At 61.0% G+C, this 55,112-nt stretch carries 56 protein-coding genes, 1 tRNA gene and 1 pseudogene (2 of these 58 cut by a window edge); 24 read left to right on the top strand and 34 right to left on the bottom strand.

Annotated elements, in window-relative coordinates; all coding sequences use genetic code 11:
• Window positions 1–914, bottom strand: the 5' portion of a protein-coding gene (locus ACN0SO_RS21145) for an NADPH:quinone oxidoreductase family protein (protein WP_417680798.1). Its footprint begins 61 nt before the window's first position; 914 of the gene's 975 nt are visible here — the first part of the coding sequence; it begins with the start codon at window positions 912–914; the stop codon falls past the left edge of the window.
• Between the two features lie 158 nt (window positions 915–1,072).
• Between ACN0SO_RS21145 and ACN0SO_RS21140 the strand changes: the two genes are divergently transcribed.
• The 5 genes from ACN0SO_RS21140 to ACN0SO_RS21120 all read left to right on the top strand — a co-directional run bounded on the left by ACN0SO_RS21140 (window position 1,073) and on the right by ACN0SO_RS21120 (window position 5,110).
• Entirely contained in the window at window positions 1,073–1,618 is a 546-nt protein-coding gene (locus tag ACN0SO_RS21140; RefSeq protein ID WP_417680797.1) for an RNA methyltransferase, read from the top strand.
• Window positions 1,619–1,852: 234 nt separating this feature from the next.
• The gene (locus ACN0SO_RS21135) at window positions 1,853–2,359 is read left to right on the top strand and encodes an invasion associated locus B family protein (RefSeq protein ID WP_417680938.1); all 507 of its coding nucleotides are present in this window, start codon (window positions 1,853–1,855) and stop codon (window positions 2,357–2,359) included.
• A 303-nt stretch (window positions 2,360–2,662) separates the two neighbouring features.
• The gene (rlmN, locus tag ACN0SO_RS21130; RefSeq protein ID WP_417680795.1) at window positions 2,663–3,895 is read left to right on the top strand and encodes a 23S rRNA (adenine(2503)-C(2))-methyltransferase RlmN; all 1,233 of its coding nucleotides are present in this window, start codon (window positions 2,663–2,665) and stop codon (window positions 3,893–3,895) included.
• A 4-nt stretch (window positions 3,896–3,899) separates the two neighbouring features.
• The gene (locus tag ACN0SO_RS21125; RefSeq protein WP_417680793.1) at window positions 3,900–4,403 is read left to right on the top strand and encodes a hypothetical protein; all 504 of its coding nucleotides are present in this window, start codon (window positions 3,900–3,902) and stop codon (window positions 4,401–4,403) included.
• 230 nt (window positions 4,404–4,633) lie between these two features.
• Window positions 4,634–5,110: a hypothetical protein gene (locus ACN0SO_RS21120; protein WP_417680936.1), complete on the top strand. Its 477-nt coding sequence runs from the start codon at window positions 4,634–4,636 to the stop codon at window positions 5,108–5,110.
• Window positions 5,111–5,339: 229 nt separating this feature from the next.
• On the opposite strand, the gene ACN0SO_RS21115 is transcribed toward ACN0SO_RS21120, so the two are convergent.
• Together ACN0SO_RS21115 and ACN0SO_RS21110 are read right to left on the bottom strand one after the other, a co-directional pair.
• Window positions 5,340–7,532 carry a molybdopterin cofactor-binding domain-containing protein gene (locus tag ACN0SO_RS21115; protein ID WP_417680791.1) on the bottom strand — a complete coding sequence of 731 codons (2,193 nt, stop codon included), beginning with the start codon at window positions 7,530–7,532 and terminating at the stop codon, window positions 5,340–5,342.
• 3 nt (window positions 7,533–7,535) lie between these two features.
• Window positions 7,536–7,997, bottom strand: a complete 462-nt coding sequence (locus ACN0SO_RS21110; RefSeq protein WP_417680789.1) for a (2Fe-2S)-binding protein — start codon at window positions 7,995–7,997, stop codon at window positions 7,536–7,538.
• A gap of 131 nt (window positions 7,998–8,128) precedes the next feature.
• Between ACN0SO_RS21110 and ACN0SO_RS21105 the strand changes: the two genes are divergently transcribed.
• Both ACN0SO_RS21105 and ACN0SO_RS21100 read left to right on the top strand, forming a co-directional pair.
• Window positions 8,129–8,776, top strand: a complete 648-nt coding sequence (locus tag ACN0SO_RS21105) for a TetR/AcrR family transcriptional regulator (RefSeq protein ID WP_417680787.1) — start codon at window positions 8,129–8,131, stop codon at window positions 8,774–8,776.
• A gap of 167 nt (window positions 8,777–8,943) precedes the next feature.
• Window positions 8,944–10,164, top strand: coding sequence for an argininosuccinate synthase (locus ACN0SO_RS21100; RefSeq protein ID WP_417680785.1), 1,221 nt, complete (start codon window positions 8,944–8,946; stop codon window positions 10,162–10,164).
• Between the two features lie 258 nt (window positions 10,165–10,422).
• On the opposite strand, the gene ACN0SO_RS21095 is transcribed toward ACN0SO_RS21100, so the two are convergent.
• The 5 genes from ACN0SO_RS21095 to ACN0SO_RS21075 all read right to left on the bottom strand — a co-directional run bounded on the left by ACN0SO_RS21095 (window position 10,423) and on the right by ACN0SO_RS21075 (window position 15,217).
• Entirely contained in the window at window positions 10,423–10,989 is a 567-nt protein-coding gene (locus ACN0SO_RS21095) for an acyloxyacyl hydrolase (protein WP_417680783.1), read from the bottom strand.
• Window positions 10,990–11,959: 970 nt separating this feature from the next.
• The gene (gene folK / locus ACN0SO_RS21090) at window positions 11,960–12,460 is read right to left on the bottom strand and encodes a 2-amino-4-hydroxy-6-hydroxymethyldihydropteridine diphosphokinase (protein ID WP_417680782.1); all 501 of its coding nucleotides are present in this window, start codon (window positions 12,458–12,460) and stop codon (window positions 11,960–11,962) included.
• A 7-nt stretch (window positions 12,461–12,467) separates the two neighbouring features.
• The gene (gene folP / locus ACN0SO_RS21085; RefSeq protein ID WP_417680780.1) at window positions 12,468–13,295 is read right to left on the bottom strand and encodes a dihydropteroate synthase; all 828 of its coding nucleotides are present in this window, start codon (window positions 13,293–13,295) and stop codon (window positions 12,468–12,470) included.
• Window positions 13,296–13,546: 251 nt separating this feature from the next.
• Window positions 13,547–14,764 (bottom strand): multidrug effflux MFS transporter, encoded by a 1,218-nt coding sequence (locus ACN0SO_RS21080; RefSeq protein ID WP_417680778.1) that lies wholly within the window; start codon window positions 14,762–14,764, stop codon window positions 13,547–13,549.
• Window positions 14,765–15,217, bottom strand: coding sequence for a MarR family winged helix-turn-helix transcriptional regulator (locus ACN0SO_RS21075; protein WP_417680776.1), 453 nt, complete (start codon window positions 15,215–15,217; stop codon window positions 14,765–14,767). It abuts the gene before it with no gap.
• Between the two features lie 207 nt (window positions 15,218–15,424).
• On the opposite strand from ACN0SO_RS21075, the gene typA reads away from it, so the two are divergent.
• On the top strand, window positions 15,425–17,248 hold the full coding sequence (typA, locus tag ACN0SO_RS21070) for a translational GTPase TypA (protein WP_417680774.1): 1,824 nt from the start codon (window positions 15,425–15,427) through the stop codon (window positions 17,246–17,248).
• A 484-nt stretch (window positions 17,249–17,732) separates the two neighbouring features.
• On the opposite strand, the gene ACN0SO_RS21065 is transcribed toward typA, so the two are convergent.
• A complete protein-coding gene (locus tag ACN0SO_RS21065; protein ID WP_417680773.1) occupies window positions 17,733–18,032 on the bottom strand; it encodes a hypothetical protein in 300 nt (99 codons plus the stop codon).
• Window positions 18,033–18,434: 402 nt separating this feature from the next.
• Here ACN0SO_RS21065 and ACN0SO_RS21060 point away from each other — a divergent pair, with 402 nt between their 5' ends.
• The gene (locus ACN0SO_RS21060) at window positions 18,435–18,818 is read left to right on the top strand and encodes a hypothetical protein (RefSeq protein ID WP_417680772.1); all 384 of its coding nucleotides are present in this window, start codon (window positions 18,435–18,437) and stop codon (window positions 18,816–18,818) included.
• Window positions 18,819–18,941: 123 nt separating this feature from the next.
• Window positions 18,942–19,601: a carbonic anhydrase gene (locus tag ACN0SO_RS21055; protein WP_417680770.1), complete on the top strand. Its 660-nt coding sequence runs from the start codon at window positions 18,942–18,944 to the stop codon at window positions 19,599–19,601.
• Window positions 19,602–19,630: 29 nt separating this feature from the next.
• Here ACN0SO_RS21055 and pqqE read toward each other — a convergent pair whose 3' ends face one another.
• The 6 genes from pqqE to ACN0SO_RS21025 form a co-directional block, all read right to left on the bottom strand.
• Window positions 19,631–20,719, bottom strand: coding sequence for a pyrroloquinoline quinone biosynthesis protein PqqE (gene pqqE / locus ACN0SO_RS21050; RefSeq protein ID WP_417680769.1), 1,089 nt, complete (start codon window positions 20,717–20,719; stop codon window positions 19,631–19,633).
• Window positions 20,716–21,024 carry a pyrroloquinoline quinone biosynthesis peptide chaperone PqqD gene (gene pqqD / locus ACN0SO_RS21045; protein WP_417680767.1) on the bottom strand — a complete coding sequence of 103 codons (309 nt, stop codon included), beginning with the start codon at window positions 21,022–21,024 and terminating at the stop codon, window positions 20,716–20,718. The genes pqqE and pqqD overlap by 4 nt, the downstream gene beginning before the upstream one ends.
• 1 nt (window position 21,025) lies before the next feature.
• Window positions 21,026–21,868, bottom strand: a complete 843-nt coding sequence (gene pqqC / locus ACN0SO_RS21040) for a pyrroloquinoline-quinone synthase PqqC (protein ID WP_417680765.1) — start codon at window positions 21,866–21,868, stop codon at window positions 21,026–21,028.
• A complete protein-coding gene (pqqB, locus tag ACN0SO_RS21035; RefSeq protein WP_417680762.1) occupies window positions 21,865–22,803 on the bottom strand; it encodes a pyrroloquinoline quinone biosynthesis protein PqqB in 939 nt (312 codons plus the stop codon). Before pqqB ends, pqqC begins: the two co-directional genes overlap by 4 nt.
• Before the next feature lie 316 nt (window positions 22,804–23,119).
• Window positions 23,120–24,154 carry an aspartate-semialdehyde dehydrogenase gene (locus ACN0SO_RS21030; protein WP_417680760.1) on the bottom strand — a complete coding sequence of 345 codons (1,035 nt, stop codon included), beginning with the start codon at window positions 24,152–24,154 and terminating at the stop codon, window positions 23,120–23,122.
• 107 nt (window positions 24,155–24,261) lie between these two features.
• Window positions 24,262–24,384 carry a hypothetical protein gene (locus tag ACN0SO_RS21025; RefSeq protein WP_417680758.1) on the bottom strand — a complete coding sequence of 41 codons (123 nt, stop codon included), beginning with the start codon at window positions 24,382–24,384 and terminating at the stop codon, window positions 24,262–24,264.
• 205 nt (window positions 24,385–24,589) lie between these two features.
• On the opposite strand from ACN0SO_RS21025, the gene ACN0SO_RS21020 reads away from it, so the two are divergent.
• A complete protein-coding gene (locus ACN0SO_RS21020; protein WP_417680756.1) occupies window positions 24,590–24,922 on the top strand; it encodes an ArsR/SmtB family transcription factor in 333 nt (110 codons plus the stop codon).
• Between the two features lie 29 nt (window positions 24,923–24,951).
• Window positions 24,952–25,449 (top strand): arsenate reductase ArsC, encoded by a 498-nt coding sequence (locus tag ACN0SO_RS21015; RefSeq protein WP_417680754.1) that lies wholly within the window; start codon window positions 24,952–24,954, stop codon window positions 25,447–25,449.
• A gap of 15 nt (window positions 25,450–25,464) precedes the next feature.
• On the opposite strand, the gene ACN0SO_RS21010 is transcribed toward ACN0SO_RS21015, so the two are convergent.
• From ACN0SO_RS21010 to ACN0SO_RS21000, 3 genes are all read right to left on the bottom strand, one after another.
• Complete coding sequence (locus tag ACN0SO_RS21010; protein WP_417680752.1) at window positions 25,465–26,601, bottom strand: M24 family metallopeptidase; 1,137 nt, start codon at window positions 26,599–26,601, stop codon at window positions 25,465–25,467.
• Window positions 26,602–26,831: 230 nt separating this feature from the next.
• Window positions 26,832–27,215, bottom strand: coding sequence for a tautomerase family protein (locus tag ACN0SO_RS21005; protein WP_417680750.1), 384 nt, complete (start codon window positions 27,213–27,215; stop codon window positions 26,832–26,834).
• Between the two features lie 19 nt (window positions 27,216–27,234).
• Complete coding sequence (locus ACN0SO_RS21000) at window positions 27,235–27,660, bottom strand: Tautomerase enzyme (protein ID WP_417680748.1); 426 nt, start codon at window positions 27,658–27,660, stop codon at window positions 27,235–27,237.
• A gap of 134 nt (window positions 27,661–27,794) precedes the next feature.
• Here ACN0SO_RS21000 and ACN0SO_RS20995 point away from each other — a divergent pair, with 134 nt between their 5' ends.
• Window positions 27,795–28,379 (top strand): TetR/AcrR family transcriptional regulator, encoded by a 585-nt coding sequence (locus ACN0SO_RS20995; RefSeq protein ID WP_417680746.1) that lies wholly within the window; start codon window positions 27,795–27,797, stop codon window positions 28,377–28,379.
• A 6-nt stretch (window positions 28,380–28,385) separates the two neighbouring features.
• Here the strand turns inward: ACN0SO_RS20995 and ACN0SO_RS20990 are convergent, their stop codons facing one another.
• From ACN0SO_RS20990 to tsaD, 11 genes are all read right to left on the bottom strand, one after another.
• Window positions 28,386–28,802 (bottom strand): hypothetical protein, encoded by a 417-nt coding sequence (locus tag ACN0SO_RS20990; RefSeq protein ID WP_417680744.1) that lies wholly within the window; start codon window positions 28,800–28,802, stop codon window positions 28,386–28,388.
• A 94-nt stretch (window positions 28,803–28,896) separates the two neighbouring features.
• Window positions 28,897–30,009, bottom strand: coding sequence for a 3-isopropylmalate dehydrogenase (leuB, locus tag ACN0SO_RS20985; protein WP_417680742.1), 1,113 nt, complete (start codon window positions 30,007–30,009; stop codon window positions 28,897–28,899).
• Between the two features lie 162 nt (window positions 30,010–30,171).
• Window positions 30,172–30,945 carry a sulfite exporter TauE/SafE family protein gene (locus tag ACN0SO_RS20980; protein WP_417680740.1) on the bottom strand — a complete coding sequence of 258 codons (774 nt, stop codon included), beginning with the start codon at window positions 30,943–30,945 and terminating at the stop codon, window positions 30,172–30,174.
• Between the two features lie 381 nt (window positions 30,946–31,326).
• Entirely contained in the window at window positions 31,327–33,210 is a 1,884-nt protein-coding gene (locus tag ACN0SO_RS20975) for a bifunctional diguanylate cyclase/phosphodiesterase (protein WP_417680738.1), read from the bottom strand.
• Window positions 33,211–33,433: 223 nt separating this feature from the next.
• Complete coding sequence (locus ACN0SO_RS20970) at window positions 33,434–34,603, bottom strand: M20 aminoacylase family protein (RefSeq protein ID WP_417680736.1); 1,170 nt, start codon at window positions 34,601–34,603, stop codon at window positions 33,434–33,436.
• A gap of 153 nt (window positions 34,604–34,756) precedes the next feature.
• Window positions 34,757–35,425 (bottom strand): class I SAM-dependent methyltransferase, encoded by a 669-nt coding sequence (locus tag ACN0SO_RS20965; RefSeq protein WP_417680734.1) that lies wholly within the window; start codon window positions 35,423–35,425, stop codon window positions 34,757–34,759.
• A gap of 4 nt (window positions 35,426–35,429) precedes the next feature.
• The gene (locus ACN0SO_RS20960) at window positions 35,430–35,849 is read right to left on the bottom strand and encodes an EVE domain-containing protein (protein ID WP_417680732.1); all 420 of its coding nucleotides are present in this window, start codon (window positions 35,847–35,849) and stop codon (window positions 35,430–35,432) included.
• A 4-nt stretch (window positions 35,850–35,853) separates the two neighbouring features.
• Window positions 35,854–36,141, bottom strand: a complete 288-nt coding sequence (locus tag ACN0SO_RS20955) for a YciI-like protein (RefSeq protein ID WP_417680730.1) — start codon at window positions 36,139–36,141, stop codon at window positions 35,854–35,856.
• A gap of 134 nt (window positions 36,142–36,275) precedes the next feature.
• The gene (locus ACN0SO_RS20950; protein ID WP_417680728.1) at window positions 36,276–37,283 is read right to left on the bottom strand and encodes an NAD(P)H-dependent glycerol-3-phosphate dehydrogenase; all 1,008 of its coding nucleotides are present in this window, start codon (window positions 37,281–37,283) and stop codon (window positions 36,276–36,278) included.
• Window positions 37,280–37,747 carry an NUDIX hydrolase gene (locus ACN0SO_RS20945; RefSeq protein ID WP_417680726.1) on the bottom strand — a complete coding sequence of 156 codons (468 nt, stop codon included), beginning with the start codon at window positions 37,745–37,747 and terminating at the stop codon, window positions 37,280–37,282. Before ACN0SO_RS20945 ends, ACN0SO_RS20950 begins: the two co-directional genes overlap by 4 nt.
• 66 nt (window positions 37,748–37,813) lie before the next feature.
• Window positions 37,814–38,893, bottom strand: coding sequence for a tRNA (adenosine(37)-N6)-threonylcarbamoyltransferase complex transferase subunit TsaD (gene tsaD, locus ACN0SO_RS20940; RefSeq protein WP_417680724.1), 1,080 nt, complete (start codon window positions 38,891–38,893; stop codon window positions 37,814–37,816).
• Between the two features lie 199 nt (window positions 38,894–39,092).
• On the opposite strand from tsaD, the gene hemC reads away from it, so the two are divergent.
• The 5 genes from hemC to ACN0SO_RS20915 all read left to right on the top strand — a co-directional run bounded on the left by hemC (window position 39,093) and on the right by ACN0SO_RS20915 (window position 45,033).
• Window positions 39,093–40,016 (top strand): hydroxymethylbilane synthase, encoded by a 924-nt coding sequence (hemC, locus tag ACN0SO_RS20935; protein WP_417680722.1) that lies wholly within the window; start codon window positions 39,093–39,095, stop codon window positions 40,014–40,016.
• Window positions 40,017–40,025: 9 nt separating this feature from the next.
• Window positions 40,026–40,733 carry a uroporphyrinogen-III synthase gene (locus ACN0SO_RS20930; RefSeq protein WP_417680720.1) on the top strand — a complete coding sequence of 236 codons (708 nt, stop codon included), beginning with the start codon at window positions 40,026–40,028 and terminating at the stop codon, window positions 40,731–40,733.
• 122 nt (window positions 40,734–40,855) lie between these two features.
• On the top strand, window positions 40,856–42,733 hold the full coding sequence (locus ACN0SO_RS20925; RefSeq protein WP_417680718.1) for a hypothetical protein: 1,878 nt from the start codon (window positions 40,856–40,858) through the stop codon (window positions 42,731–42,733).
• A gap of 91 nt (window positions 42,734–42,824) precedes the next feature.
• On the top strand, window positions 42,825–44,735 hold the full coding sequence (locus ACN0SO_RS20920; protein WP_417680716.1) for a heme biosynthesis HemY N-terminal domain-containing protein: 1,911 nt from the start codon (window positions 42,825–42,827) through the stop codon (window positions 44,733–44,735).
• A 222-nt stretch (window positions 44,736–44,957) separates the two neighbouring features.
• Window positions 44,958–45,033, top strand: a tRNA-Thr gene (locus ACN0SO_RS20915).
• A gap of 136 nt (window positions 45,034–45,169) precedes the next feature.
• Here ACN0SO_RS20915 and ACN0SO_RS20910 read toward each other — a convergent pair.
• Both ACN0SO_RS20910 and ACN0SO_RS20905 read right to left on the bottom strand, forming a co-directional pair.
• Window positions 45,170–45,373, bottom strand: a pseudogene (locus ACN0SO_RS20910) (IS481 family transposase); the annotation flags it as partial.
• 76 nt (window positions 45,374–45,449) lie between these two features.
• Window positions 45,450–46,382: a LysR family transcriptional regulator gene (locus ACN0SO_RS20905; protein WP_417680714.1), complete on the bottom strand. Its 933-nt coding sequence runs from the start codon at window positions 46,380–46,382 to the stop codon at window positions 45,450–45,452.
• A gap of 102 nt (window positions 46,383–46,484) precedes the next feature.
• On the opposite strand from ACN0SO_RS20905, the gene ACN0SO_RS20900 reads away from it, so the two are divergent.
• The 5 genes from ACN0SO_RS20900 to ACN0SO_RS20880 all read left to right on the top strand — a co-directional run bounded on the left by ACN0SO_RS20900 (window position 46,485) and on the right by ACN0SO_RS20880 (window position 51,486).
• Window positions 46,485–47,633, top strand: coding sequence for a CaiB/BaiF CoA transferase family protein (locus ACN0SO_RS20900; RefSeq protein ID WP_417680712.1), 1,149 nt, complete (start codon window positions 46,485–46,487; stop codon window positions 47,631–47,633).
• Between the two features lie 2 nt (window positions 47,634–47,635).
• Complete coding sequence (locus tag ACN0SO_RS20895) at window positions 47,636–48,589, top strand: hydroxymethylglutaryl-CoA lyase (protein WP_417680711.1); 954 nt, start codon at window positions 47,636–47,638, stop codon at window positions 48,587–48,589.
• 80 nt (window positions 48,590–48,669) lie between these two features.
• Window positions 48,670–49,671 carry a TRAP transporter substrate-binding protein DctP gene (gene dctP, locus ACN0SO_RS20890; protein ID WP_417680709.1) on the top strand — a complete coding sequence of 334 codons (1,002 nt, stop codon included), beginning with the start codon at window positions 48,670–48,672 and terminating at the stop codon, window positions 49,669–49,671.
• Window positions 49,672–49,675: 4 nt separating this feature from the next.
• Window positions 49,676–50,206: a TRAP transporter small permease gene (locus ACN0SO_RS20885; RefSeq protein ID WP_417680707.1), complete on the top strand. Its 531-nt coding sequence runs from the start codon at window positions 49,676–49,678 to the stop codon at window positions 50,204–50,206.
• Complete coding sequence (locus ACN0SO_RS20880; RefSeq protein WP_417680705.1) at window positions 50,203–51,486, top strand: TRAP transporter large permease; 1,284 nt, start codon at window positions 50,203–50,205, stop codon at window positions 51,484–51,486. The genes ACN0SO_RS20885 and ACN0SO_RS20880 overlap by 4 nt, the downstream gene beginning before the upstream one ends.
• 1,266 nt (window positions 51,487–52,752) lie before the next feature.
• Here ACN0SO_RS20880 and ACN0SO_RS20875 read toward each other — a convergent pair.
• Window positions 52,753–53,328, bottom strand: coding sequence for a GNAT family N-acetyltransferase (locus ACN0SO_RS20875; protein WP_417680703.1), 576 nt, complete (start codon window positions 53,326–53,328; stop codon window positions 52,753–52,755).
• 562 nt (window positions 53,329–53,890) lie between these two features.
• On the opposite strand from ACN0SO_RS20875, the gene ACN0SO_RS20870 reads away from it, so the two are divergent.
• Entirely contained in the window at window positions 53,891–54,451 is a 561-nt protein-coding gene (locus tag ACN0SO_RS20870) for a hypothetical protein (protein WP_417680701.1), read from the top strand.
• 59 nt (window positions 54,452–54,510) lie between these two features.
• On the opposite strand, the gene ACN0SO_RS20865 is transcribed toward ACN0SO_RS20870, so the two are convergent.
• Window positions 54,511–54,915 (bottom strand): curlin, encoded by a 405-nt coding sequence (locus ACN0SO_RS20865; protein ID WP_417680700.1) that lies wholly within the window; start codon window positions 54,913–54,915, stop codon window positions 54,511–54,513.
• A 51-nt stretch (window positions 54,916–54,966) separates the two neighbouring features.
• Window positions 54,967–55,112 carry the end of a curli-like amyloid fiber formation chaperone CsgH gene (gene csgH / locus ACN0SO_RS20860; protein WP_417680698.1) on the bottom strand. It continues 244 nt past the right edge of the window, so 146 of the gene's 390 nt are visible here — the last part of the coding sequence; its start codon lies off the right edge, out of view — the gene reads right to left on this strand; its stop codon occupies window positions 54,967–54,969.

The following is a 55,112-nucleotide window of genomic DNA, read 5'->3' as shown; positions in this document are numbered from 1 at the left end:
GAGATATCTTCCAGCGGGTAGATCGCATGCACATGCGGGTTGAGCCGTCCCTGGCCGACCCACTCCAGAAGCTGGCGCATATTGTCCTGATGGCCTTCGGGATCGCGCACGACGGCCTCGCCCCAGAAAACGCCGCGAATGTCGCAGCCCTTGAGAAGCGGGAGATTCAGCGGGATCTTCGGGATTTCACCGGCAGCAAAGCCGATCACCAGAAAGCGGCCTTCCCAGGCGGTCGCGCGCAGGGCCTGTTCGGCCAGTTCGCCGCCGACCGGATCGTAGACCACGTTCACCCCTTCGCCGTTGGTCAGGCCTTTCAGCGTTTCCTTCAGCGGTTGCGTGGAGTAGTTGACGGTCTCCGCTGCGCCGAGGCTACGGGCAAAGGCGAGCTTTTCGTCTGACGAGGCGCAGGCGATGACCCGGCAGCCCATGATCGTGGCGATTTCCACCGCCGCCTGGCCGACGCCGCCCGACGCCCCCAGCACCGCGACGGTTTCGCCTTCCCGCAGTTTTGCGCGATCGCGAAAGGCATGAAGCGTGGTACCGTAGGTGACCGTCAGTCCGGCGGCCGCCTCGAAGGAGACCTCGTCAGGCAGCTTGACCAGCCGGTCCTCGCAGGTGATCACCAGCTCGCGCGCCGCGCCGTAGCCGAGATAGCCCATGACCCGGTCGCCCGGCGCCACGTCTTCCACACCTTCGCCGACCGCCTCGACCACCCCGGCAAATTCGGCAGACGGTGAGAACGGCAGGGCCGGTTTGGTCTGGTACTTGTTCTGAATGATCAGCGTGTCGAAGAAGTTCAGCGCACAGGCCTTGACCCGTACCAGAACGTCGCCGGGTTCCGGAACCGGGTTTGCTATTTCTTCGATGACGAGGGAGGACGGTGGCCCGAAGGCTTTGCAAAGGCAGGCTTTCACGGGTGGAAATCTCTCAAGAAATTCAAAACAATGTATTTGTTGTTAGCATGCTCCCGCCGGGGCTTAAAGGCTTCATTAACCGTGTTCGGCCTTGCAAAGGTTGAATTTTCCCGGGTGGCCGGTATTTAGAGCGCACTTCAGAAGAGATGGAAACGGGAATGCGCGGATATTTTGCAGTCGGGGCGGAAGGTTTGTCGAAACGGATGAACCTCGGCACGCTCATGCGCTCCGCGCATGCGTTCGGGGCAAGTTTCTTCTTTACCGTCGATGCGGACAAGGCGATCCGCAAGGCGCCGCCGTCGGATACGTCCAAGAGCCCGGGGCATTTGCCCTATTTCGCCTGGGACAGCGTCGACACCATGGATCTGCCGCGCGGTTGCCAGCTGGTCGGGGTCGAGCTGACCGACGAGGCCATCGACCTGCCGAGCTTCGGACACCCGTTGCAGGCGGCCTATGTGCTCGGCCCGGAACGGGGTTCGCTGTCGCCGGAGATGCTGGCGCGCTGCGATCACGTGGTGAAGATACCGACCAAATTCTGCATCAACGTGGCAATGGCGGGCGCCATCGTCATGTATGACCGCCACCGGGCGCTGGGCCGTTACCGGGACCGGTCGATCACGGCGGGTGCGCCGGCAGGTGATGCGCCGAAACATGTCCAGGGCGGGCCGGTGATGCGGACAGGCCGGAAAGTGCCGGGAAACTGAGGTTTCGGGCCGGGCCAGGGCTATTCGCACGCCCCTGCCACACTGCTGCCCGATTTATCCAAACAGCCTGTGCCCGGTCCTGACGGTGCGGGGTCAGACCTTGAAAGCACGTTATTTTGGGCTCTCAACCCTTTCGTAACCGGCTTTAAGTTATCATTAAAACAAGGTTTATATGCCGAATGGCATTTGAATAAAATGCAAACCAACTGTCACGAGCCAAACGGTGTGGAGATGATGCAAGCAAAAACGCTGATCTTGGCCCTCGCGGGTCTAATTTTTTCGAGTGCAGCGGCTTTCGCACAGACCCCGACATTGCTGCAACAGCATAAGGACTGGGCAGCCTATGTCATGGCAAGCGGCAGCGGAAAAGTCTGCTATGCGCTGACGAAGCCGACGCAGATGCTGCCGGGCGACCGGAACCATGGAGACGTCTTTTTCTTCATCACCAGCCGCCCAGCGGAAGGTGTTTCGGAGGAACCGAGCCTGCTGGTCGGTTACCCCATGAAGGAAAAGTCGACGGTAACCGTTGACGTGGACGGCAAGACCTTCTCGATGTTCACGAACAACGACGGGGCCTGGGTCGACAACGCGGCGACCGAAACGCAGCTGGTCGGCGCCATGAAGGCCGGTCGTGAAATGACGGTTCACGGCGAATCCAGCCGTGGAACCAAGACCACCTACAAGTTCTCGCTGTCCGGTGTGACGGCGGCGATCAAGAGCGCTACCGACGCCTGCCGCTGAGGCGGCAGACGGATCGATTGACAGATGGGGCCGGCACGCCGGCCCTTTTTGTTTTGGGCTTTTTTGTTTTTCCCATTTCGGTTTTGCAGCTCGAAACGCCCGGCACGCTTGATTTTTTGCCGCTAATATGGTTTTGACCGCATCCGGAGTTCCGGACCGGAAGGACCGGACGTGCCAGGCGGAAAGATCGGGCGGGTGGCTGAAATCGGGCCGAAAAACCCTATATCCCGGTTCGACCGGCATCGGAATGCCCGGTATTGGGATAAGTGTCCGCCCGCATGCGGACGAAAAACGGATCAGCACATGGCGATAACGCTCGACATCGCGCGGGACAACCCGAACGCGCCGACGGTTTCCGGTATTGCGGCCTCTGCCTCACCCGAGGACGAGAAGCCGACCCTGATCGGCCTGACCCGCGAAGAGCTGGCCGAGGCGATGGCCGAGATCGGCGTGCCGGAAAAGCAGCGGCGCATGCGCGCCTCCCAGCTCTGGCACTGGCTCTATGTGCGCGGCGTTTCCGATTTCGCGCTGATGACCAATATCGCCAAGGACCTGAGGGCAAAGCTCGCCGAGGCCTTCACGATCGCGCGTCCGGAAATCGTCTCCGAACAGATATCCGTCGACGGCACGCGCAAATGGCTGTTCCGGTTTCCCGCACGTGGCGCCGGCCGTCCGGTCGAGGTCGAAACCGTCTATATTCCTGAAGAGGGCAGGGGGACGCTCTGCATTTCCTCCCAGGTCGGCTGCACGCTGACCTGCACCTTCTGTCACACCGGCACCCAGACGCTGGTCCGCAATCTGACGGCGGAAGAAATCCTGTCCCAGATCCTGATCGCCCGCGACCGGCTGGGCGACTTTCCGGAGGCATCAACGCCCCAGGGCGCGATCGTGCCGTCCGAAGGCCGGCTGGTGTCCAACATCGTGATGATGGGCATGGGCGAGCCGCTTTACAATTTCGACAACGTGAAGAAGGCGCTGCTGATCGCCTCCGATGGCGACGGGCTGTCCCTGTCCAAGCGCCGGATCACCCTGTCGACCTCTGGCGTGGTGCCGGAAATCGCCCGTGCCGGCGCGGAGATCGGCTGCATGCTGGCCATATCGCTGCACGCGGTGCGCGACGACCTGCGCGACGTACTGGTGCCGATCAACAAGAAGTGGCCGATAAAGGACCTGCTCGATGCCTGCCGGGCCTATCCGGGCCTGTCCAATGCCAAGCGGATTACCTTCGAATATGTGATGCTGAAGGGCGTCAACGACAGCAACCAGGATGCGCTCGATCTGGTGCGGCTCCTGAAGGGCATTCCGGCCAAGATCAACCTGATCCCGTTCAATCCGTGGCCGGGGTCCGAGTATGAATGCTCCGACTGGGAACGGATCGAGGAATTCGCCGACATCGTCAACCGGGCCGGCTATGCCTCGCCGATCCGCACACCGCGCGGCCGCGATATCTTCGCCGCCTGCGGCCAGCTCAAGTCGGCCTCTGAACGCATGCGCAAGAAGGACCGCGAGGCGGCGGCTGTCGGTACCGGAGCCTGATCCGGTGCAGCGGCGCCTGTATCAGGAGCTGTTGTGGGTCCTGCTCGGCTATGTCATCGCGGTTCTCATTGCTGCGGCGGTTGCTGTTGTGCCGATTGCCCTGAAAGAAGCGCTCTCTTCCCCCGGTATGGCGGCCGAACAGGGTGGATTTCTTCCATATTTTTTTAGCCTTTATTTTTTAGGTACAATTATTGCTGCCATGCTTATGGCCATCAGCGCTTGGCCGGGATTTGTCATCGCTTTGATCGTGGGAGTGCGGCGTGGGTACCGGAGCCCCAAATATTTCTCGGGCTGCGGGTTGGCGGCGGCCTTTCTCGGAGCACTTGTTTTTCGGGGTGTACCGCCAGATGCGTGGGGACCCGGTTCTGCATGGTTTGGAACGTCCTATCTGATCGATATTCTCGGAGCCTGTCTCGGAGGCGCAGCCGGTGGCTTTGCTTACGGCCTATTCGCGCGGCGATACCAGGTTTTCCTAAGGCCGCTCGTTAAGGCCGAGGTTTTCGATTGAGTTTGTTGATCGGTCTTCGCTGGAGCGTGGACGGCAATCTGACCGCAGAATGCGTTCGGGTGGCTGGCCAATCACGAAAACCCTTCCTTTTCGTGATCTGAAGCCACGATCTCCTGAACAAGGCTTGATTTGATTGCGACCGGATTCCGGACCATTTGCATGGGTGCCGGAGACTGCCGGATCGACGCAATTCATGCTTTGGGGGATTTCCAATGAACAGTTCAAACACCATGCGGGCCGATGGCTCGTCTTCGCTATTTCCGCCGTTGACCATGGCTACACTGGTCACGGCCATCTTCGCCGGGGTTGCCGCCGATCTGACCTGGGAAATCTGGGCGCGCGGGATCACGCCCTTCTGGGTCGGTGGGCCGTTGGAGCCGGCGGCGCTCGTGCAGTCGGTGTTCGGGTTCCGGAGCCTGCTTCTCGCCGAACTGATCCACGGCGTTGTCGGCGTCGTGTTCTATCCGCTCGGCTATCTGTTCATTGCCCGGCCGATCGCGCGGGTCGTGACGCCGTTCCTGCCATGGTGGATCGTCGGTCTCGGCTTCGGCGTCGGCTTGTGGATCTTCGCGCTCTACATCATGGCGCATATTTTCGCCGGCCTGCCGCCCTTCCTGGGCTTCATCACCCTGACCTGGGCGTCGCTCGTCGGCCACCTGCTGTTTGGTCTGGTCACTGCCGCGGTGGTGCACTGGCGGGAAAGCTGAGTATTCCGGGAATTGGCACAGTCTCACCCCACCCTCTGCTGTCATCCCCGCAAAAGCGGGGACCCAGTATCCCGTGAGGCCGGTTGTTTGAGCGGAGAGGAAACGGGTTACTGGGTCCCCGGTCGCGCTTCGCTTGCCGGGGATGGCAACTGAGTATGGCGTGGAGCTTTGCCAAAAATCAGGGCCGCCCGATGGGCGGCCCCCTTGTTTTGCTTTCCGGTGAGGCTTTTTACGCCAGGCCGTGTTTCGACAGCGGCAGCTCGGTGATCCACTCGCCCTTGGCGGCGGCAATCGCATTGGCGACGGCCGGGCCGATCGGCGGGGTGCCGGGTTCGCCGACGCCTGTCGGTGCTTCCGTCGAGGGGACGATGTGAACCTCGATGTCCGGCATGTCCGTCATGCGGATCGGCAGGTAGGTGTCGAAGTTCTCCTGGTCGACCACGCCGTCGGTCATGGTGATCTCATTGCGCAGGATGGCGCCGAGGCCGTAGCCGATGCCGCCCTCCATCTGGGCAATGATGTTCTTCGGATTGACCGGAATGCCGCAGTCGACGGCGCAGACCACCTTCTCCACCTTCACGGTGCCGTCGTCGCGGAAGGAGATCTCCGCAACCTCGGCCACATAGGAGTTGAAGGATTTCACCACGGCAATGCCGCGGTAGCGGCCATCGGGCAGCGGGTCCTTCCATCCGGCCTTTTCCGCGGCCAGTTTCAGGACGCCAGCATAGCGTTGATCCGCCTTGATCCGCTTCAGGCGGTAGTCGAGGGGATCCTCGCCGGCTTCCTTGGCCAGACGGTCGATCATGGTCTCGGCCACATAACCCGTGTGGGTGTGCCCGACCGAGCGCCACCACAGCACCGGGACCGGCGTTTCCGCGTTATGGACCTCGGCCTGGAACGCCGGCAATTCATAGGGCAGTTCGTCCACCCCTTCGACCGTTGTGGCATCGACGCCGTTCTTGATCGTAAACGGTTCGAAGGAAGTGCCCTTCATGATCGATTTCGAGGCGACCCGGTGATGCCAGCCGACCACATTGCCGTTTGCGTCGAGACCGACGCGGGCCTTGTGGGCGACCATGGGCCGGTAGTAGCCGCCCCTGATGTCGTCTTCGCGGGTCCAGACGATCTTGATCGGCTGAGCCGCGTGACCGGCATCGAGCCGGGCCTTGGCGATCAGCGCCGCTTCGGCGAAATAATGGCTGTCCGGCTGGGCGCGCCGGCCGAAGGAACCGCCGGCCCAGGTGGTGTTGATGGCGACCTTGTCCGGGGTCAGGCCGAGCATGGCGCCGGCAACCATCTGGTCCACCGTCTGGAACTGGGACCCGGTCCAGAACGTGGCGGTCTTGCCGTCGAAGAGAACCGTGATGTCGAGCGGCTCCATCGGCGCGTGGGCCAGGAAGGGAAAGCTGTAGTCCACCTCGATGACCCTGGCGGCACTTGCGAGCGCGGCTTCCGGATCTCCATGGCCCTTTTCAACGGGCAGACCTTTTTTACCGGTCATGGCCGCAAGCTCCTCGGCCATCTCGGCCGTGCCGCGTGTTTCGGCCTTGGCATCGTCCCAGGTGACGTCCAGAAGGCTGCGCGCCTTGATGGCCGGCCAGGTGGAGGTTGCCAGAACGGCCACGCCGCTGGGTACGGAAATGACGTCGACCACGCCTTTCACCTTGCGGGCTTCGGTATCGTCGAAACCGGTCGCGACCGCGCCGAATTTCGGCGGGCGGGCCAGAACGGCGACGAGCATGTTCTCTGCCTGATGGTCCATGCCGAAGAAACCCACGGAGCCATGCGACTTGCCGGCGGCATCCACGCGCGGAAAGTCCTTGCCGATATAGACCCAGTCTTCCGGTTGTTTCAGGACCGGCTCGGCGGGAACCTCCTGTTTGGCGGCAAGACCTGCCAGATCGCCGAATGTGGCGGACTTACCGCTCGGGTGAGACAGGACGCCCTTGTCGACCTTGATTTCCGTGGCCTTCACGCCCCAGTCTTCGGCTGCCGCGGCGACGAGCATCGCCTTTGCGGCCGCACCGGCCTGTCGGTATTGCATGAAGGAATTGGCCATCGCGGTGGATCCGCCGGTTCCCTGTATGCCGAAGGCGAGGTTCTTGTAGACGGCGGCGTTCGCCGGGGCGAATTCGGCCGTGACCTGTGCGATATCCGCATCCAGTTCGTCGGCGACGAGGGTCGCCAGTCCGGTGGCGTTGCCCTGGCCCATGTCCTGGTGCTTGTTCAGGACGACGACGGTGTTGTCGGGTCGGATATGAAGGAATGGCTGGACAAAGGGCGCGTCATCGCCGGCCGCCCGGGCGGATCCCGGCATGCGCAGCGCCAGCATCAGGCCGCCGGCGGCACCGGCGGACAGTTTCAGGAAGGTGCGGCGGCTGGGAGCTGCGGACTCAAGGGGTTTTTCAAGCAGATGCAACATGGATCAGGCCTCCATCTTGTCGGCGGCGAGGTGGATCGCCTGGCGGATCCGGGCATAGGTGGCGCAGCGGCAGACATTGCCGTCCATGGCCGTATCGATGTCCTCGTCGCTCGGTTTGGGCGTCTCGACGAGAAGGGCCGTGGCCGCCATGACCTGGCCGGACTGGCAGTAGCCGCATTGCGGCACTTCGAGTTCCTTCCAGGCGGCCTGAACGGCCTTGGCGGCCTTGCCGTCAATGCCTTCGATGGTGGTGATGGAGGCATCACCGACATCCTCGAGCATGGTCTGGCAGGAGCGGATCGGCATGCCGTCGAGATGAACCGTGCAGGCGCCGCACTGGGCGATGCCGCAACCGAATTTTGTTCCGGTCATACCGAGTTCGTCGCGAATCGCCCACAAAAGCGGTGTTTCGGGGTCCGCGTCGATCGTGCGCGGCTCTCCATTGATGGTGAGGGTAATGGACATCGGGAAAAGCCTCCCCTGGCTTGTCACTTGGCTAAAGGAAGTAAACTACACTGTGTAGTGTATTATTGAAATGGCATACGTGTAAACCGCTAAGTTTACATAGGGCTCGTTTTTTGGGATGAAAGGGGGTCATGTCGATTGAAAACAAAATGTCCGTCACCGAACGAAAGAAGAAACAGATCCTGGAGGCGGCGATTGCCGAATTCCAGGAGCGCGGCTTTGCCGGAGCCAGCATGGACCGGATTTCGGAGCGGGCGCAGGTCTCGAAGCGGACGGTCTACAATCATTTCGAAAGCAAGGAAGAGCTGTTCAAGGCGATCAACCAGTGCCTTGCAGACCAGTTCAACGCGGCCATGGAGGTTCCCTACGATCCGGACCTGCCGATTCGCGATGCCCTTCTGCGCCTCGGCTGGGCGGAGGGGGACCTTCTGACCAGCCCCTGCTTCATGAACATGGCGCGCATGGTCATGAGCGAAACGATCCGCGACCCGAAACTGGCCGAGGACATGGATGCCCGCATGACGAAGCTCAGTGTGGTGGAGGACTTCATGGCCCGGGCGACGCAGGAAGGCAAACTCGACGTTGCCGATCCCAAGCTTGCCGCCACCCAGTTCATGGGGCTGATCAAATCGCGCGGCTTCTTTCCCAATATCTACGCAAACCGCCTGCCCACGAGACCTGAAATGGCTGCGGTCATCGAAGACAGCGTCGACATGATCCTTGCCCGCTATGCGCCTGCGAAAAAAGCCGAGGATCTACAAGGAGCAATGCCCGGCTAGGTCTGCTTGAGTCCGAGGTCCGGTATACCTGTGACCACTTGGCATAACAGCGCGACCGGAAAGACGCCAGGAAGCCCTTGCGCTCGGCTATTTACCAGCTAAATTGCCCGCCAAATCCAGCGGCCCGGAAACGGCCGTATCCAAGATCTCAAACGGACTTTTCACACATGGCGCATGGTGACATCAAAAAAGTCGTGCTGGCCTATTCCGGCGGGCTGGACACTTCCATCATCCTGAAATGGCTGCAGACCGAATACGGCTGCGAGGTGGTGACCTTCACCGCCGATCTCGGCCAGGGCGAGGAACTGGAACCGGCGCGGAAAAAGGCCGAGATGCTCGGCATCAAGGAAATCTATATCGACGACCTGCGCGAGGAATTCATCCGCGATTTCGTCTTCCCGATGTTCCGCGCCAATGCGGTCTATGAAGGCGTCTATCTGCTCGGAACATCGATTGCCCGGCCGCTGATTTCCAAGCGCCTGATCGAGATCGCCGAGGAAACCGGCGCGGATGCGATCGCCCACGGCGCTACGGGGAAGGGCAACGACCAGGTTCGCTTCGAACTGTCGGCCTATGCGCTCAACCCGGATATCAAGGTGATCGCCCCCTGGCGCGACTGGACCTTCAAGTCGCGGACCGATCTGATCGACTTTGCCGAAAAATACCAGATCCCGGTGCCGAAGGATAAGCGCGGCGAGGCACCGTTCTCCGTCGACGCCAACATGCTGCATTCCTCATCGGAAGGTAAGGTGCTGGAAGATCCGGCCGAGGAACCGCCGGCATATGTCTATCAGCGCACGGTCGATCCGACCGAAGCGCCTGATGTGGTTACCGAAATCGAGATCGGTTTCGAAAAGGGCGACGCTGTTTCCCTGAACGGCGAAAAGATGTCGCCGGCGACCCTGTTTGCCAAACTCAACGACTATGGCCGCGACAACGGCATCGGCCGTCTCGATCTGGTGGAGAACCGCTTCGTCGGCATGAAGAGCCGCGGCGTTTACGAAACGCCGGGTGGCACCATTCTGCTGTCGGCCCACCGGGCCATGGAATCGATCACGCTCGATCGTGGCGCCGGTCACCTGAAGGACGAGCTGATGCCGCGCTATGCGGAGCTGATCTATAACGGCTTCTGGTTCTCGCCGGAACGCGAGATGCTGCAGGCGCTGATCGACAAGAGCCAGGAGCATGTCACCGGCACCGTGAAGCTGAAGCTCTACAAGGGCAACGTGATTGTCGTCGGCCGGGCCTCGCCCTATTCGCTCTACTCGGAAGAGCTGGTCACCTTCGAGGACGACCAGGGCGCGTACGACCAGAAGGATGCGGCCGGCTTCATCAAGCTGAACGCCCTGCGCCTGCGGACGCTGGCAAAGCGCAATCGCCTCGGCTGAGGCCGGCGCGGTCAATCATACAAAAGGCCCGGCGAGACATCCTCGCCGGGCCTTTTTTGAATTTCTTTTTGATCCCCGATCTGGTCATTCCGGACGAAGCGTAAGCAAAGATCCGGGAGGGACCGGAGGGCCGAGGTCTTTGTTAGAATCACTTTGCTGAATTCGTCGGAAACGGGGCTCCCCGGTCCCGGATAAAGCCTGACAGCTTTTCCGGGATGACTAAAGAGAGTCTGTTTTTTGCTGATCTGCCTTAAAAGCCTAGAACGCGTAGCCGAGACGGACGCCGGCGTTGGTCAGGCCGTTGTTGGACGAGCAGTAGCCGTTGTTCGAGGAGTGCTCGATCATCGCGGAGACGTTGACCCGTTCATTGATTCGGAAACCGAGAGAAGCGGATTCGCGGAACATGACGTTGCAGCCGAGAGCCAGTGAGTTCGACGTGGTCTTGCTGGTGTCGCCGTTGTGGGCCATGCCGCCGAAGCTGCCTTCGATGAACATCCAGTCGGTCAGATCCAGGGTCAGCGAATAGCCCGCATAGACCATGCTGGTGTCGCCGGACAGGTTCAGGTTGCCGCCGAAATGCGGGCGCAGCATGCCTTTGGTGCCCAGTCCGGGAATGGTGAAGTCGACGGCGACCCACCGAAGCAGGATTTCGGCATTGATATCGACGCCGCTCTCGCGATGCATCAAGTCGTGATAGAGAACGCCGCCCCGGACTTCATTCGTCAGGCCGGAGGTTTTTCCACCCAAGTCCGCCGCGGACGCCACCGAGCTCGCACCGGTGAGGATCAATGCTCCGAAGAGCATGCCGCGTATATGATTTTTCATGACGACCCTAGCCCAGATGGTCTTTTCAGATTTTGTTAAGTTACTCAACACAGGTGATGGTTCGGAAGCAATAGACAGGTTTCTGAATTGCTGGGTTTTTTTTCTCTCAATGTTTCTTGGATGAGCATCGTGGTAATTAGGACACAAATTGTCCAAGGTCGAAATGGAAGGTTTCAACCCGGAGATGACTTGGAAGGCCCCCGTCCGGGGCGAAGCGGAATTACCTGAAGGGCAGGGTTTTGGCCGAAAATGAGCAGTCAAAACATGGATCTTACCCGGTTGAATGACATCGTCGCTCGATGCCGCCGGGAGGGTTTCCTGGTGCTCGGCGGGTTTTCGCCGGGGCCGAACGACAACGTCCCCGATGTTGCTCCGGGAATTCCCGTGCAAACGTTATTGCTTGTCGGCAGCACCGGATCCGGGATCTGGCCTGCATTTACCGAATCACCCGAGTTTGCAGACGGTGCACCGGATCCGCTCGACCGTTTCACCGGGCGTGTCCTGTCCGAGGTTGCCCGGGACAGCGGGTTGGCCGTTGTTTTCCCCTTCGATGGCCCGCCGTACCATCCGTTTCAAAGGTGGGCGACGAAGACAGGTGGCTTCTCTTCAAGTCCGCTCGGCGTTCTGGTGCATGACATTTATGGACCCTGGAGCGGATTCCGAGCCGCCTTCTTGTCGGCGGCAGATCCGGGCCCGGCAGTTGAAAACCATTCCACGGGACCCTGCCCCGACTGTGCCGACAGGCCATGTCTGTCGGCATGTCCGGTTAATGCGATATCAGGGACGGAAGGCTACGATGTCCCGAGATGCCGGGATCATCTGGCGAGCGGCCAGGGCGAGCCGTGCTTTTCAGGGTGCCTCGCCCGGCATGCCTGTCCGATTGGCTCCGACTTCCGCCAAACGCCGGAACAGGCCCGCTTTCACATGGACAGTTTTATGGGATTGTCGAAGGCCTAGGCCATTGCGCCATTTAGTTGTCCAGCTTGACCACGCCGTCCTTATCCGGACAGGTCTCCAGTGCCTGGACAACGGTGCGGCCGTCGCCGAGCGGTGCGTCCGGCCAGATTTCCGCAAGCGGGATCAGGACGAAGGCGCGCTCGCTCATGCGCGGATGAGGGATGATCAGTCCGTCCCGGTCGATTTTTTCATCGCCGAAGAGCAGGATGTCGATATCGATCAGGCGCGGACCCCAGCGTTGATCGCGGACACGGCCCATCCTCGCCTCGATCGCAAGGCCGCGTTCCAGAAGCGCGCGCGGCTTCAGAACGGTGTCTACGGTGATGCACATGTTGCTGTAGTCGTCCTGGGGAATCGGCCCCCAGGGCGGCGTCCGGTAGACGGACGAACGGGCAACAACGGTAACGCCCGGCGTCGCATCCAGATATCTCACCGCCATGTCGATGTTGTCGCGGGAGTTTCCCATGTTGGAGCCGAGCCCGAGGGCAACGCGGGTCGGTGTGTGGGTCGTCATGTTCTGTCTATTTCCCGTTGGCCGATTCGCTCAGCGTTGCCTGGAGAATCCGCACCGCATCCGCATGGGGTCGGACGTCGTGGGCGCGGACGATCGATGCGCCTTTTTGCACGGCGATCAGGTGAACGGCAAGGGACCCGTAAAGGCGGTCTTCGGTCGGCACGTCCAGAACGGCTCCAATCATGCGTTTGCGGGACGCGCCGGCAAGAATCGGCAGGCCGTGCTTCTTCAACCGGTCCAGCCGGTTCAGGACCACGTAGTTCTGCTCCATGGTCTTTCCGAAGCCGAAACCGGGATCGAGGATCTGCTTGTGTTTCGGAATCCCCGCCCTGTCGGCAAGCGCCATGGAGCGTTCGAACCAGCGGTCGATGTCGGCCATGATGTCGATGGATGCGTCCGCTTCCGGGCGGTTATGCATCATGATCACATGGGCGCCGGTTTCCGCTGCGGCGTCCGGCATGGCCGGATCCTTCTGAAGACCCCATACGTCGTTGACGATCAGGGCGCCGGCCGTACAGGCGCGTCGGGCAATCTCCGCCTTGTAGGTGTCGATGGAGACCGGCAGATCAAGCTCCACGATTTGTTCCAGGATCGGCGCGATGCGGGACCATTCGTCTTCCAGGGAAACAGGCTCGGAGCCCGGACGGGTGCTTTCACCGCCGATATCCAGAATGTCGGCGCCTTCCGCCTTCATGACCCGGGCATGGGCAAGGGCACGTTCTGCGGCAAAATGCCGGCCGCCGTCGGAAAAGGAATCCGGCGTCACATTCAGGATACCCATCACCTGGGCGCGTTCGCTCGCGGTCGGCGGTTGGTAGCCGGGACATTTGGGCATTTAAGATAGGATCCTGTTTGTCTTTAGGCGTGTGTGCCGCTTTGGGCGCCGGGGGTCAAGTGTCGGAAGACAAGGCGAACTGGTTTCACGCATCCGGCAAGGCGTCCATTCCGATGGCGCCCAACGGGTCTGGCATGGAAGGACGGCCTGACCGCATGTCGATGAGCTCCGACCCTGGGGCCGTAGTGTCCCGAAAATTCGGGCGTATCGTGAGAAGACGGATCGGCGAAGATTGCCGATCCGCTCGCCGGCTATTCGGCCGCGGCGCGAACGTCTTTGGTCTTCAGCCGAAGCAGGAAATAAAGGATCACGCCCAGAAGCGGCATGGCCGGAATGATCGTCGACATTCCGAAGAGCGGATTGCCCAGGGAGGCGATCAGCAGGCTGCCCAGGATGCCGCCCCCGAATTGCATGAAGCCCATCATGGACGAGGAGGCGCCTGCAATATGGGGGAAGTCGCGCATGGCGGAGGTGAAGGTCGCCGGCAGAATGAAGGCGACCGAAAAGGCGAAGACACCGACCGGCCCCATGACGATCAGGTAAGTCGGCTCATAAAGGCGCAGCAGGATCGCAAACAGCGCCGCGCCAACGAGCATCCCGACCATGCCGATCGGAACCAGTTTTTCGGCGTCGAAATACTTGAGAAGACGGCCGGTAACCAAGGTTCCGGCGATAAAGGACAAAGACTGCAGCATCATTCCGACGCCGAACTGCGCCGGCGTCAGGCCGACGTCGTGGATCATGACGAAGGGCAGGACCGTCGCCATGGCGTAGATGTTGCCGAGGCACATGCCGAGCAGAACGCTCGGCGCCATGAATTTCCGGTCGCTCAGCAGCGTCATGTAGTTTATCGCCAGCCGTTCGGGATGAATGTTGTTCACGTTCCGATAGGCGTTTGTTTCCGGCTGAAAGACGATAACAGCGGCCATCAGCGCAGCGCCGTAAAGGAGCATGCAGATGAAAATCTCCCGCCAGCCGAAGACCTCCAGGATAATGCCGCCGATGGTCGGCGAAATCGCCGGGCCGAGCGCGAGCATGGTGCCGATGGTGTTCATGATCCGCGCAGAATGCTGCCCGGTGTATTGATCGCGGACGATAGCCCGGGACACGGCCACACCGACGGCAGCGCCGACGCCCTGCAGGGCACGGGCGATCAGCATCCAGGTGATATCGGGGGCCAGGGTGGCCAGAACCGTGGAGGCGAGATACAGCACAAGGAAGCCAATGGCGACAGGCTTGCGGCCGAAGGCGTCGGACAGCGGTCCGCAGATCAGCTGTGTCAGTGCGAAGCCGGCGAAATAAGTGGTCAGGGTCAGCTTGATCAGGGCGTCCGATGTACCGAAGTCGACGGCCAATTCCGGCATGGCCGGCGTGTAGAGGGACATGGTGATCGGGCCGATCGCTACGAGAGCCGCTCCGAGGATCGTCGTCCGGCGCGTTGTCATCGCCGGTTCTGCAGCGGCCGTCATTCAGCTACCCGTTTCGGAATTCAGGAGGTTCACCCTCATCGTTTCAAGCAGGGACTCCAGTTCGTCCCGGCGGCTCTGCGGAACGCCGCCCAAGGCATCGTCATGGACCTGATCGATCGCCTTTTCGATCTTGGTCAGGATCGGGTCCGCCTCGTCGGTAAGGGTGATCAGCTTGGCGCGCCGGTCCGTCGGGTCGACGGTACGAACGACCAGACCGGCCTTTTCCAGCGAGTCCAGATAGCCGACCAGGGTCATGGGTTCGACGAACATGCGCTCCGCCAAGGACGCCTGGCGCTGGCCCGGATTGCGCCAGATGAAGGCAAGCGTACGCGCCTCGGCAACGGTCAGACCCGTGTCTATTTTCGTCAGCGCAGCCTCGAAGCGGCGGCGAAGAAGCCGGGCGATATCGACGATCATCAAACTGGCGCCGCCGTCGGGGGCGGTGAGGTTCATGGTAACACCTTAATAAGGAAGCCTTATGGATATGAGCCCTGGGTCCGGGCTTGTCAAGCGAACCGCGGCGTTACTGCATTGCACAACCCGTCGGTTCGCACTATATAGAGCGCAAATTTCAGCCACCCGGGCCAAACAGCGAAAACTGAATAGCCAAGACATGACATGCGGGTCCATCGGGGCCCGCTATGTCTTTTGGAGCCTTAAATGAACTTGCGCAACATCGCCATCATCGCACACGTCGACCATGGCAAGACCACCCTGATCGACGTGCTGTTGAAGCAGTCCGGCGCTTTCCGCGACAACCAGCGGACCGAAGAACGCATGATGGACTCCAACGACATCGAGCGTGAACGCGGCATCACCATCCTGGCCAAGGTCACCTCCCTGGTCTGGAAAGACACCCGCATCAACATCGTGGACACCCCGGGGCACGCCGATTTCGGCGGTGAGGTGGAGCGTATCCTGCACATGGTCGACGGTGTCATTCTTCTGGTCGACGCGGCCGAAGGCCCGATGCCGCAGACGAAATTCGTGCTCGGCAAGGCGCTGAAGCTCGGCCTGAAGCCGATTGTCGCCATCAACAAGATCGACAAGCCGGAACAGCGCGCCGACGAAGTTCTCGACGAGGTGTTCGACCTGTTCGCGGCCCTGGATGCGAACGAGGACCAGCTCGATTTCCCGGTTCTCTACGGTTCCGCCAAGCAGGAATGGATGGCGACCGATCCGGAAGGTCCGAAGGACAACATGGATCCGCTGTTCGACATGGTTCTCGACCAGGTTGCACCGCCCGCCTCCGAGCCGGGCGCGTTCCGCATGCTGGCGACCACGATCGAAGCCGATCCGTTCCTGGGCCGGATCCTGACCGGACGGATCGTGTCGGGTACCGCCATTCCGAACATGCCGCTGAAGGCGTTGTCCCGCGACGGCAAGGTGCTTGAAACCGGCCGTGTCTCCAAGATCCTGGCGTTTCGCGGTCTCGAGCGCCAGGCGATCGAAAAGGGCGAGGCAGGAGACATCGTTGCAATCGCCGGCATGACCAAGGCCACCGTTGCCGACACCCTGTGTGCACCGGAAGTGACCGAGCCGCTGCAGGCGCAGCCGATCGATCCGCCCACGCTCTCCATGACCTTCCGCGTGAACGACAGCCCGCTGGCCGGCACCGAAGGAACCAAGGTGCAGTCGCGCGTGATCCGCGAGCGCCTGATGAAGGAAGCCGAAGGCAACGTGGCGCTCAAGGTGGAAGACACCGACGAGCCGGATGCCTTCGTCGTTTCCGGCCGCGGCGAACTGCTCTTGGCGATCCTGATCGAAAACATGCGCCGTGAAGGCTTCGAACTCGGCGTCGGCCGTCCGCGCGTTGTCTACCAGTTCGACGATGCCGGTAACCGGCTGGAGCCGATCGAGGAAGTCATCATCGACGTCGATGAGGAATATTCCGGGGCGGTCGTCCAGAAGCTGCAGGAACGCAAGGCCGACCTTCTGGAAATGAAGCCGTCCGGCGGCGGACGCACGCGGCTCGTCTTCAATGCGCCGACCCGTGGCCTGATCGGCTACCAGTCCGAACTCATGTCGGACACGCGCGGCTCTGCGATCTTCAACCGTCTGTTCTACGGCTACGAGCCCTACAAGGGACCGATCCAGGGTCGGCATACCGGCGTGCTCCTGTCCAACGGAACCGGCGAGGCCGTGGCCTATGCGCTCTTCAACCTGGAAGACCGCGGCCCGATGATGATCGATCCGGGCACCAAGGTTTATCCGGGCATGATCATCGGCGAACACACCCGCGGCAACGATCTTGAGGTCAATGTCCTCAAGGGCAAGCAGCTCACGAACATTCGCTCTGCCGGCAAGGACGATGCGGTCAAGCTGACGACGCCGATCCGTCTGACGCTGGAAGCCGCGCTGTCCTACATCGCCGATGATGAACTGGTCGAAGTCACGCCGGCGTCGATCCGTCTGCGCAAGGCGATGCTCGACCCGCACGAGCGCAAGCGCGCGGAACGTGCGGCCAACAAGGCAAGCGCCTGATCTGCTGACTGTTTCGGCCTGAAGCCGGAATGAAAAATAAAGCCCGTCGCCATTTGGCTGCGGGCTTTTTTCATTGCAGCCAAAAATCCAACCGCTCCATCGTCACCCCGGCCAAGCGAAAGCGCGAGCCGGGGCCGGGGAGGCAGAGGCCTATCGATTTCTATTGGTTTGCTCTGACAAAGACCGTGGCTCTCCGTTCCCGGATGACCTTGTCGGGGATGGTTGGACAATGCCCCTTTCTCCAGTCTCCCCCCTTGAGGGGGAGATGTCACCAGAGGTGACAGAGGGGGGTGACGACGTGAGTGTCATACTCCGGCGCTGCGATATATCTTGAGGCCCAGCACCCCCCTCTGTCCGCAAACGCGGACATCTCCCCCTCAAGGGGGGAGACGGGCGCAAGGGGCAACTCTGAATCAACTCACAACCAGAATTGATGATGAAAACGGGCTGGTGTTTTGGCGGCTGTCACCGTGACGGCGCGCGGCTAATTCCGAAGTCTGATAAGATACGCTTCGACATTGTATCCCATCTTCTGCACGTCCACGGCATCCTCGTGGCCCAAATCCGCTGTCCGGTTGATCCATCGCCTTACGTCAAACGGGTTTCCCCGTTCATGCGCAACCATTGCAAGATTCCATACAGCGATTACGCTGTCGAACTCATTGGCGCGCAACAGCCATTGGACAGCTTCGTCGGTGGTCGGCGTTTCCCACGCAAGGTTACAAGCATAGGCTTCGATCGCCGATTGATCACCGGATTCGGCCAGCACGGATAATTCCCTCATCCCTGCCTCCCGATCCCTCTCGCGATCACTTTCGACCAATTTCATTATTCGATCGAGACGGTCATTATCATTTGCAACAAAGGACATATCTGCACCGAATTCACAGGGATTCATGCGTGAAAGCAAATACTTGACAGGAGCAACGTTATCCGCCGTATCCGCAGCATGGCAACCATAAATCCGATATCCGCTTCGATACCCTTAACCAAGATGTCCTTGAAACAGTGAGGGTCGGGTCGACCAGATTTTCAGAAGATTGTTCTTGTCTACGGGCAAATACATTTGTGCCGGTCTGGTATCGGCTCTTAACCTGTCGTAAAGGTTTGTTAACTCTTTCTTGCCAAGCTTTTCCTCATAACTGCCAGAAGGCGGTATTCTTGAGGAAAAGGCCAGGAGGCCGATATGCCATCGACAGTTGAAAGGCCGCCAGCGGTCAATGTCGTGGCGCATGCGACGGAATACGCTCCGGACCGGGACTCGAAAGGTCAGGGCGACAACCGTGGAAACAGTAGCGAGTCCGACGCACAGCGCCATGAAGACGAGACCGGATCTCCCGCGGAGACGCCGGCAGTTCTGGTCGACGCCCACCACCACGAAGATCATTTGCTCGACGGGGTTGCCGCCTACAGGGCGGCGGCGCAGCATGTGCTCGACCCGAAAGCGAAGCCGCTTGCATCGACGTCGATCACCGGCATTTATGACGGATGCGCCGCGGAAACCGTCCGGCATGCCTATGAGGATCATGGCGGCGAGATCGAGCAGCATTCGGTGAATGTCGCCACCTGAAGGCCTGAAGTCCCCGTTTTTCGATTTCGCGGAAAGGGAAGCCCCTCGTCCGATTACGGGGCTGCGCTTCTTCGTCCGATTCCCTATAAAGATCCGTCAATACGAGTCTGTATGCGAGGAACCATGACTGCTGCGTTTCCGGTCGAGTTGATCGAAGGCTACGGCCAGTATCTGCAGAAGGGGTTTACCCATCACAAGGAAACCCGGGAGCATCTGGCAGTTTACGGCCAGCAACCGCAAGTGATGGTGATTTCCTGCTGCGACAGCCGGGTGACGCCGGAGGGGATTTTTTCTGCGGGGCCCGGCGAACTCTTTGTTTTGAGAAACGTCGCCAATCTGGTGCCGCCCTATGAGGCGACCGACGGCCAGCACGGAACCAGTGCCGCGATCGAATATGCGGTGCGCGCGCTGAAGGTGAAGCATATCGTGGTGATGGGGCACGCCAAATGCGGCGGGGTCCAGGCGTTCAGGGAAAATGCCAACGTGCCGTCTCTTCGCGGCGATTTCATCGGCCGCTGGATCAAGCTTCTGGAGCCGGCGGCCATCGCCATGGCCTGCATGCCGGTCGACAAGATGGACGATCCGCAGCTTGCGATGGAATTTGCCGGCGTGCGCCAGTCCCTGAAGAACCTGCGGACGTTTCCCTTCGTGGAAGAGGCGCTGCACAACAACGTGCTTCAGGTCCACGGCGCATGGTTCGATATCGGCTCCGCCGAACTTCGGGTGATGAATCCGGAAACGGAGAAATTCGAAGCTGCCGCCCCTGCCGAAGCTGACGGGTAGTCAGCCTCCGTTCGAGGCGCGGTCCCGGCCTATGCGTCGATCTTTTCGCGGCCGATCACCCTTTTTCGGATCGGCTGTTCCGGCGGCAGCCGGCGCAGGTCGCCGTGAAAGGGCGACTTGATGCAGGTCGGGTCGGTTGCGGCGGCATCGCCCGTCAGAGCGAGTGCCTGGCACCGGCAGCCGCCGAAATCGATGTCCCGTCGCTCGCATGACCGGCAGGGCTCGGGCATCCAGTCGAAACCGCGATACCGGTTGAAGGCCTCCGATTTTTCCCAGATGTCCTTCAGCGGTTTTTCGGTGACGCTGTCGAAGGTCAGCGAGGGGATCGACTGGGCCGCGTGACACGGCAGAACCTTGCCGTCGGGCGTGACCACGAAGGCATCGGCCCCCCAGCCGCCCATGCAGGGTTTGGGGTAATCCGCGTAATAATCCGGCGTGACGAAGTCGATGTTGAGGATGCCGGTAAGATCCTCCCTGGTCTTTTCGACAAACTCGATCTGGCGCATGACGGCGTCGTAGCCGGGCATGAGCGCGGACCGGTTGAGATAGGCCCAGCCGTAATATTGCACATTGGCGATCTCCAGCCGCTGTGCGCCGAGTTCCAGCGCGAGATCGACGAATTCGGGAACCTCGTTAATGTTCAGTTTGTGGATCGGCGCGTTGACCGTGAGCGGCAGGCCCAGGTCTCGGACCCACTCAGCCGCCTGGCGTTTCTTTTCATGGGCATTCCTGTAATAGCCGATGCGTTCGGTCGTCTCCGGCCGGGCGCCCTGGAAGCTGATCTGGACATGGTCGAGGCCGGCCTCCGCCAGGCGGGCGACTCGCTCCCGGCTCAAGGTCACGGCGGCGGTGATCAGATTGGTGTAGACGCCGTGCGCGGCCAGGCCGGCGACGAGGTCTTCCAGATCCCGGCGAAGGGTCGGTTCGCCTCCGGACAGATGCATCTGGAGAATGCCGAGATCGGCGGCCTGTTCGAAGGTGTCGAGCCAGATCTCCGTTGCCAGCTCCTTATCGGCTTTCAGGAGTTCGACCGGGTTGGAACAATATCCGCATTGCAGCGGGCATCGGTGGGTCAGTTCGGCCAGCATCCCGAGTGCCGGCCCCACGGTTTGCGTCATGCCTGCCTCCCGCCGCATCGGATGACCAGTCGGTCGGACCATTCCTGCAGGAAATCCAGAACGTCCGGGCCAATCTCTTCGACCGGCGCCTGATATTCCTCCGCCAGGTCCACAATGATTTCCGACACGGTTGTCGTGCCGGTGCAGCGGCTCAGGATCGCGACGCTGACGTCATCCGGCCAATAGACCTTTTCCGGCGCGAGCAGGGCCCAGCGGTCCCGCAGTTCGTCGAATTGCAGCCGCACATAAGCGGGAAACCCCGGCTGGCTGATATTGGTCACGATATGGCGGGTACGGGCCGGCATTTCAGTCGACCAGAGCAGGCGGGTGGAAGGCGCCCGGCGGGATGTTGCCAGGTGTCACATAGGCATGATGCAGCGCGTCGAGCATGGCCCAGAGAATATCGCATTTGGCGAAGAGGGCGTCGATCGCGTCGGCCTGCTTGTCCGGTGTGTCCGCCCATTCGAAGACCAGCGACAGGGCATGTTCCGCATCGCGCGGCGCCTGGTGCAGCCGCGGCTTGAAATAAGCCAGCGTGTCTTCGGTGATGTAGTCGTAACGCGCCAGCATGGCCGGAACGCGCTCACCGATGGCAACTGGCGAAAAGAGCTCGGTCAGCGACGAGGCGACGGCGACCAGAAGGGAGGAGGACGACACCAGATCGAGATAGGCTCCGACCGCATACCGGGTTGCCGGCAATGCGTAGCGGCGCTCCTGGACCATGTCGACGTCAAGGTCGAGATCGTCGGCGAGTTTCAGCCAGCGCTTGATGCCACCGTCGAGTTCGCCGCCGTCTTCGCCGTCATGGTCGACAATGCGCTTGCGCCATTCCCTGCGGAACGCCGGGTCTTCGGAGCGGGACAGGATGATCGCATCCTTCTTCGGGATCGCCGCCTGATAGCAGTAACGGTTCAGCGCCCAGGCCTGCAGCTGCGCCCTCGTCAGTTCGCCCGCGTTCATCAGCTTATGAAAGGGATGATGGATGTGATAGCGCGCGAAGCCGGCCGTTCGCAGGGCCTCCTCGAATTCGGGGCGCGGAAGAAGCCGACCGGCTTGGCGGACCCTGTCGGCTGCGGTCGGCTCGACGCCGCTTTGAACGATGTGGTGAGGGGGCCGAAGGGCCGCGCTTGTTGCTGCTGTCGGGTTCACAGGCTGACCTCCATGCCGTCATAGCCGACTTCCCAACCGGCGGCCCGCACGGCCTTTGCCGCCTCGGAGTCCGGATCGAGGATCGGGTTCGTATTGTTGATGTGAACGAAGATCCGCCGGCCCAGATCCAGGCCTTTCAGGGCCTCGATCGACCCGGCCGGTCCGCCGATCTCCAGATGTCCCATCCGCGCGCCGGTTTTGGTGCCGACGCCGGTGTCCGCCATTTCCGTGTCGTGGAAGACGGTTCCGTCGAACATCAGGCAATCGCCGCCGTCGATCCGCTGGCGCAGGGCATCGTCCACCGCCGCGCAGCCCGGGATGTAGAAAAGCTGGCCCGAGGCTCCGTTCTTCGCGGTTTCCCGCAGCATGATGCCGATGGTGTCTCCCGGCGCCGTGCCGAAATTCGCTTCCGTATCCTGTTCCAGAAACAGGGCAACCTTGCCAGAGACGGGGAACGTTTCCACCGTCAGCCCGAGGGGGCCGTCGCGCCCTTCCAGTTCGGTCGTTCCGGACAGGGGCAGTTCCCGCCGCTCGACGACGTCCGGATTGAGCACCTGAAAAATGCTGTTTTCGGCAAGAGTCTTCAAAACGCGCCGGGTCGCATAGAGCGTAAATCCCTCTCGTTCGCGCAGCGACAGCAGGCCCGCGATATGATCCACATCCGCGTTGGTGAGCACGACCGCCTTGATCGGGGTGTGGCGCAAGGGCCCGTCCGCACGCGGCTGCAGATCGGGGGCTGCCGCGATCTGCTCCCGGATATCCGGCGAGGCGTTGAAGACGACCCATCCGGCACCGTCCGCACTGGCGGCGATGCTGGATTGCGTCCGCGCGAGAAAGCCCGGCTTTCCCGCGCGCACGGCACGGCTGAGCGGCGCGTTGCAATTCCATTGCGGAAACCCGCCGCCCGCCGCGGATCCGAGGATCCTGATCTTCATCGGATGCTTTTCCGACTGTGTGATCGTTGGTTACTTCTTGCGGCCGCAAGATCCGATTTCAGCCGGTACGTAGCGAGATACCTCAAAGCCGGCTTCAACGGATTCCATGGCTGGCTTGGTCCAGGTTTTCATGATGCTTCCTCCTCAGGTTGTAAGGACTGAAAGCCTACCATTCGCTGCAATCACGAACAGGAGCCACCTTGGTCGGTGTATTGCCGAATCTTCCCAAATAGCCTGATGCGGCATAAAAAAGCCCGGCGCGAGGGCCGGGCTCTCTATCGATCGTGCAGCGCCTTGACTCGGACAGCGCCTTGTCTCAGGCGGCGGCCTTCTTCGGTTGGATCAGGCCGCGGTTCACCAGAACCTCGGCGATCTGCACCGTGTTGAGGGCAGCGCCCTTTCGCAGGTTGTCCGAAACCACCCAGATGTTCAGGCCGTTTTCGACCGTCGCGTCCTCGCGGATGCGGGAGATGTAGGTGGCGTCTTCACCGGCGCATTCGTAAGGCGTGATGTAGCCGCCGTCTTCCTGCTTGTCGATCACGAGGCAGCCCGGCGCCTCGCGCAGGATGTTGCGGGCTTCCTCGGCGGTGATCTCGTTTTCGAACTCGATGTTGACCGATTCCGAATGGCCGATGAAGACCGGCACGCGGACGGCGGTGCAGGTGACCTTGATCGCCGGGTCGAGCATCTTTTTGGTTTCGGCCAGCACCTTCCATTCTTCCTTGGTGTAACCGTCTTCCATGAAGACATCGATGTGCGGAATCACGTTGAAGGCGATCCGCTTGGTGAATTTTTCCGGCTCGATCGGGTCGTTCACGAAGACGGCGCGGGTCTGGTTGAACAGCTCTTCCATGGCGTCTTTGCCGCCACCGGAGACCGACTGGTAGGTGGAGACGACGACGCGCTTGATCTTCGCCGCGTCATGGAGCGGCTTCAGCGCGACGACGAGCTGGGCGGTCGAGCAGTTCGGATTGGCAATAATGTTCTTCTTGGAAAAGCCAACGATCGCATCGGCGTTCACTTCCGGAACGATCAGCGGCACGTCCGAGTCGTAGCGCCATGCGGAGGAGTTGTCGATCACGACACAGCCCTTGGCGGCGATCTTCGGAGCCCATTCCTTGGCGACGGATCCGCCGGCGGACATGAGGCAGATATCGGTGTCGGAGAAATCGTAATTCTCCATCGCCTGAACCTTCAGCGTCCGGTCGCCGAAGGAGACCTCGGTACCCTGGGAGCGGCGGGACGCCAGAGCGACGACCTCATCGGCCGGAAAGCCGCGTTCGGCCAGAATGTCGAGCATTTCCCGGCCGACATTGCCCGTGGCACCCGCGATTGCAATCTTGTAACCCATGTTGAATTTCCTCATCCGTCTCCCCGCTTTCGCCGGTCCGCCGATCTTCCGGCCAGCCGGCTTTTCAGCGCCCCCCATCCCCGGGGAGCGCGGGACGAGCGGCACCGTTAAGCGGTGGTTTTCGTAGTCGGTTTGACGGTGGTTGTCGGAGCAACGGTCGCGCAGGCGAAAGCGGCGCCGGTCGAAACCGTCGTCAGCTTTTTCGCGATGTCGGCGAAGTGCCGGACCATGCCATTGCTCCAGTAAGTACGAAACGAGCCGGTTTTTGCCCGGAACCGGAAAATTGTCAACCGGAGAAAAGCCGGACGGCTGTTTCGTCACGGGCAGGAAGCCGTGACGGGTCGTTTTCGATATGGTCCAGACGGCATTGCCAATCGCGGCAGATTCGGACAGCCGGTCATCAAAACGTCACAATATATCAATAAATCATGATATATGGATACAAACAACGCCCTGAATGCCTTTTCCGCCCTGAGCCAGCAGACCCGGCTCGATGTCTTCCGGCTTCTGATCAAGTGCGGAGCCGAGGGCATGGGTGCGGGGGAAATCGGTGAAATCCTCGGTGTCCGACAGAACACCATGTCGGCCAATCTGGCCGTGCTCCTGAATGCCGGGCTGATCCGCAACGAACGCGAGGGACGGGCCATTCGTTATTACGCGGATTTCGACGGCATCCGGGCGCTGCTCGGATTTCTCATGGCCGATTGCTGCGGCGGCCAGCCGGACCTGTGCCGGCAGGTCATTAGGGAAGTTTCCTGCGCCCTCTAAGGGAGAGGGGCTCTCGAAGGACAAATCAAATGACTGAACCCACCTACAATGTCCTGTTTCTGTGCACGGGCAACTCGGCCCGTTCGATCATGGCGGAAGCGATCCTGAACCGTGTCGGCCAAGGCCGGTTCAAGGCCTACTCGGCAGGGTCCCATCCCTCCGGCGAAGTCCACCCGCGGGCGCTGCAACTTTTGCAGAAGCTGAACTACAAGACCGATGACATGCGCTCCAAGAGCTGGGACGAGTTTGCCGAGGCCGGCCAGCCTGCCATGGATTTCGTCTTCACCGTCTGCGATCAGGCGGCCGCCGAAAGCTGCCCGGTCTGGCCCGGCCAGCCGATGACGGCTCACTGGGGCGTGCCCGATCCGGTCAAGGTGGAAGGGAGCGAGACGGAAAAGAGCCTCGCCTTTACGGAGGCCTACCGGATGCTGAACAACCGGCTTTCCATCTTCGTCAACCTGCCGATCACGTCGCTGGACAAGCTGGCTCTACAGAAAAAGCTGGATGACATCGGCAAGTCGGCCTGACCTGCCGCAGGAATACTAGAGGATCGGCAATTCGGGCGGTGCCCTGCGTGTCAGAAGCGTTGGCGGTCCGTCCCGGATCACGATGTTTTCCTCGTGCACCATGATCTTGCCGTCCGTGACTTCCATGCTCGGTTCCAGGGTAATCACCATGCCTTCGGTCAGGACCGTTTCATCGAAGTCAATCAGGGACGGGGCTTCGGTCAGTTGCATGCCGAGCCCGTGGCCGAAGCGGCCGACGTCGCTGCCGGTGGTGCCGATGACATCCGCCATGGCGTGGAACAGATCGGCGCAGGTGACCCCGGGCCGGGCCGTGGCGATGGCGACGTCGGTCGCAACGTACAGGGTCGAATAGGCCGTTTTGGCCGCCTCGCTTGCATGCCCGGTCGCGAAATTCCGGTCGAAGTCGCAGAAATAGCCGTTCAGGGTGGCGCCTGTGTCGAGCATCAGCACATCGCCCGCGGCGAGTTGCCTGTCGTCCGGCGGTGAAATGACATCGCCGTATCCATCCTGACCGGCGCCGCCGACCAGATAAGGCACGTCATCGGCGCCTTGGCTGAGCAGTTCGATCCGGAAGGCGCGGAAGGCCTCCTTCAGGGTTTGCCCTTCGTGAAACAGGTCGGCCGCATTGCCGAACCCGTCCGACGCGATCCGGCAGATTTCGGAAATGGTTTCGATCTCCAGCTCGGACTTCACCATTCGCAGTGCCTGCACCAGTGGCGTGGCATCGATCCATTCGCTCAGGTGCAATGCGCTTCTCAGGCGCTTGAAATCGTTGAGCGGCATGCGCAGGGCGCTCTCGCGGCCCATGGGCAGGCCGATCCGGTCCGTCTTCTTCAGCAATGCGGTCAGAAGGGTGATGCCGTCATCTGTCTTATGGGGCGAGGAAAAGGTTCGGATGTCGTCCAGCCATGTGGAGGCCATCAGGTTTGCGCCGATCTCCGGAATGACGGCCACTGGCTTGCCGTTCTTCGGCACGACCAGGAACCACGGCCGTGTCGGGCTTTGCCAGAAAAGGGTGCGGAAGCCGGAGAAGTAGCGGACGTCCGCCTCGCTGGTCAGGAGCAGGGCGTCCAGATCCTGATCCTGCATGGCTTGCTGCGCACGTTCGAGGCGTCGCTCGTATTCGGAGGTCGGGAAATCTGGACCTGTCAACGATGCATCCCTCCGGGTCTATCGGCAATGGCGGCATTGGGACAGCCGGCACGAAGCCTGCTTCCGTCGAGGGAAATGAAAATACCAAATTGCAATATCCGCACCCCAGATGCTTCGGTCTTCCCATTCCGAAAGCAGCTTGGCGGTTCTGTCAATGATGGCCTTGATGTTCAGACATCGGCGCGGAGCCCGAAAGCGCCCGGAAGCTTGTCGCTTCCGGGCGTCAGGGATCAGGCGAAGGGTGCTTCGCCGCGGCCGAAGGACCAGTTTTCCCGCTGGTTTTCGACGAGGTTGATGATCACGTCTTCCGGCCTCACACCGGTTTCCCTGGCGAGACCCGAGCTGATTTCCTGAAACAGGGCGATTTTCTGCTCTTTCGTGCGTCCGGCCGCGCAGGTGATCTGGACGTACACCAGGTCCTGCGTGTGTTCTATCTCGAGAAAGCGCTGCGGACCGAACAGCCCGCCGCCGAACTCATGAGCGGTCACGACCTGGAAGAAATCGTCCCTCGGGACGGCGAAGGCCGTCTCAAGTGCCGAACGAACCGTTCCGGCGGCCTTGACCGCGAAGTCCGGATCATCTCTTCGGGTGTGATCGATACGTACCATGGGCATGCTGTGTTCCTTCCATAGGTCAGGCGGCTGCCGCGTTTTGAATGGCTTCGCCGAGATCCGCATTGGAATAGGCCTTGCCGGCGATGCCCCAGCCGCCGTCGACCGCATAGGAGACGTTGGCGAAGATGCGGCTTCTGGGGAGCTTGCCCTCCGCGGCCTTTTCGATGATGTCCGTCCCCTGTTCGATCCAGGCTGCCTTGAGCTGCGGTGTTGCAAGGACGAAGGAGGGCACGGTCAGTTCCAGGACCGCGATCGGTTCGGGTTCTCCGGCGACGAAGGTCTTTCCGGCGGGAGTGACTGCAACTTCGCCGATGACGGCCGGGGTCATGAATTCGTTTCCGGTCAGCCCGTGCAGGGAAAGAAGGAGCCCGGTGAGCTGGCTGAAGGCGGACTGTTGCCGGTCCGGGTTGATCAGTCCGTCGGTGACGATGAGCTGGATTGGCATTTTCGGTTTCTCCGTTGTGCGTGGAACGGCCGTTTCCACAAAAATAACGATCGTTATTATTATTTACATAACGGTCGCTATATTTTCAAGAAAAATGTATTGATCGTTATATTTTGGAATTGGAGAGCCGGATGATGTCCAAGAGAGAAGAGACAAGAAAGCGCATGGTGGATGCCGCCGGGCGGGGCTTCCGGGCGCATGGCTATGCAGGCGTGGGCGTGGATTCGCTGGCAAAAGGCGCGGGTGTCACCTCGGGTGCGTTTTACGCGCATTTCGGCTCAAAGGATGCGGCGTTCGAAGCTGCGCTCGCCAAGGGACTGGATGAAGTCCTGGAGGGCGTCACCCGCTTCCAGGCGGAAAACGGGGCGGACTGGCTCACGGCATTTGCGGATTATTACCTGAGCCCCGAACATCGCTCGGATCTGGCCTGCGGCTGCGCCATGGCGACCCTGACGCCCGATGTTGTGCGCGCCGGGGCGCCGCTCAACGCCCTGTTCGAAGGCCGCATGAAACAGATCGTCTCCCTGATCGCCAACGGGCTGAGGGACGGAGAGGCGAAGGATCGCGAAGGCCGCGCCTGGGCCGTTATCACCGGATTGGTCGGCGGGTTGACATTTGCCCGCGCCGTCTCAGATCGGGAAACATCGGACGCGATTGCGGAAAGCGCCCGATCGGCCGCGCTCGCCATTGCCGGCGCAACGAAAGACCCTTCAGCGTGAATAAGGCTACTGCGCCTTACGATAAACCGAGACGTTGGTGAAGCTGGCGACATCGACCAGGTGAACCGTCTGGGTGACGGTCAGCGTCCGGCCGTCCTCCGACAGTTCCCGTTCCGCCTTCATCAGGGTCAGTCCGCCGCGGCGGGCCTCGGAGACCAGGCTGCGGTCGCCGTTGAAGACCAGGCGCATGGCATCGACCAGTCCGCTCTTGCCGAGCTTGGTTTCCGGACCGTCGGGCATGCCGGAGAATTCGTCGTCGACCGTTTCGCCTTCCGCCGTCACCTGGCTCATGGCGAACCGGACCATGCCGAACTCGTCCTCGATTTTCATCGTGGCGCTCTTCGGCGGCTCGCCCTGTTCGTAATCGCTGGCCTCGACATCCAGGATCCAGGTGCCGAGGAAAGGGGTGATCTTGTCGGTCATCGGATTGGCCTTTCGGGTTCCCGCCAGTCAGTAAAAGAAAAGGCTGCCGACGGGCAACCCGCCAACAGCCGATTTTTCTTCTTCGTTGCCGAAATCAGGCGCTGAGCGCGTCCAGTTCGGCGATGATGGCATCGCCCATTTCGACCGTACTGACCACCTTGTCGCCTTCCGAGGCGATGTCCCTGGTGCGCAGGCCCTTGTCGAGGGTGTTCGCGATTGCCTTGTCGAGCATGTCGGCTTCCGCGATCTTTTCGAAGGAATAGCGAAGGGCCATGCCGAAGGAGGCGATCATGGCGATCGGGTTGGCCGCGCCTGTGCCGGCAATGTCCGGAGCCGAGCCGTGGACCGGCTCATACAGCGCCTTGCGCTTGCCGGTCTTCGCGTCCGGCGCGCCGAGGGAGGCGGACGGCAGCATGCCGAGGGAACCGGTCAGCATGGCGGCCACGTCGGACAGCATGTCGCCGAACAGGTTGTCGGTGACGATCACGTCGAACTGCTTCGGCCAGCGGACGAGCTGCATGCCGCCGGCGTCTGCCAGCATGTGCTCCAGCTCCACATCCTGGTAGCCGTTCTTGTGGGTCTCGGTGACGACCTCGTTCCAAAGCACGCCGGACTTCATCACGTTGCGCTTTTCCATCGAGGTGACCTTGTTGTTGCGCGTGCGCGCAAGCTCGAAGGCGGCCTTGGCGATGCGCTCGATCTCGTAGGTGTCGTAGACCTGGGTGTCGATGGCGCGCTTCTGGCCGTTGCCGAGATCGGTGATCGTCTTCGGCTCGCCGAAATAGACGCCGCCGGTCAGCTCACGCAGGATCAGGATGTCGAGCCCTTCGATGACGTCCTTCTTCAGCGAGGACGCATCGGCAAGCGCCGGGTAGCAGATCGCCGGACGCAGGTTGGCGAACAGCTCCATGTCCTTGCGCAGGCGCAGGAGACCGGCTTCCGGGCGGACCTCATAGGGAACGCCGTCCCACTTCGGACCGCCGACCGCGCCGAAAATCACCGCGTCGGAGGCCATGGCCTTGGCCATGTCTTCTTCGGAAATCGACTGGCCGTGCGCATCGTAGGCGCAGCCGCCGACAAGACCTTCGTCGGTTTCGAACGTGTCGCCGCCGCGCGCGTTGAACCAGGAGATGACCTTCTTCACCTCGGTCATGATTTCCGGACCGATGCCGTCGCCCGGCAGAAGGAGGAGTTTATTCGTTGCCATGGGTTTCCGCCCCGTCTGTTCTCGTGAGAATTCGATGCGCTTGGGTTAGCGGGTTGCCCGGTCTCTGGCAAGGCTGAAGCGGTTGTGAAGAGTTCAATCTAGCGCGTCGAAAAGGTCAATCGAGCGTTTGGAAAGGACGGGTGCATTTTCAGGACCCGCCGACTAACCGAAGAACAGGCCCTCGCCGGCCTGCCGGAGCAGGTTGAGGGCGAGCAGGGTCATGATCACCTTGAAACCCTTCCTGAAGGTGGCTTCCTGCATGCGCCCGAGCAGCCGGCTGCCGAAAAGGGTGCCGAAGAAACCGCTGATGATCATGAGAACGATCAGGCCCAGCCAGGGGGCGAAGGCGAAACCGAGCAGGCCGAAGGCAATGATCTTCATCAGGTGCATGAGGAGGGCGGTCGCCCCCTGATTGGCGACGAACTGATGCCGGGTAAGGCCCAGGGTCGACAGCACACTGGCGCCGATCGGCCCGGCTGCCCCGAAAAACATCGAAAACAGCGTTGCGACAAAGCCGGCTGCCGCCATGGCCGGTTTCTTTGCCTGTTCCAGCCTTGGCGGTTTGCCCCAGACAGTCCACAGGACGAAACAGGCGATGCCGAGGCGGAGATAGGGGGCGGGCAGGGTGACCGCGACCGAGCCGCCAAGGGCCGCGCCGCAGACTGCTCCGGCCGCGAACCATCCAAGGATCGACCAGTCGATGTAGCGGAACAGGACAAGGGCGCGGCTGACATTCGAGCCGAACTGGATGACGCCGTGGACCGGCACAAGGGCGGCGACGGGCATGACGTTCGCCATGACCGCGATCAGCGCAATGCCTCCGCCCAGGCCGATCGCCGCGGTCAGCGCGGATGTCACGAAACTGATCCCGATCAGCAGAAACGAGATGGCCGGAGACAGTTGATGCGGGAGCAGGGTGTCGAAGAGCGTCGCCATTGGGATCGGGAATTACGGGGGGCCGGTGATTAAAGGAGCAATGGAAAGCTTATCCGCCATTATCGAGGCAAATGCAAGAATTGGACACAAGCGTATACAATTCATAGGTAGAAGCAAAGCGCTGATCGTTGGAATGGCGCCGGCTTTTCCTTCTGGTGTCGCCACCCGGCTAAGTCCGGGCGATCCACGCGTCTCCAGAGCGGCGCGTCTCCAGCGCAGGGGATTTTATTTAACCCAAGCCTCATTTCGACAGCCCGAAGTGGGACAAGGTGGATTGGATCGCCCGGACTTCGCCGGGCGATGACAGTCTGTGGGTGAGGTGACCTCGTGCTGTTTACCGGTCCCAACAGAAAGACTGACAGCCTGCAGTGGCTCGATCGGTCAATGCGAAACGGCGATTTTATCCGGCGTTGAGGCCCCGTTCATCGCAAGCAGTGAGGCCTTTGATTTCTGATCCGGCTTGTGCCCGAAGGTCGCGGTGACAATGCCGTGTTCGTCGGCCTTGGCGTCATATTTCAGCGTCGCGATCTGGCGTAGCAGAAGATCCTGATTGTCGACCGCAAGACCCGCCGGCAGGTGCAGGATGGAGATGGAACAGGTCAGAAGCGGGAAACGCCGTTCCACGCCCGTGCGGTCCCTCGCGCAGATGAACCCGGCCTCGCGGTGCTGCGGATCGTAAAAGCTCTCAGCCTGGTGCCGGAACTCCGCCTGCAGCGCGGACATGAGGCTTTCCACCTCGTCGATGTCGCGGTCCTTGAGGCCGATGAAGAAATCGTCTCCGCCGATGTGTCCGGCGAAATCGCGAGTGGAACTGGCCAATCGTTTGATCAGTTCGGAGAAGAGCAATAGTGCCCGGTCCCCGGTGCGGAAGCCATAGGTGTCGTTGAAGGGCTTGAAGTGGTCGAAGTCGATATAGCAGAAGCTGCGATCGGCTTCGGAATTGGCGGCCTCGTCGATCACGAAGGAAGTGACGGATCCGTTGCCGGGCAGTTTCGTCAGGGGATTCTGGTCTTCAGCCTCCCGCATCCGGATTTCATTGGCGATCTTCAACAGCGAGCTGGTGGTCAGGAAGCCGTAGTACTTGCCTTTCAGCGTGATGATCACGCCGCCGCCAGTGTCGTCGTCGTGGGCGATCATTCCGATCAGCTGATCCAGCCTGGAGTTCAGGTCGGCCACCGGGCAGCGGTGGGCATATTTGCGTAACTGGTTGTTGACCGCCTTGTTGCGCAAAAGGTCCTGACCGAAGGGCATGTAGATCAGGTCCTTGATATCGCTTTCCTGGATCAGGCCGCGGGGCTCGTCCGCGGCGTTGACGACCGGAATCAAGGGATAGGCCCGTCCGGCGCGCAGGAGCGCCAGGACGTCATCCATCGAAGCGTCGTCGCGCAGGGCGACGAGCGGACGGATCTCGCGGCGGAGCAGATCGGAATCCGATTGTCCGCTTTGCTTCTGGGCTTCCGCGACCGATGCGATGCGATCGTAGCGGGGCAGGGCATCGGCGATCCGTGTGGAGGGGTGAGCCACAAGGTAGCCCTGGATCAGGTCGCAGCCCACCTGCCGGCAGACCTTGAGTTCCGCTTCCGTTTCCACGCCTTCCGCGACCACGCGCATGCCAAGCACGTGAGCCAGATCCACCATCGAGGCGACGAGCAGGCGCTTGCGGGCGTCGGACTGGATCGACTGGATGAAGAACCGGTCGATCTTGAGAATGTCCGGTTCGAAGTCGTAAAGGTTCTGAAGCTGTGAATAGCCCTTGCCGAAATCGTCGATGGCAAAGGAGAAGTCCAGCGACCGTCCCCTTTTGACGAATTCCTTCACCTTGTCCATCTGGGACGTGTCGCCCGCCTCGGACACCTCGAGGCAGATGCTCGCCGTCTTGAGATCGTGCTGGGTCAGGATCGCGACCGTTTCCTGCATAAGAAAATCGCTTGTCTCGAGCAGCCGGACATCCACGTTCAGGAACAGCTTTTCGGCATTCTTGTGCGGAATACTCGCGAATTTTCCGATCGCCTTGCGCCGGAGCAGGAGTTCCAGGCGCGGCAGGCAGTCTATGGAATGGGCGAGATCGAAGAGATCTCCGGGGGTCGCACAGCCAAGCTGGTCGACGTTGCGGACCAGGGCTTCGAACCCGTAGACGTCGCCGCTGTGGGCATCGACGATCGGTTGAAGTGCGTAGTCAAGGACCTTGTCGGCGTTGGTCAGAAAGACCTGAGGAATCATATCGAACCGCAAGGACGCAGCCCATTCGTGTTTTGCGATCGTCACTTTCTGCCCACCTGTGAATATTGCCGATGTCCCGGAGGGAAAATTAGCTTAAGCGAGGCTGGAAAGTATGAAGCTGCGCTGCCTAACCATTTATCTTGGTTATTGAATTCCTTACGAAATTTTCCTGACGTAGGGAAAGGTTCTGCGCAGGTCATGAAAAAGGGCCGGCGAAATGCCGACCCTGATTCCGTCTTGACGCCAGGTTGGAATCCTTCAGCGCTGATTAGCGCGCGGGCATCGCCGTTTCGACCAGCTTGACCCAGTAGGAACAGCCGACCGGGATCAGGTCGTCGTTGAAGTCATAGGCCGGATGGTGCAGGCCGGCGCTGTCGCCGTTGCCCGCAAAGATGAAGGCACCCGGGCGCTCCAGCAGCATGTAGGAGAAATCCTCGCCGCCCATCATCGGGGCGATGTCGGGGTCGACCTTGCCCTTGCCGGCAATGCCTTCGGCGACCTCGATCGCGAATTCCGTCTGTGCGTCGTGGTTCGCCGTGACCGGATAGCCGAGAATGTAGTCGATCTCCGCCGTCGCGCCGAAGCCTTCGGCGATGGAGCTCACCAGAGCCTTCATGCGTTTTTCGGCAAGCTCGCGGACACCTGCGTCCAGTGTGCGCACCGTGCCGCGCAAGGTGGCCTCCTGCGGGATGACGTTGAAGGCGTTACCGGCCTCGAACACGGTGACCGAAACGACAACGGATTTCAGCGGATCGGCATTGCGGCTGGCGATCGACTGAAGTGCTGTGACGACATGAGAGCCGACGACGATCGGGTCGATGGTCTGGTGCGGCTTGGCCGCATGGCCTCCCTTGCCGGTGATGGTGATGCGGAATTCGTCGGTCGCCGCCATGAGCGGGCCCTTGCGGATGCCGAATTCGCCGACCGGGATGCCCGGAAAATTGTGCATGCCGTAGACTTCCTCGATCGGCCAGCGGGTCATCAGACCGTCGTCGATCATGGCTTTCGCGCCGGCGCCGCCTTCTTCGGCCGGCTGGAAGATGACAACCACCGTGCCGTCGAAATTGCGGGTTTCGGAGAGATATTTCGCAGCGCCCAGCAGCATGGCGGTGTGACCGTCATGGCCGCAGGCGTGCATCTTGCCCGGGGTCTTGGAGGCATAAGGCTTGCCGGTGATTTCCTCGATCGGCAGGGCATCCATGTCGGCGCGCAGGGCAATCGTCTTTCCTGTGCCGCCGTTGCGACCCTTGATCACGCCGACGACACCGGTCTTGCCGATGCCGGTGACGACGTCGTCAAGTCCGAAGCTTTGCAGCAATTCGGCAACCTTTTCGCTGGTGCGGAAGGTGTCATAGAGGATTTCCGGATTTTCATGGAAATCGCGGCGCCAGGCGGTGATTTCGTCGGCGAGATCGGCCAGGCGGTTAACAATAGGCATCGAATACTCCTCGAAAACGGGAACTCTTGAACGAGTGGGCGGTCAGTTCTTAAGTGATTTTCCTGATCGCGATTGGCCTTAACCTACTCCAAGCCGGGAAAAGGAAAAGTGGGTCCCTGCTGTTTTTTTGCGCGGGCCTTGCTGCAATCGTCGTCATGCACCGGTTTTGGGCAAGAGACGGTAGACGCTGGTCTTCTTGATCTCGTTGTCTTCCAGGGCGCCGACGACCGGAACATGATAGGTGGCAAGAAGCTCCAGCCGATTTTTCGGAAGGTAGGAGCGGCCCGGATCGCCGACCAGCACCGGCGTGCCTCTTTCCATGGTCCGGTCCAGGAAGGCCAGCACCTTGTCGGCCATGTTCTTGTCGTAGAAGACGTCGCCGCAGAAAAGCAGGTCCGTTTCGAGCGGATCGCCTCCGGTGATGTCCGCCTGTTCGGCGGAAAGCGTGACGCCGTTCAGCGCGGCGTTCAAAAGTGTTGCTTCGATCGCGAAGCTGTCGATGTCGACCGCGTGGCAGGACTGCGCGCCGGCAAGGAGCGCGGCAATGCCCACAAGGCCGGAGCCGCAGGCAAAGTCGGAGACGGATTTACCCGCCACCAGGTCGGGCGTGTCGAGAACGTAACGGGCAAGGGCCTGTCCGCCGGCCCAGGCGAAGGCCCAGAAGGGAGGAGGAAGGCCCATCTCGCCCAGCTCGTCCTCCGTCTTCTGCCAGAGGTCCATGGCCTCGTCTGCCAGATAAAGCCGGACTTCCTCCGCATGGGGAACCGGCTTCGCCCTGGTCTCGGCCTCGATGAATGCGCGCGGATCGGTGATGCGCTTCACGGGGTCAACTGTCCAGGCCGCCCATCTCGCAGACGACCTTCCATTCTTCCTCCGTCACCGGTTGTACCGACAGGCGCATGGAGGTGACCAGCGACATCTTTTCCAGGCGCGGCTCCGCCTTGACGTCGGCCAGCGTGACCGGTTTCGGCATGTCGCACACCGCCTTGAAGTCGACGCATTCCCAGCGCGGATCGTCGGTCGTCGAATCGGGGTGAATTTCCTTGCAGACTTCCGCGATGCCGACGATTTCCTTGCCGATATTGGAATGGTAGAAAAACGCCCGGTCGCCCAGCTTCATCTCGCGCATGTTGTTGCGCGCCAGATAGTTGCGGATGCCGTCCCATTCCTCGCCTTCGTCCCCCTTGGCCTTCTGCTGTTCCCAGGACCATTTGTTGGGTTCGGATTTGATCAGCCAGTAGCGCACGTGTTCAGGCCTCCGGGTTCTTGACGGCCCAGTTCCACGGGCGGATTTCGACGCTTTCGAACAGGCCGGCCTTGGCGTAGGGGTCCTCCTGGGAAACGGCCAGCGCCTCGTCCCGGTTGGCGGCTTCGATGATGACCAGGGATCCGGTCATGTTGCCGTCGTCGTCGAGGAACGGGCCGGCGGCTTTCAGCCCGTCGCCCATGTCCTTCAGAAACTCGATGTGAGCCGGACGGTTGTCGAGCCGCACCTGAAGCGAATGCGGTTTGTCGGTGCAGATCAGTGCGTACAGCATGAAACCCCCTTGGCTGGCGGTCCTGGTCGTTGACCCGGGACCGTATCTGTCTTCTTGTCCGCCAACCTAGGTTGGCAGGGTTTTGAACTCAACGATAAAACAAGGCTGAGAAACACGTCTCGCCGCCCGGATCTTCAATCTGTTCCCGCCTCGTGTTTCAGCGGCCGGGACATCAGGATGGTCAGGGCGTCGTCGACGGAAAGGCCCTCGTCGATCATGCGGGCGACGGTGGCGCAGATCGGCAGTTCGATATTCAGCCTTTTGGCGAGTTCGACCGCAATGCGGGCCGAGTAGGCGCCTTCGGCCAGCTTGCCGCCGGCGGCGATCAGGTCCGCCGCCTTCTGTCCTTCGCCGAGCTTGATCCCGAAGCTGAAATTGCGCGACTGGCGCGACGAGCAGGTGAGCACCAGGTCTCCCAATCCGGAAAGACCGGTCAGAGTTTCGCTTCTGGCCCCCATTGCCGCCCCAAGGCGCGAAAGCTCGGCAAAGCCTCTCGCCGTCAGGGCCGCCTGAGCGCTGGCGCCGAGCTTGCGGCCGACGACGGCGCCGCAGGCAATCGCCAGGACGTTTTTCAGCGCACCGCCGATCAGCGTGCCGGTAACATCGGTGCTGGCGTAGGGCCGGAAGGCAGGAGAGGCCATGGCCTCACAGAGCCGGTTGGCGGTCTCCATCGTCTCGGCCGCGATCGTGACCGCGGTCGGCAGGCCCCGGGCGACATCATCGGCAAAGCTCGGGCCTGACAGGGCCGCGGCCTCTGCCTGAGGCAGCTCGTCTTTGAGAACCTGTGACAGCAGCTCACCGGTCGACTGCTCGATGCCCTTGGCGCAAAGCACCAGGGGCCCGTCAAAGCCGCCTGCCGAAGCGATTTCCCGCAGCGTCGCCCGTGTGGTCTGCGCCGGCGTGACCAGCAGGACCGCTTCCGTCTTGAGAGCTTCGCGCAGATCCGCTGTCGCGTGGATGTCCTCGTCGAAGGTGATGCCGGGCAGATATTTCGCGTTCTGCCGCCGAAGCTGGATTTCACGAACCGTATCGGGATCCCGTGCCCACAGGGTAGCCGTCGCCCCGGCGCGGGCCGCGGTGAGAGCCAGGGCGGTGCCCCAGGCGCCGCCGCCGATCACGGAAATCCGGTTGATCTGCTTCATGGGCGTGTTCCTTCGACCCGGGCTCTTAATTCGTCAAGCGGTGCGGCGAACTCCGCAAAGAAATTTTCCGGGTTCCGGGCTCGTTCCGAATCGAGGTCGAGCCAGAAAAGCCGGAACCGGATCGGCGGGCCACCGAAACTTGGCATCATTTCATAATGCTCCCATTCCTCCGCCGGCACGGAGTGGATGGCGGCATGGTAATGCCGGCGTCTGTGGAGACCGTGAAGCTCGCCGGTCGCCATGCGATAGACAAGATCCTGATCGGCGAGGTGATGGAAGGCAATATCGAGATCAAGGCCGGTTTCTTCGAAGAACTCGCGTTTCGCGCCGATCAGATGACTTTCGCCGGGATCGAGCGTGCCGCCGGGGACCTGCAGGCCGACATCCGGCTGGTCGGGCTGGCTGAACACCAGGAGCCGCGATCCGCAGGTCAGATAGACATAGGCCTTGTGATAGGTGCGCATGAAACGTCCGTTCGGAGGGCGGGATGGCTCTTCCTAGCAAGTTCGCCGATCTCAGGAAACAGACAATCAGACCTTCGCGCCCTTCTTGCCCGATCCGAGAACACCGCTGTTCCTGGCATCGAGCGGCCAACGCGGCCGGGGCGAGATATCCATGTCATCGACCGGGCCGAGGCGCATGTGTTCGATCCCGGCCCAGGCGATCATGGCGGCATTGTCGGTGCACAGCTTCATCGGCGGCGCGACAAAGCGGGCGCCGGCCTCGTCGGCTGCTTGCGTCAGCGCTGCCCGGATTTCCTGATTGGCCGCAACGCCGCCGGCGACGACGATGGTGGGCGGCACATCGGGATAGCGTTCCCGAAAGAGGTCGAGCGCGGTCTTGGTCCTGGCCGAAAGCACGTCGGAGACCGCGCGCTGGAAGGCTGCGCACAGGTCGGCGACCGTCTGCTCGTCGACGGGCTCGAGTTTCTTGGCCTGCGTCCTGAGCGCGGTTTTCAAACCGGCAAAGGACATGTCCAGACCGGGACGGTCCAGGAGCGGGCGCGGCAGCCTGAACCGGGTCACATCGCCTTGCCTGGCCTGTTTTTCCACGGCGGGTCCGCCGGGATAGGGGAGCCCCAGAAGCTTGGCGGTCTTGTCGAAGGCCTCGCCTATGGCATCGTCGATGGTGGTGCCGAGGCGCTCGTAGTCGCCGACGCCGCGCACCAGCAGGAACTGGCTGTGACCGCCGGAGACCAGAAGCAGCAGAAACGGAAAGGCAAGATCGTCGGTGAGCCGGGCCGTCAGTGCGTGGCCCTCCAGATGATTGACCGCGATCAGCGGCTTGCCGGCGGCCATGGCGATCGCCTTGGCGGTCATCAGGCCGACGATGACACCGCCGATCAGCCCCGGCCCGGCGGTTGCCGCGACCGCGTCGATATCGTCCCATGTGCAGCCGGCCTCGTGCATGGCTTCACCGACGATCCGGTCGAGCACCTCGATATGGGCGCGAGCGGCGATTTCCGGAACGACGCCGCCGAACTCGGTGTGTTCGTCGATCTGGGAGCGGATGACGTTCGACAGGACGGCGGCATTCTTCGGACCGCGCACGACCGCGGCGGCGGTTTCGTCGCAGCTCGTCTCGATTCCCAGGATGGTAAGATCACGCATGTTGCAATCGGGATCGACAGAGGTCATTGATCATGCCGCATTGGCCGACGGGTTCGGGTTACGTATCATCGGCCGAAACGGAAGTCGTTGGATGCCGCCGGTTTATTACCTTTAAAGAGGCCTCTAGCATCAGGACAGTCGTCCTTGCAATTTTATTTCAAACGCCGGAACGCGATGCGGGCGACAGGGAGAGTGAGACGTGGGGACTGAAACTTTGCGAATCGGAACGCGCGGCAGCGCCTTGGCCCTTGCCCAGGCCTATGAAACCCGCGCCCGGCTGATGCAAGCCCATGGTCTTCCCGAAGACGCGTTCGAGATCGTCGTCATCAAGACCTCGGGCGACCAGATCCAGGACCGGCCGTTGTCGGAAGTCGGCGGCAAGGGGCTGTTCACCAAGGAAATCGAGGAAGCGATGCTGGACGGGCGGATCGACCTTGCGGTGCATTCGTCCAAGGACATGCCGACGGTGCTGCCGGACGGACTGATCCTGAGCGCGTTTCTGCCGCGCGAGGATGTGCGCGACGCCTTCATCTCGCCCAAGGCCGAACGGCTTCAGGACTTGCCGCAAGGCGCGGTCGTCGGGTCCAGTTCCCTGCGCCGGCAGGCGATGATCAAGCGGCTTCGCCCGGATATCGACGTCGTCATGTATCGAGGCAACGTCCAGACCCGGCTGCGCAAGCTGGAAGAGGGTGTCGTGGACGCCACCCTGCTTGCCTATGCGGGGCTGAAACGCCTGGGCCTTTCCGAGGTCGTTACCAGTCTTCTGGAGCCGGAGGAGTTCCTGCCGGCGGTTGGCCAGGGGGCGATCTGCATCGAAAGCCGGGAGAACGACGACGCAACCCTCAGGCTGCTTGCCGCGATCCACGATCCGGAGACGCAGGTCCGGCTCGATGCGGAACGGGCGTTCCTGGCCGTCCTCGACGGCTCCTGTCGGACGCCGATCGGCGGTCTGGCGCTCGTGGACGGCGAGAAAATTTTATTCAGGGGAACCGTCCTGAAGCCGGACGGGTCGGAAGTACACAGCGTTGAACGGCAAGGATCCGTTTCCGATGCCGCGATGATCGGGCGTGAAGCCGGCGAGGCCCTGAAGGCCATGGCCGGTCCCGGTTTCCTGGCGGATTGAGGATCGGTCTTGCGGCTCCTGGTCACACGCCCGCAACCGGAATGCCGCAAGACGGCGGACCGCATCCGCGCCCTGGGGGCTGAAGCCTTTGAAGCGCCAATGCTGGAGACCATGACGACCGCGCCTGCAAGATTCGATCTCACCGGTGTGACGGGACTTGCGGTCACAAGCAGCCGGGTGGCCGGGATCCTGAAAGAGCACCGGCAAATTTCGGACCTTCAAGCTCTGCCGGTGTTCGCGGTGGGGGAGCGTACGGCAGCGGCGATGGCAGCCGCCGGTTTTGGGAACGTTGCTTCGGCCGATGGCGATGTGCTTGCGCTGGCCGGCCTGATTGCCGACCGTCAGCCGGAAGGCCATCTGCTTTATCCGTGCGCCAAAGACCGGGCAGGAGATCTGGAGGGGAACCTGGCCGCGCGTGGCCTGCGCTGCGATCCCGTCATCGTCTATGAGACCAACCCGGTGGACCAAATGCCGGCGGCCGTCCTGGATCGCCTGCGGGAGGGCGATATCGACGGAGTGCTGATATATTCGCGGCGGAGCGGGGAGGCATTCCTGAGTGTGCTGGAAACCGTGGATTCGGCCGGGCTGCTCAAAAAAATAAGGATCTTCGCAATTTCGCCGCAGGCCGGCGAACCCTTGGCGGTCTATACTCGTGTCGAAACCGCGGCGCACCCAAGTGAGGATGCATTACTGACGCTTGCCTTAAACAGCTGTTAACCCAATCCGGGAGAGTCCTGATTGCCGCACTGCGGAAATGCGTCTCTCGCAACGGTATTTTCTGGCGGGCAGGTGTGTATAGTGGAATGAGATACCCCTGAAACGGGGAAGGAGGAGTTGAAATGGCATCTGACAAAGACCCGGCCAACGGCAAATCTTCCTCTTCCGGCACAGCCGGTTCGGGCGAGGCGCCGAAGTCGGGAACGACCGGTTCCACATCGCAGTCCGCCTCGGGCGGCTCTGGCTCCAAGCGCCCGGTCACGATCGACCTGAAGCCGGAAAAAGTCGCTGCCAAGTCTGCCGACAAGCCGGCGGCACCCGCATCTTCATCTACATCATCGTCCACCAAGTCTTCAGCGACCTCGACGACGTCGTCAAAGCCGTCCTCTTCAACCACTGCCGATACGACCGGAAAGCCCTCCGGCACCGCATCGTCCGCAAGTGCGACCAAGCCGGCAGCCGGTTCCTCCGGGTCATCTGCCGGTGCCGGCCAGACAACTTCCACGACGGCCTCCACGTCCGCGTCGGCCTCAAAACCGTCGGAAGCGTCGAAGACCACCGCCAGCGGGTCTTCCTTCGACAAGGCCACGGACAGTGCGCCGAAGGCATCGTCCACTGGGTCCGCTTCGTCTTCGTCGGAGGGAAGCGGAACGCGCTCCACCGCCCAGCCGCCGCGTGCCCCGGAAGGCGGCGGCGTCGGCGTGTTCGGCGTTCTGGTCGCAGCCATCTGTGGCGGGATTGTGGTGCTTTCGGGAGCTTATGGACTGCATGTGGCCGGTGTCTTGAACATTCAGGGCAAGATCGACCCGGCAACCGACCGGATGCTCCAACAGGCCGAACGCAAGATCGGAGATCTGGAAAGCCAGATCGCGGATCTTTCCAAGGCGGCCGGGAACAACGATGCTCGCGGCCTGGTGACCGGTCTTTCCGACCGCATGACAGCGCTGGAAAAATCGGTCGGCGAAATGGCCGATGGCGCCGGCACCGATCTTGCGCCTGAACTTTCGCAACTGAAATCCGAGCTTGCTTCGCTTCGCGAGAGGGTCGCGAACCTGCCGGCGTCCACGGCCAACGGCGGGGAAGCCTCGGGAACGGCCGAAGCGGTCAAAGGAATCGATGACCGGCTTGCGGCGCTGGAGAAAAGCGTTAGCGCCTCAAATCAGCTTTCCGGCACGGTTTCCGGCGTGGAAACCAGTGTTGGCGATCTGAAGACGTCGCTTTCGGAAATCGAGACGCGGCTCAAGAACGTCGAAGCGACGGCCAAGGCCGCCCAGACGGCGGTGACGACCTCGGACGTGTCGCTGAAAACCCTCGCCGACAGTCAGGCGCGGGCCTCCGAAACGCTGGCGACGCTCTCCTCCGACATCGAAACGGTTTCGAAGGCAGGCAAGGCAGGCCTTGAAGACGTGCGCAGCGAACTGGACGCGCTGTCCAAACGCCTCGCCGCGGTCGAAGCGACCATGGGAGATGCGACGGCGCGCGAGGTTGCAGCCAGGGCCCTGTCGGTGTCCGCCCTGAAATCGGCCGTCGATTCCGGCCGGCCGTTCACCACCGAACTCGCGGCGGTCAAGGCGGGCCTGCCCAAGGATACGGATCTTGCGGTGCTTGAGGCCCACGCCCAGACCGGTGTGGCGCCGGCCTCCGTCCTGATCGCGGAATTCCCAGGGGTTGCGCGGAACATGTATGCCGCGTTTTCCGCTCCCGACCGGTCGGGCGATCTTCTGGACAACTTCCTGGCCAGTGCAAAATCGATCGTCGCGGTGCGTGGCCCGGGAGATGAAAACGGAAGCGGGCCCGAGGCGGTTCTGCGCCGGATGGAAAACGCCGTGAAGCGCGGCGACCTTGCCGCAGGTCTGGAGGCCTACAAGGCGCTTCCCGAGGTGGCGCAGAAGGCCGGTGCCGATTGGGCTGCGCGCGCGGAAGCGCGGGTGACCGTCGACCGCATGACCGAAGCGGCCTCCAAGGAAGTCCTGTCCATGCTTGGTGGCAAGGACAGCTAACGTTTTTCAAGCGCGGGGAGATCGGCTTCCCGCGTATGGTATCGATGACCGGCCGGCAGAACGCCGGTTTGATCTTGAAGGAGCGAACGCAATGATCCGCGTCCTCATCTTTTTTGCCCTGCTGTTTGCCGTTGCGCTGGGCTTCGCCTGGATGGCGGATCTGCCCGGCGTGATATCGATCAGCTGGGACGGCTATGTCTGGGAACAGCCGCCCGTCGTGGTGGCGCTTGTGGTCGGCATCGCCCTGGCCCTGTTCCTTGCGGCCGTCTGGCTGGTGCTGGTCATTCTGAGGTCGCCGAAGATCGCGTCGCGGTTCTTCACCCGCCGGCGCAAGGACAAGGGCTACCAGGCCCTGTCGCGCGGTCTGATCGCGCTGGGCACCGGCAATGCCAAACTGGCCCGTAAACACGGGCTCGATGCGGACAAGCTTCTGAAAGAGGAACCGGCCACGAAACTGCTTCTGGCCCAGACCGCGCAGCTTGCCGGCAAGGACGAGGAGGCCCGTGGGCGGTTCGAGGCGATGCTCGACGATCCGGAGACCCGCGCACTCGGTCTCCATGGTCTGTTCATCGAGGCCGAACGGCACAACGAACCGGTCGCCGCCCGACATTATGCCGAGGAAGCCAACAAGGCTGTGCCCGGTCTGGAATGGGCCGGCAAGGCCGTGCTCGGCTACCAGGCGGTTGCCAGCCACTGGGAACAGGCGCTGGCGACGCTGGAGCGCAATTACACCTCCAAACTGATCGACAAGAAGACCTACCGCCGTCACCGGGCCGTCATTCTGACCGCCCTGGCACAGAAGCTGGAGGAAGGCGAGCCGGAACGGGCCTACACCATGGCCAAGGAGGCACATGGCCTGGCCCTCGATCTGGTGCCCGCCGCCGTCATCGCTTCGCGCCTTGCGACACGGCGCGGCGATATCCGCAAGGCCTCGAAAATCATCGAGGCGACCTGGCGTTTGTCGCCCCATCCGGACCTGGCCGAGGCTTACTCTCATGTGCGCACCGGCGATTCGGCCGTCGACCGGTTGAAACGGGTGAAATCGCTGGCGGCGCTGCGCGCCAACACCAGCGTCGGCGCCCTTGCGGTGGCGCGGGCGGCCATGGATGCACGCGAATTCGACGAGGCGCGCGAACAGCTCAAGAATGTCTTGCGGTCGGAACCGATGCGGGCTGCCTTCCTGATGATGGCGGAACTGGAAGAAGCCGAACACGGCGACAAGGGCCGGATGCGCGACTGGCTGTCGCGCGCGGTTCGCGCGCCGCAGGACAAGGCGTGGGTCGCCGACGGCGTGGTGTCGGCCGAATGGCAGCCGGTGTCGCCGGTTACGGGTCGTCTCGATGCGTTCGAGTGGAAAACGCCGAGCGGTCTGCCGGATCCGTCCGCGGGCGAAACCATCGAGGATGCGCTTTTCGAAGCCCCTGTCCTTCAGCCCACGCGCGCGGCGGTCGAGCCTCCGATTGCCCCCGAACAGGCGGAGATGGCCGGGTCTACGGAAACTGCCAACCCGGAGAGAATCGCGGATCTCGAACTTCAGGCCGAACCGGCGAAGCCTGCCGCAAAGAATGACGCTAAGGAGACCGAGGCCGTCAAGACTGAGCCGGACCCCAAAACACCCGACACGCCCGTCCAGGCGGTCAAGGAAGGCTATGAAGGCACGACCGACGATGTCGGCCATGTGAAGCCGGTCCAGGACCTGCCGGAAACCCCAACCGATGCTGCACCTGAGGCGGTCGACGAGCCGTCTTCGCAGCAAAAGACGTCCGAAACGGAGGTCGTGGAAAAGAAACCCGAAGAAGCCGCTGAAAAGAAGGCCGAAGCCGAGGTGGACAACGCCAAAGCAAACCCGGAAAAGTCCAAGGGGTCGGAGGCAAGAACCCTGGAAACGGCCGAGGAACTCGACAAGCCGATCGCCTTTCCGTTTTCGCGCATGCCGGACGATCCGGGAACGGACGACGAGGAAGAAGAGCCCAAGGAGCCGCGGCCCCGGTTTTTCAACTGAATCCGGCCTTTTGGCGGGATTGTGCAGAGGTTATGCCGGAGGCCGGGGACGTCGCCGGTCGATCGGACGGTTGATCTCTTGCGGACGGGGGCGAAAGTCTCTTGCATCTTTGCAAGCGCTCCGGTATCAAGCGGCCCATTCCAAGGGTGATGCCCTTGGGCTTTCCGCGATTGCCGGTTATCCGCATCGCGCCGCCCGGCGAAAAATCCGCCGGTCCGGTCAGCCGCTGTAGCTCAGTTGGTAGAGCACGTCATTCGTAATGATGGGGTCGTAGGTTCGAGTCCTATCAGCGGCACCACTTTTTTCTGGCGCTATCGGCCTTCGGCCTACTTGAGCGCGCTTTTGACCTGTTCGAAGGTTCTCTCGCGAGGCGGACCGCTTTTCATAGTGTCCGACCCGGAGACATAGGTAACAGTTTGTACCGGAGACATGGGTTACACCCTCGTGCCGAACGGGTTGTCGATTGTCTGTAGTGTTCTCTGCTCCAGGTCGATGTATCCCAGATCTTAGCTCATGAAGCTGATCAGCCAAATTCCCTCGTCGACCTCCTTGATACCGAGCTTTTGACCGGCGAGCACGGTGGAGACATTGATCTTCTTTCGATACATGCAGATCCGCCCGCAGGCAGTCACCTGCACGCCCGCTGCTGATCGAACTAAGGCTCGAGCCCAACGTCGTGCCGCGGATGTGCATCTGAAACGGTTCGAACGAAATTCAGGATTCGATAAGCCGCGCGCCGTCCCAAAGGTTTTCGCGAACCGCATCGCGCACCAGATCGACGACGAGCGAAGTGATCCTTTCACGAAGGAAAGTCGGCTTTGCATCCAGCGCCGTGACAAGGTAGAGCGTGCGGACAAGCCTCGGGTCGGTCACGACACGGGCGACGAGCTTGCCGCTTTTCAGGTCATCGCTGACCAGAACCTTGGGGGCCAACGTACACGCCAGTCCTTCCTTCAGGGCGCTGAGCGTACCCGCGATCGAGGCCAGTTGAATGCGGGCCTGCGAGTCCAGCTTTACCAATTCAGCCGGACGGTCGACCAAGGCACGTGACAAAGACCCGCTTTGCAGGAGCGCGACGGGCAGTTCCGCCATATCTTCAAGCCTGATCGGATCGTCGGAGCTCCCGACGATATCCTTGTGGCCGATGCAGAAGAGCTCTTCTTCGAGCAACGGGGTTCTCAGCGTCTGAGAATCCGGCGGCGGATTGAAGATCAGTGCGGCCTCGACCTCCCCGGTCAGAAGCGAGTTGTAGGTCAGCGCTGACAACCCCTCCCTGATCAGCAATCTGACCCGGGGAAGATCCTCGATGACCTTCCGCATAAGCCCTCCTCCAATGACATTGATCACCGAGAACGGCATGCCGATCGAGATGTTGCCGGAGACTTCCGCCAGGCCATGCTTGATGTCCGACGCAGCCGTCTCGAAAGCCGAGAGTATGAATTGCGCGTGCGCAAGCAGTTTCAAGCCGGCAGCCGTGGGTTCCATTCCCCTGGGCTTGCGGGTGAACAGCTTCGTTTCGAGTTCGGCTTCGAGACTTGCTATGTGATGGCTAAGCGCCGATGCGGCCGTGTTGCAGTGATCGGCGGCATGCGAAAGGTTCCGGAATTCGCAGACGGCCACGAAATATCTGAGTTGTCTGGTGTCCATTCAAGCATTCTATATTCGAGAACGAATCCTTCTAAAGGATATTATTTTCCGACCGCTTCCTTTTCTTCATATTCCTGCATCAAGAAATCTGAGGAGGAAGAGATGGCATCCGGACGTCCCCTGGAAGGCCTTCGCGTGGTCGAAATGAGCCATATGGTCATGGGGCCGTCGGCAGGCATGTTCCTTGCGTTTCTCGGTGCCGAAGTGATCAAGATCGAACCGCCGGACGGTGACAAGACCAGGAACCTGACCGGCATGGGGGCCGGGTTCTTTCCGACCTTCAACCGCGGCAAGAAATCCGTCACCCTCGACATCAAGGACGAGAACGATCTCGCCAGGCTGCACGCTCTGCTGAAGACTGCCGACGTTTTCGTCGAGAATTTCCGCGACGAGACGTTGGCGAAGATGGGTCTGGCGCCGGAGCAGTTACGCCAGAAAAACCCCAGGCTCATCGTTGCGTCCTGCAAGGGCTTCCTCAAAGGCCCCTATGAACATCGCGCAGCGATGGACGAAGTGGTGCAGATGATGACCGGCATGGCCTACATGACCGGGCCTCTCGGTCGGCCGCTCCGCATTGGCTCCTCGGCGAATGACATCATGGGCGGTCTCTTTGCCGCATTCGGTGTTCTGGCCGCCTTGATCGCGAGGGACAAAACGGGCGACGGCGCGTCGATCCGCTCCGGCCTTTTCGAAAACTGCCTGCTGCTCGTCGCCCAGCACATGGTTCAGTATGACATCGAGGAGACGGAATCTCCGCCCATGCCGGAACGCGTGTTTTCGTGGCCTGTCTACGACCTTTTCCCGACGCGTGACGGCCGGCAGATATTCGTCGGAGCCGCGACGGACGGCCAGTGGGAGAAGCTCTGCAAGGGCCTCGGACTTGAGCACCTGCTCGACGATCCGCGCCTGCAATCAAGGCCCGACCAGATCGCGGCCCGGGACTGGACCCTGCCACAGATCGCAGAAAAGGTTGCCGCCCATCCGTTCGCCGAGATGGTGCGGATCATGGAAGAGAACGACCTCCTGTTTGCGCCCGTCGCACGCCCTGCGGAAATGTATGACGACCCGCACGTCAACCGTCCTGGAGGTCTCTTCACCTCGCATTACGCCGATAAGAAGGACTTCCGTGCGCCTGCTCTCCCCGTTGAAATGAACGGCCGCCCGATTGTGTCGGAGAGCGTGGATATTCCTTCGATTGGCGAGAACAATGCCGAGATACTTGGCGCGCTCAAGGTGGAGGCGGCGGAATAGCCATGCCGAATCTCCAGCATACCTATCCAACAAACCGTATCGCCATACGGGAAGTCGGATTGCGCGACGGCCTGCAACTCACAAAACACTGGCCGACAACGGCTCAGAAGATCGAATGGATCGATCAGGAATATGCGGCCGGTCTCCGTTACTTCGAGGTCGGTTCGTTCCTGCCGGCTGACAAGGTGCCGCGCTTTGCCGATGTCCGGGACGTCAATGCCGCCGTCGACAGGCACGGCGATGCCCATGGCATTGCTTTGGCCCTGAACCAGCGCGGCGCCACCGATGCACTGGCAACGCCGGTCGGAGAAATAACCGTTGTGGTGTCCGCAAGCCAGGCCCACAACGAGGCCAATGTACGCCGCACCCAGGAGCAGAGCCTGGCTGAGATTGCCAACGTGGTGAAACTCCGCGACGCATCGGGCAAGGACACGATCATAAACGTCGGCATTGCCATGGCGTTCGGCTGCTCCCTTTCCGGAAAGATCCCCGAGGACGATGTGATGCGGATGGTCGACCGGTGTTTCGAAGCCGGTGCCGACATGGTCGGTCTTGCCGATACGGTCGGCTTCGCCGGTCCGCGCCAGGTCGCTTCGATGTGCCGGCGGATGGAAAAACGGTTCGGTGACCTGCCTTACGTCATACACCTTCACGATACGCGCGGTATGGGCATCGCGAATGCCGCCGCTGCGATCGATGCCGGCTGCCGGGTGATCGACGCTTCACTTGCAGGTCTCGGCGGCTGCCCCTTTGCTCCGGGCGCAACGGGTAACGTGGTGCTGGAGGACCTGATCTATCTGGTTGAAACCATGGGCTTCGACACAGGTATCGATCTGGAAAAAATCATCGAAATGCGCGCAATTCCGGTGATGGCAATGCCGGAGGAACCGCTTTATGGCGCGCTTGCGAAAGCAGGACCGCCGAAATCGCTGGACTGGCGTGCAAGCGCTGCCTGACAGCCCATGGCTGCGAGGAGGCAGCCGACTGGTGGCATGAGCCGCTCATTCATATAAGACCTGATAGGGAGGAACCCGAAATGAAATCCTTGCTCGTATCGACCGCTCTTGCAGCAGTCATGGCCATTGGTGGAACGGCCGCCGCATCGGCTGAAACCGTAATGCGCTGCAGCCACCAGCTGCCGCCGGCCCATAGTGTGGCGAAAGTGATCGACCGCTGGGCGGCCGAAGTCGAAAAGCTGTCGAACGGAGAAATCGACGTGCAGATCTTCGGCGCCGACAGCCTTGTCGGCGCGAAGGAAAACATCGTCGCGACCGCGAAAGGCAACATCGAATGCGCATTTTCCGTCCAGTTCCAGTGGGGCAAGACCCTGCCGATCATGACGGTGACCACGGCGCCCTATGCCTTCTCGGATCTTAAAATCTGGAAGAACTGGGACGGTTCGGACGCGGCCAATTTCCTGGAAGAGAAGCTGCGCTCGAAAGGGGTGGAGAATGTCGTCTGGCTGTTCCAGACGAACAGTTCGGTCTTTACTTCCAAAGGAAAGTTCCTTTCGAAGCCGTCTGATTTCGAGGGCATGAAAATTCGCGGCCTGACGCCGGCCTTCGATGCGGGCCTTGCGGCTCTCGGCGCTTCGCCGACAGCGCTGCCGGGATCAGAGGTCTATCAGGCTCTTGCAACCGGTGTTCTCGATGGCGCCATCACCGGCACCGACGCCGCCGTCTCGCGCAAATACTATGAGGTCCAGGATCATTTCGTGGTCTCCCCGGTCATCTCCGTGTTCCTCCACGGATATCTGAACCCGCAATTTTATGCGGGCCTGTCCGATACGGCCAAGAAGGCTCTGGACGAAGCAGGACACGAAGCCGCGGGCTGGGCGGTCGAAGCCGCCCAGAGTGCGCTTGCCGCGGCACCTGGCGAACTGGAAGCCAAGGGCGCCAGCGTTCACATTGCATCCGATGAAGAAAACGCGGCCATGGAAGCCGTCATGCGCCCTGCGTTCGATGCGGCCTTCAAGGCAGATGACCCGGACAGCCAGAAGCTGCTTGAGTTGATCGACAAACTTCGTTCAGGCTCGTGAGGCCATGTCACCGAGAACTGATGCACACGGGGCGGCCAAGGCCGCCCCGCTTCCGGAACGCATAGCCGCGCCGATCGTCTGGCTCGGCGGCGCCATCAGCGCGATTCTCATCCTCGTGGTTTTGTGCCTGACGACCTATTCCGTCTTCATGCGATATGTCCTGAACCGGCCGCCGGTATGGATCGATGACCTGACTGGTTATGTCCTTGTCGCTCTCGTCATGTTCGGCGTGACGGAAGCCTACAGAGGTGGAAACCATATTTCGATCGATCTTCTGACCGGACGGTTGCCGCGATCCTTGCGCAAGGTGCAAGCAATCTGGAGTGACGTCTGCGTGATCGCTTTCGCCGCTGTCCTCATGGTCAGCACCTGGCACGCGATTGATTTCGCGATCAGCTTCGAATCCTACACCTCCGGGTCGATCGAGATCGCATCGTGGATTCCGCAGGTGCCCTTGCTCGTCGGTGGAGTGCTTCTGGCGCTGTTCGCTGTCGCGCGGCTTCTTGGACGCATGTTCCGGGGAACGCAGGAATGACGGCGCTGCTCATCTTCGCCGGCCTGATCCTGCTTCTTCTGACGGGCATTCCGATCTTTGCGGCGCTCGGTCTCACGGCAACTGCGATCCTGCTTATTTTCGAAGGCAACATCGGTTCGGTCGCAGACACGGTTTACGCGCATCTGGACAAACCGATCCTGACGACCATCCCGCTGTTTGTCTTCATGGCGAACGTGATGATACGCGCCAAGGTAATCGACGACCTTTACGACATGGCCCACACCCTGATCGGTCATGTGCGCGGAGGTCTCGGCGTCGCGACCGTCATGGCATGTACGATATTCGCGGCCATTTCAGGATCTTCCGTCGCAACGGCGCTTTCGGTCGGATCGAGCGCGATCCCGCAGATGCGACGCTTCGGATATCCGAAAAGGGAAGCGCTAGGCGTCGTTGCAGCCGGAGGCACCCTGGGCATTCTGATCCCGCCGTCAGGCCCGATGATCCTCTATGCGATTGTATCGGAGGCCTCGATCGGGGCGCTGTTTCTGGCCGGGATCATACCGGGGGTTCTCCTGGCGCTTATCTTTGCGGCCTACTCGGTCATCAGCGCGACGCTGCGCGGCGGCGAGCGGCCTCCCTTTGCCGGGGGCGATAAAATAATTACGGCCATCCGGAAGTCGATCTGGGCGGTTCTGGCGCCGCCGGTGGTCATGGGCGGCATCTACTTCGGCATCTTCACGGCTGCCGAGGCCGCCGCGGCCGGATCGGTCTATGCGCTGCTTGTCGCCGTGCTTGTCTATCGGAATTTCGGCTTCCACGATCTCTGGCATTGCGCCTATGAATCCATGAAGACCTCGATGATGGTGTTCATGATCATCGCAGGCGCCGCGATGTTCGGGCATGCCATCACGATCATCCGGCTTCCGGTCGGCGTGACCGAGATGGTCTCTCATATGGGCCTCGGACCGTTCGGCTTCATGCTGGCCGTCATGGTCATGATCTTCATCATGGGCATGTTCTTCGAATCCGTCGCAATCATCCTGATCACCACGCCGATCCTGCTGCCAACCATGCACGCGCTGGATATCGATCTCGTCTGGTATGGCGTTCTGCTGATGATCAATCTGGAGCTGGCAATGATCACCCCGCCAGTCGGAATGAACCTGTTCGTCATCAAGGGCATCACCGATGCGCCCTTGTCCGATGTGGTACGTGGCGCGTTTCCCTACGTGCTGCTGATGATCGTCGGGCTGCTCATTCTGGTTCTCTTCCCCCAGCTTGCGACCTGGCTGCCCTACTCGGCTGGGTTCGGACGCTAAATCCAGGAGCCTGAACAAAAGACTGTTTAGGACCTTCGTCGTTTTATCCAAGCGGCTTTCGCTATCCAGAAAAACCGGCAGCGATCCGGGCCACCAGTTTGTAACGGAGCTACATCCTTACGCTGAAGGGTGTCGATTGCTTGCCATGTTATCCAATTCAGGTCGAAGTACCCTGAGCCATGGTTTGGGAAGCTGATCAGCTGAGCTTCTGACCGGCCAGTGTGATGAACTGCCTTGATATTTCCGGTCCCGGTTTACCAATTGAAAAGCATGGCTCCGGATAGGGGTTGCCGCAGTGCACTGCAACCTTTAGATGTCGCCTCGCTCGGAACTTTTTACGAGTGCGTGCAGATAATGCTGCCGATACTTGAAGCGTGTCGATCACGTGAATTTCACGCGGGTCGGTCACAGCCTGCATTTGGGCATTTGAACCAGGGCTGCCGGAACAAGCGCATTTCGCTTGGGACACCTGGAGAAATTGTCCCTTGGATTACAGACCGGTAAAGGTTTCTTTCCATTTGCGCCGTATGATGGAAAGGAAGACCGGGGTGTAAAGAAATCTAGATTAGCATGGTGTTAGATGGATTATTCTCCCGAAAAAACATATGAACAGGCAGGCAGCAATGTTGACGAAGCATTCGATTGTTTCGTGAAGGAGGTGGATAGTCTCGGTATCTTCTATTCTGTGCTGTCACATGTCGTTAACATCACAGGATTGCCGAGCCTGGACAACCTGACGCGAGACGATAAGGCGTTGATCTTGTCCGAGTGCCGGAAAGACCTGATGCTCGCGCGTAGCCAGTTGAACTCCACGAATGACACAGAGATTCATTGAGTTCCTGAACCCCAGCTACATCCCCCACGGCGCAGGTGGAGAACGGGCACGGGATCTTTTCAGGCACTGGTCCAGAACCAAGGGTACCCCGGACGCGGAACTGATCAAGTTCGCGAGGGATGTCGTCTGGTTCGACGGTGCCGATCACGGCAGCATCACGCCTCCCATCCTGAGCTGTGGCGTCAATACGCTGACCGCATCGGTGACCGGGAAGGATGCCGAAGATCTCGTCGCGATCGACGAGTGTATCGGCGAAGATTACCGGCGCTTCGCCCATCTGGCCTACCGCGATGCCGCGGTGAACCGGATCCCGAACTATTCCATTGTCGCGTCGAACTATACGAACGAGCAGGGCGATACCTTCGATCTGCTGTATGAGCGGCTGATCCTGCCCTACCGCAACCCGAAGGGCGTGCGCCACCTGTTGCTGACTACCAACCTCGTTGAATCTCGTCTGACAGGTCGTAAACAAGATCGGAAAGCGCCGCGGCAGAATTTCCTGCCAGCCATAGTTCACTCACGGAAACATTTTTATCCCGCGCCGCAGGCGGCCTGGACCATTTGATGGCGTCCGGCACGATTGTCTGGAAGCCGCAGGCCTGGGCAAAACCGGACGACGCATGCTGGGGCCGCATCCAGACGTAGAGGCCCGTTACCGGTGAAAAGCGCTGGAACGCCTTGATCTGGATGAGCTTGGCAAGCGTGGCGGCGACCCCGCGATGGCGATACCGTTCCGCCACCCACATTTCCCCCAGATAGATGATCCGTCCCCGGGTTTCCTGACAGAAAGACGGTTGCCGCTCCTTCAGTTCGACCGGTTTTCCATCTTCGGCCGTGTAGGTTCTCGGCAGGTAGATTTTCCAGAAATCGGCCAGGGACGTGGGGCCGAGATCGTCCAGGCGGGCCGCCACCGTGCCCACCGGTATCCCCCATTCGTCGGTCAGCATGATCCAGAACCCCTGCGGCGGCATGATGGTCTGATACTGAACCGAAAAATGCTCGGTCAAACTTCTGTCAATGCCTCGCAGAGATCCGGAAAATTCGGAAAAATCGTCGCCTGATCTTAGAAACAAACCCTGCGACCGAAGTTCTTCCTGCAAAAACGACACCGCGTTCGAGGCCATAAAGTCTAATACTATAGGTAGCATGAAAATCTCTACACAGCGCGAACTGGAAGGCAGACATACCGCAAATTCCTTTCAACTAAGCTTATGAAATTTGTTCGATTTCACTGAACCGACCCGTTCCACAATTATTTTGAATTGCGAATTCCGGTTAATTATCAAGTATCTGAATGTTCAGACGTATTGCCGTTATCCGAGTTTTCGGGCTTCCCGGCCGATCCTGACTCCGCTGATTGACAACGGAGAGTTTGGTTGCAAGAAGAACAAAGAAAGAACAACCTGGGGGTGCATGAACATGGTGTCAACGTTTGTCAGGAGCCTTCTTCTCCCGCTCGTCATGGGGCTGCTCCTTTGCATCCCTGCGCGTGCGGAAGCGGAATTATCTGCCCGGCAATGGGAGATCTGGGAAGCTGCCTTGAAGATCGGCGGCTAGCTCTCGAAGGAAATGCACACGGAATTCTGGGCGGAGATGCCGGGGGCGAACTTCAAGAACGATGAGGATCGCGCCGCCCATTTAAGGCGTTTGGAAAGGGCGACGCTTGGTTACCTCACGTTCGAACAGGAAGTCTGGAACAGCAGAAAAGCCTCTCAGGAGGCTGGAAAGGTTGTGCAATCACCGGGGTATGAAGCGGCAAAGGCGGAAGCGCTTGCGGCGCTCGACGGGGTGCGAACGCAAAAAGCCTGGGAGGCCGATATCAAGAGCGAGGATCCGACCTGGACCCTGAACCTGTCCATGGAAGGCTATGGAATCGCGTTGCCGACTTATCAGGTGGTGGAGTCCGAATGGAGGGGGCGGATGACGGCGAGCGGCCAGGGAGAGACCAAGGCCACGTCCATGGCCACGGGTGAGGAAACGGGTGAAGTGTTGACGGTTTCTACCAGGACGGTGGTGCTCGAAGAGCAAAACGCCATCCTTCTCATCTCTGTGGCAACGCAGGGAACTGCAGATCCCGGGGCGGGACAGATCCGCGAACGCCTTGAGGAAAAATTGCAGATCCTGCAATAGACAAAAAACCCGGCGGCACATGTCACAGGCCGCCGGGTCGGATTTTGTCAGGCATTGTCTTACCAGCCGAACTGGAAGGTGGCGCCGGTCTGGCCGTTGCCGTTCTGGGCAATATGGGCGTCGGTGCCCTGGCCGAACTGGAACAGGCCGTAGGAATTGTTGTTGCCGTTCTGCTGGATGGTGCCGTTATGGCCATTGCCTTCCTGATGCACGATGGCGTTGTTGCCGAGGCCGTTCTGCAGCACACCGGCCATGTTACCGAAGCCGTTCTGCCTGATGCCGCCGCCCTGCTTGATGCCGTTGAAGACGGAATACATGGCCAGGCCGGCGCGCACGGCAGTGGCCTGATCGGCGTCGGTCGGGGCGACGTTGAAGGAAATCGAGCCGCCGGCAAAGGCCGAGCCGATGGAAACGAAGGTGGCAATGGTGGCTGCCGTGAGGGTTTTTGCGATTGCGGTTTTCATGGGTCTTCTCTCTTCAGGGTCTGAAATGGGTCGAATACTGGACAGGGTTGATCAGATGCGGCCGCCGAAGGTTTCCGAGCAGCTGCGGGTTTCGCTGCCGATGGCGATCTTGAGGTCCGCTTCATAGACGGCACCGGAGTTGCCGAGCATCACCTTGCCAAGCGTGGCGGAGCCATCGGCTGAGGTGGTGAACCGGC

Origin of the sequence: Roseibium sp., assembly GCF_048260565.1 — a bacterium.
GTDB lineage: Bacteria > Pseudomonadota > Alphaproteobacteria > Rhizobiales > Stappiaceae > Roseibium.
Note: the sequence above shows the minus strand (reverse complement) of the source record. Positions and strands in the feature narration are given on the sequence as shown.

Excerpts from the sequence above, each read along its gene's own strand:
- ACN0SO_RS21135 (WP_417680938.1), top strand. The coding sequence starts at position 1,853 with ATGCAAGCAAAAACGCTGATCTTGGCCCTCGCGGGTCTAATTTTTTCG.
- ACN0SO_RS20990 (WP_417680744.1), bottom strand. The coding sequence starts at position 28,802 with ATGACCGACAAGATCACCCCTTTCCTCGGCACCTGGATCCTGGATGTC.
- ACN0SO_RS20920 (WP_417680716.1), top strand. The coding sequence starts at position 42,825 with ATGATCCGCGTCCTCATCTTTTTTGCCCTGCTGTTTGCCGTTGCGCTG.
- ACN0SO_RS21075 (WP_417680776.1), bottom strand. The coding sequence starts at position 15,217 with ATGAACCTCACCGCCCCCGACGGCGGCGCCAGTTTGATGATCGTCGAT.
- ACN0SO_RS21030 (WP_417680760.1), bottom strand. The coding sequence starts at position 24,154 with ATGGGTTACAAGATTGCAATCGCGGGTGCCACGGGCAATGTCGGCCGG.
- ACN0SO_RS20900 (WP_417680712.1), top strand. The coding sequence starts at position 46,485 with ATGGCATCCGGACGTCCCCTGGAAGGCCTTCGCGTGGTCGAAATGAGC.
- folK (WP_417680782.1), bottom strand. The coding sequence starts at position 12,460 with ATGACGACCCACACACCGACCCGCGTTGCCCTCGGGCTCGGCTCCAAC.
- ACN0SO_RS20955 (WP_417680730.1), bottom strand. The coding sequence starts at position 36,141 with ATGCTGTACGCACTGATCTGCACCGACAAACCGCATTCGCTTCAGGTG.
- ACN0SO_RS21000 (WP_417680748.1), bottom strand. The coding sequence starts at position 27,660 with ATGCCAATCCAGCTCATCGTCACCGACGGACTGATCAACCCGGACCGG.
- dctP (WP_417680709.1), top strand. The coding sequence starts at position 48,670 with ATGAAATCCTTGCTCGTATCGACCGCTCTTGCAGCAGTCATGGCCATT.
- ACN0SO_RS20880 (WP_417680705.1), top strand. The coding sequence starts at position 50,203 with ATGACGGCGCTGCTCATCTTCGCCGGCCTGATCCTGCTTCTTCTGACG.
- ACN0SO_RS20865 (WP_417680700.1), bottom strand. The coding sequence starts at position 54,915 with ATGAAAACCGCAATCGCAAAAACCCTCACGGCAGCCACCATTGCCACC.
- ACN0SO_RS21005 (WP_417680750.1), bottom strand. The coding sequence starts at position 27,215 with ATGCCCATGGTACGTATCGATCACACCCGAAGAGATGATCCGGACTTC.
- leuB (WP_417680742.1), bottom strand. The coding sequence starts at position 30,009 with ATGGCAACGAATAAACTCCTCCTTCTGCCGGGCGACGGCATCGGTCCG.
- ACN0SO_RS21120 (WP_417680936.1), top strand. The coding sequence starts at position 4,634 with ATGCGGGCCGATGGCTCGTCTTCGCTATTTCCGCCGTTGACCATGGCT.
- rlmN (WP_417680795.1), top strand. The coding sequence starts at position 2,663 with ATGGCGATAACGCTCGACATCGCGCGGGACAACCCGAACGCGCCGACG.
- ACN0SO_RS20945 (WP_417680726.1), bottom strand. The coding sequence starts at position 37,747 with ATGCGCACCTATCACAAGGCCTATGTCTATCTGACCTGCGGATCGCGG.
- pqqD (WP_417680767.1), bottom strand. The coding sequence starts at position 21,024 with ATGCCGGCCCGTACCCGCCATATCGTGACCAATATCAGCCAGCCGGGG.
- tsaD (WP_417680724.1), bottom strand. The coding sequence starts at position 38,893 with ATGCGTGATCTTACCATCCTGGGAATCGAGACGAGCTGCGACGAAACC.
- ACN0SO_RS20980 (WP_417680740.1), bottom strand. The coding sequence starts at position 30,945 with ATGGCGACGCTCTTCGACACCCTGCTCCCGCATCAACTGTCTCCGGCC.
- ACN0SO_RS21060 (WP_417680772.1), top strand. The coding sequence starts at position 18,435 with ATGCCATCGACAGTTGAAAGGCCGCCAGCGGTCAATGTCGTGGCGCAT.
- ACN0SO_RS20995 (WP_417680746.1), top strand. The coding sequence starts at position 27,795 with ATGTCCAAGAGAGAAGAGACAAGAAAGCGCATGGTGGATGCCGCCGGG.
- ACN0SO_RS21080 (WP_417680778.1), bottom strand. The coding sequence starts at position 14,764 with ATGACGGCCGCTGCAGAACCGGCGATGACAACGCGCCGGACGACGATC.
- ACN0SO_RS21100 (WP_417680785.1), top strand. The coding sequence starts at position 8,944 with ATGGCGCATGGTGACATCAAAAAAGTCGTGCTGGCCTATTCCGGCGGG.
- ACN0SO_RS21140 (WP_417680797.1), top strand. The coding sequence starts at position 1,073 with ATGCGCGGATATTTTGCAGTCGGGGCGGAAGGTTTGTCGAAACGGATG.
- ACN0SO_RS21115 (WP_417680791.1), bottom strand. The coding sequence starts at position 7,532 with ATGTTGCATCTGCTTGAAAAACCCCTTGAGTCCGCAGCTCCCAGCCGC.
- ACN0SO_RS21110 (WP_417680789.1), bottom strand. The coding sequence starts at position 7,997 with ATGTCCATTACCCTCACCATCAATGGAGAGCCGCGCACGATCGACGCG.
- ACN0SO_RS21065 (WP_417680773.1), bottom strand. The coding sequence starts at position 18,032 with ATGAGGGAATTATCCGTGCTGGCCGAATCCGGTGATCAATCGGCGATC.
- ACN0SO_RS20870 (WP_417680701.1), top strand. The coding sequence starts at position 53,891 with ATGCACACGGAATTCTGGGCGGAGATGCCGGGGGCGAACTTCAAGAAC.
- ACN0SO_RS20895 (WP_417680711.1), top strand. The coding sequence starts at position 47,636 with ATGCCGAATCTCCAGCATACCTATCCAACAAACCGTATCGCCATACGG.
- ACN0SO_RS21025 (WP_417680758.1), bottom strand. The coding sequence starts at position 24,384 with ATGGTCCGGCACTTCGCCGACATCGCGAAAAAGCTGACGACGGTTTCG.
- pqqB (WP_417680762.1), bottom strand. The coding sequence starts at position 22,803 with ATGAAGATCAGGATCCTCGGATCCGCGGCGGGCGGCGGGTTTCCGCAA.
- ACN0SO_RS20950 (WP_417680728.1), bottom strand. The coding sequence starts at position 37,283 with ATGAAGCAGATCAACCGGATTTCCGTGATCGGCGGCGGCGCCTGGGGC.
- ACN0SO_RS20925 (WP_417680718.1), top strand. The coding sequence starts at position 40,856 with ATGGCATCTGACAAAGACCCGGCCAACGGCAAATCTTCCTCTTCCGGC.
- pqqE (WP_417680769.1), bottom strand. The coding sequence starts at position 20,719 with ATGACGCAAACCGTGGGGCCGGCACTCGGGATGCTGGCCGAACTGACC.
- ACN0SO_RS20905 (WP_417680714.1), bottom strand. The coding sequence starts at position 46,382 with ATGGACACCAGACAACTCAGATATTTCGTGGCCGTCTGCGAATTCCGG.
- ACN0SO_RS20885 (WP_417680707.1), top strand. The coding sequence starts at position 49,676 with ATGTCACCGAGAACTGATGCACACGGGGCGGCCAAGGCCGCCCCGCTT.
- ACN0SO_RS21020 (WP_417680756.1), top strand. The coding sequence starts at position 24,590 with ATGGATACAAACAACGCCCTGAATGCCTTTTCCGCCCTGAGCCAGCAG.
- typA (WP_417680774.1), top strand. The coding sequence starts at position 15,425 with ATGAACTTGCGCAACATCGCCATCATCGCACACGTCGACCATGGCAAG.
- folP (WP_417680780.1), bottom strand. The coding sequence starts at position 13,295 with ATGCCCAAATGTCCCGGCTACCAACCGCCGACCGCGAGCGAACGCGCC.
- ACN0SO_RS21055 (WP_417680770.1), top strand. The coding sequence starts at position 18,942 with ATGACTGCTGCGTTTCCGGTCGAGTTGATCGAAGGCTACGGCCAGTAT.
- ACN0SO_RS21095 (WP_417680783.1), bottom strand. The coding sequence starts at position 10,989 with ATGAAAAATCATATACGCGGCATGCTCTTCGGAGCATTGATCCTCACC.
- ACN0SO_RS20970 (WP_417680736.1), bottom strand. The coding sequence starts at position 34,603 with ATGCCTATTGTTAACCGCCTGGCCGATCTCGCCGACGAAATCACCGCC.
- ACN0SO_RS21105 (WP_417680787.1), top strand. The coding sequence starts at position 8,129 with ATGTCGATTGAAAACAAAATGTCCGTCACCGAACGAAAGAAGAAACAG.
- ACN0SO_RS21015 (WP_417680754.1), top strand. The coding sequence starts at position 24,952 with ATGACTGAACCCACCTACAATGTCCTGTTTCTGTGCACGGGCAACTCG.